Source organism: Actinomadura nitritigenes, from assembly GCF_017573545.1.
Taxonomy (GTDB): Bacteria; Actinomycetota; Actinomycetes; order Streptosporangiales; family Streptosporangiaceae; genus Spirillospora; species Spirillospora nitritigenes.
Map to the genome: position 1 here is coordinate 114,822 of NZ_JAGEOK010000017.1, position 55,870 is coordinate 170,691.

54 protein-coding genes (2 of these 54 only partly in view) are annotated in these 55,870 nt (G+C 73.5%); 34 read left to right on the forward strand and 20 right to left on the reverse strand.

The window, feature by feature from the left end; genetic code table 11:
- Together J4557_RS26400 and J4557_RS26405 are read right to left on the reverse strand one after the other, a co-directional pair.
- Window positions 1-1,795, reverse strand: the 5' portion of a protein-coding gene (locus J4557_RS26400; RefSeq protein WP_307800221.1) for a DUF8508 domain-containing protein. Its footprint begins 95 nt before the window's first position; 1,795 of the gene's 1,890 nt are visible here — the first part of the coding sequence; it begins with the start codon at window positions 1,793-1,795; its stop codon lies beyond the left edge, outside the window.
- 137 nt (window positions 1,796-1,932) lie between these two features.
- Window positions 1,933-2,124 carry a ferredoxin gene (locus tag J4557_RS26405; protein WP_151598811.1) on the reverse strand — a complete coding sequence of 64 codons (192 nt, stop codon included), beginning with the start codon at window positions 2,122-2,124 and terminating at the stop codon, window positions 1,933-1,935.
- 303 nt (window positions 2,125-2,427) lie between these two features.
- Here J4557_RS26405 and J4557_RS26410 point away from each other — a divergent pair, with 303 nt between their 5' ends.
- A complete protein-coding gene (locus J4557_RS26410; RefSeq protein WP_208269512.1) occupies window positions 2,428-3,117 on the forward strand; it encodes a class I SAM-dependent methyltransferase in 690 nt (229 codons plus the stop codon).
- Between the two features lie 86 nt (window positions 3,118-3,203).
- Here J4557_RS26410 and J4557_RS26415 read toward each other — a convergent pair whose 3' ends face one another.
- The 5 genes from J4557_RS26415 to J4557_RS26435 form a co-directional block, all read right to left on the reverse strand.
- Complete coding sequence (locus J4557_RS26415) at window positions 3,204-4,331, reverse strand: prenyltransferase (protein ID WP_208269420.1); 1,128 nt, start codon at window positions 4,329-4,331, stop codon at window positions 3,204-3,206.
- Window positions 4,321-5,082, reverse strand: coding sequence for a class I SAM-dependent methyltransferase (locus J4557_RS26420; RefSeq protein ID WP_208269513.1), 762 nt, complete (start codon window positions 5,080-5,082; stop codon window positions 4,321-4,323). Before J4557_RS26420 ends, J4557_RS26415 begins: the two co-directional genes overlap by 11 nt.
- A 131-nt stretch (window positions 5,083-5,213) precedes the next feature.
- Window positions 5,214-6,506 carry a glycosyltransferase family 4 protein gene (locus J4557_RS26425; RefSeq protein WP_208269421.1) on the reverse strand — a complete coding sequence of 431 codons (1,293 nt, stop codon included), beginning with the start codon at window positions 6,504-6,506 and terminating at the stop codon, window positions 5,214-5,216.
- Between the two features lie 28 nt (window positions 6,507-6,534).
- Window positions 6,535-7,770, reverse strand: a complete 1,236-nt coding sequence (locus J4557_RS26430; RefSeq protein WP_208269422.1) for a cytochrome P450 — start codon at window positions 7,768-7,770, stop codon at window positions 6,535-6,537.
- Between the two features lie 37 nt (window positions 7,771-7,807).
- Window positions 7,808-9,073, reverse strand: coding sequence for a cytochrome P450 (locus tag J4557_RS26435; RefSeq protein ID WP_208269423.1), 1,266 nt, complete (start codon window positions 9,071-9,073; stop codon window positions 7,808-7,810).
- Window positions 9,074-9,407: 334 nt separating this feature from the next.
- Between J4557_RS26435 and J4557_RS26440 the strand changes: the two genes are divergently transcribed.
- The gene (locus tag J4557_RS26440) at window positions 9,408-9,650 is read left to right on the forward strand and encodes a hypothetical protein (RefSeq protein WP_208269424.1); all 243 of its coding nucleotides are present in this window, start codon (window positions 9,408-9,410) and stop codon (window positions 9,648-9,650) included.
- 18 nt (window positions 9,651-9,668) lie between these two features.
- Here J4557_RS26440 and J4557_RS26445 read toward each other — a convergent pair whose 3' ends face one another.
- The 3 genes from J4557_RS26445 to J4557_RS26455 all read right to left on the reverse strand — a co-directional run bounded on the left by J4557_RS26445 (window position 9,669) and on the right by J4557_RS26455 (window position 13,354).
- On the reverse strand, window positions 9,669-10,661 hold the full coding sequence (locus tag J4557_RS26445; protein WP_208269425.1) for an MBL fold metallo-hydrolase: 993 nt from the start codon (window positions 10,659-10,661) through the stop codon (window positions 9,669-9,671).
- Window positions 10,662-10,839: 178 nt separating this feature from the next.
- Entirely contained in the window at window positions 10,840-12,000 is a 1,161-nt protein-coding gene (locus J4557_RS26450; RefSeq protein ID WP_208269426.1) for a steroid 3-ketoacyl-CoA thiolase, read from the reverse strand.
- 82 nt (window positions 12,001-12,082) lie between these two features.
- Window positions 12,083-13,354, reverse strand: a complete 1,272-nt coding sequence (locus tag J4557_RS26455) for a cytochrome P450 (RefSeq protein WP_208269427.1) — start codon at window positions 13,352-13,354, stop codon at window positions 12,083-12,085.
- Between the two features lie 349 nt (window positions 13,355-13,703).
- On the opposite strand from J4557_RS26455, the gene J4557_RS26460 reads away from it, so the two are divergent.
- The 8 genes from J4557_RS26460 (at window position 13,704) to J4557_RS26495 (ending at window position 21,900) form a co-directional block, all read left to right on the forward strand.
- A complete protein-coding gene (locus tag J4557_RS26460) occupies window positions 13,704-14,150 on the forward strand; it encodes an SCO2583/SCO2584 N-terminal domain-containing protein (RefSeq protein ID WP_208269428.1) in 447 nt (148 codons plus the stop codon).
- Window positions 14,151-14,408: 258 nt separating this feature from the next.
- Complete coding sequence (locus tag J4557_RS26465; RefSeq protein ID WP_208269429.1) at window positions 14,409-15,410, forward strand: 3-oxoacyl-ACP synthase III family protein; 1,002 nt, start codon at window positions 14,409-14,411, stop codon at window positions 15,408-15,410.
- Between the two features lie 2 nt (window positions 15,411-15,412).
- On the forward strand, window positions 15,413-16,249 hold the full coding sequence (locus J4557_RS26470) for a glycosyltransferase family 2 protein (RefSeq protein ID WP_243776375.1): 837 nt from the start codon (window positions 15,413-15,415) through the stop codon (window positions 16,247-16,249).
- The gene (locus tag J4557_RS26475; RefSeq protein WP_208269430.1) at window positions 16,246-17,409 is read left to right on the forward strand and encodes a cytochrome P450; all 1,164 of its coding nucleotides are present in this window, start codon (window positions 16,246-16,248) and stop codon (window positions 17,407-17,409) included. The genes J4557_RS26470 and J4557_RS26475 overlap by 4 nt, the downstream gene beginning before the upstream one ends.
- On the forward strand, window positions 17,406-18,932 hold the full coding sequence (locus tag J4557_RS26480; RefSeq protein ID WP_208269431.1) for a class I adenylate-forming enzyme family protein: 1,527 nt from the start codon (window positions 17,406-17,408) through the stop codon (window positions 18,930-18,932). Before J4557_RS26475 ends, J4557_RS26480 begins: the two co-directional genes overlap by 4 nt.
- A complete protein-coding gene (locus J4557_RS26485; RefSeq protein ID WP_208269432.1) occupies window positions 18,929-19,855 on the forward strand; it encodes an NAD-dependent epimerase/dehydratase family protein in 927 nt (308 codons plus the stop codon). Before J4557_RS26480 ends, J4557_RS26485 begins: the two co-directional genes overlap by 4 nt.
- 49 nt (window positions 19,856-19,904) lie before the next feature.
- Window positions 19,905-20,636 (forward strand): Clp protease N-terminal domain-containing protein, encoded by a 732-nt coding sequence (locus J4557_RS26490; protein ID WP_208269433.1) that lies wholly within the window; start codon window positions 19,905-19,907, stop codon window positions 20,634-20,636.
- 808 nt (window positions 20,637-21,444) lie between these two features.
- Window positions 21,445-21,900, forward strand: a complete 456-nt coding sequence (locus J4557_RS26495) for a VOC family protein (RefSeq protein ID WP_243776376.1) — start codon at window positions 21,445-21,447, stop codon at window positions 21,898-21,900.
- A 126-nt stretch (window positions 21,901-22,026) separates the two neighbouring features.
- Here the strand turns inward: J4557_RS26495 and J4557_RS26500 are convergent, their stop codons facing one another.
- Window positions 22,027-23,301, reverse strand: coding sequence for an HNH endonuclease signature motif containing protein (locus J4557_RS26500; RefSeq protein ID WP_208269434.1), 1,275 nt, complete (start codon window positions 23,299-23,301; stop codon window positions 22,027-22,029).
- Between the two features lie 618 nt (window positions 23,302-23,919).
- Between J4557_RS26500 and J4557_RS26505 the strand changes: the two genes are divergently transcribed.
- The 3 genes from J4557_RS26505 (at window position 23,920) to J4557_RS26515 (ending at window position 26,740) form a co-directional block, all read left to right on the forward strand.
- Window positions 23,920-24,930: an alpha/beta fold hydrolase gene (locus J4557_RS26505; RefSeq protein ID WP_208269435.1), complete on the forward strand. Its 1,011-nt coding sequence runs from the start codon at window positions 23,920-23,922 to the stop codon at window positions 24,928-24,930.
- Between the two features lie 85 nt (window positions 24,931-25,015).
- A complete protein-coding gene (locus J4557_RS26510) occupies window positions 25,016-25,633 on the forward strand; it encodes an NIPSNAP family protein (RefSeq protein WP_208269436.1) in 618 nt (205 codons plus the stop codon).
- 42 nt (window positions 25,634-25,675) lie between these two features.
- On the forward strand, window positions 25,676-26,740 hold the full coding sequence (locus tag J4557_RS26515; protein WP_208269437.1) for a DUF4037 domain-containing protein: 1,065 nt from the start codon (window positions 25,676-25,678) through the stop codon (window positions 26,738-26,740).
- Here J4557_RS26515 and J4557_RS26520 read toward each other — a convergent pair.
- Window positions 26,737-28,257, reverse strand: a complete 1,521-nt coding sequence (locus J4557_RS26520) for a PucR family transcriptional regulator (RefSeq protein WP_208269438.1) — start codon at window positions 28,255-28,257, stop codon at window positions 26,737-26,739. The two genes, J4557_RS26515 and J4557_RS26520, sit on opposite strands and share 4 nt — an antisense overlap.
- Before the next feature lie 189 nt (window positions 28,258-28,446).
- Here J4557_RS26520 and uraD point away from each other — a divergent pair, with 189 nt between their 5' ends.
- From uraD to alc, 10 genes are read left to right on the forward strand one after another with little or no spacing between them, the layout of a single operon-like run.
- Entirely contained in the window at window positions 28,447-28,941 is a 495-nt protein-coding gene (uraD, locus tag J4557_RS26525) for a 2-oxo-4-hydroxy-4-carboxy-5-ureidoimidazoline decarboxylase (protein WP_307800222.1), read from the forward strand.
- Window positions 28,938-29,252, forward strand: a complete 315-nt coding sequence (gene uraH, locus J4557_RS26530; RefSeq protein WP_208269440.1) for a hydroxyisourate hydrolase — start codon at window positions 28,938-28,940, stop codon at window positions 29,250-29,252. Before uraD ends, uraH begins: the two co-directional genes overlap by 4 nt.
- Before the next feature lie 4 nt (window positions 29,253-29,256).
- Window positions 29,257-30,132 carry a factor-independent urate hydroxylase gene (gene pucL / locus J4557_RS26535; RefSeq protein ID WP_208269441.1) on the forward strand — a complete coding sequence of 292 codons (876 nt, stop codon included), beginning with the start codon at window positions 29,257-29,259 and terminating at the stop codon, window positions 30,130-30,132.
- Between the two features lie 13 nt (window positions 30,133-30,145).
- Window positions 30,146-31,018 carry an FAD binding domain-containing protein gene (locus J4557_RS26540; protein WP_208269442.1) on the forward strand — a complete coding sequence of 291 codons (873 nt, stop codon included), beginning with the start codon at window positions 30,146-30,148 and terminating at the stop codon, window positions 31,016-31,018.
- Window positions 31,018-31,503 (forward strand): (2Fe-2S)-binding protein, encoded by a 486-nt coding sequence (locus J4557_RS26545; protein ID WP_208269443.1) that lies wholly within the window; start codon window positions 31,018-31,020, stop codon window positions 31,501-31,503. Before J4557_RS26540 ends, J4557_RS26545 begins: the two co-directional genes overlap by 1 nt.
- Window positions 31,500-32,852 (forward strand): 8-oxoguanine deaminase, encoded by a 1,353-nt coding sequence (locus J4557_RS26550; RefSeq protein WP_208269444.1) that lies wholly within the window; start codon window positions 31,500-31,502, stop codon window positions 32,850-32,852. The genes J4557_RS26545 and J4557_RS26550 overlap by 4 nt, the downstream gene beginning before the upstream one ends.
- Complete coding sequence (pucD, locus tag J4557_RS26555; RefSeq protein WP_208269445.1) at window positions 32,853-35,225, forward strand: xanthine dehydrogenase subunit D; 2,373 nt, start codon at window positions 32,853-32,855, stop codon at window positions 35,223-35,225.
- Window positions 35,226-35,269: 44 nt separating this feature from the next.
- Window positions 35,270-36,091: a hydroxypyruvate isomerase family protein gene (locus tag J4557_RS26560; protein WP_208269446.1), complete on the forward strand. Its 822-nt coding sequence runs from the start codon at window positions 35,270-35,272 to the stop codon at window positions 36,089-36,091.
- Window positions 36,092-36,143: 52 nt separating this feature from the next.
- Window positions 36,144-37,451: an allantoinase AllB gene (gene allB / locus J4557_RS26565; protein ID WP_208269447.1), complete on the forward strand. Its 1,308-nt coding sequence runs from the start codon at window positions 36,144-36,146 to the stop codon at window positions 37,449-37,451.
- Window positions 37,448-38,422 carry an allantoicase gene (alc, locus tag J4557_RS26570; protein ID WP_208269448.1) on the forward strand — a complete coding sequence of 325 codons (975 nt, stop codon included), beginning with the start codon at window positions 37,448-37,450 and terminating at the stop codon, window positions 38,420-38,422. Before allB ends, alc begins: the two co-directional genes overlap by 4 nt.
- Window positions 38,423-38,446: 24 nt before the next feature.
- Here the strand turns inward: alc and J4557_RS26575 are convergent, their stop codons facing one another.
- Window positions 38,447-39,010, reverse strand: a complete 564-nt coding sequence (locus J4557_RS26575) for a TetR/AcrR family transcriptional regulator (RefSeq protein WP_307800223.1) — start codon at window positions 39,008-39,010, stop codon at window positions 38,447-38,449.
- A gap of 124 nt (window positions 39,011-39,134) precedes the next feature.
- On the opposite strand from J4557_RS26575, the gene J4557_RS26580 reads away from it, so the two are divergent.
- The gene (locus J4557_RS26580; protein WP_208269449.1) at window positions 39,135-40,142 is read left to right on the forward strand and encodes an oxidoreductase; all 1,008 of its coding nucleotides are present in this window, start codon (window positions 39,135-39,137) and stop codon (window positions 40,140-40,142) included.
- A 51-nt stretch (window positions 40,143-40,193) separates the two neighbouring features.
- Here the strand turns inward: J4557_RS26580 and J4557_RS26585 are convergent, their stop codons facing one another.
- On the reverse strand, window positions 40,194-40,427 hold the full coding sequence (locus tag J4557_RS26585; protein WP_208269450.1) for a DUF397 domain-containing protein: 234 nt from the start codon (window positions 40,425-40,427) through the stop codon (window positions 40,194-40,196).
- A gap of 140 nt (window positions 40,428-40,567) precedes the next feature.
- The gene (locus J4557_RS26590; RefSeq protein WP_372442530.1) at window positions 40,568-41,215 is read right to left on the reverse strand and encodes a TetR family transcriptional regulator; all 648 of its coding nucleotides are present in this window, start codon (window positions 41,213-41,215) and stop codon (window positions 40,568-40,570) included.
- Between the two features lie 256 nt (window positions 41,216-41,471).
- Here J4557_RS26590 and J4557_RS26595 point away from each other — a divergent pair, with 256 nt between their 5' ends.
- The 5 genes from J4557_RS26595 to J4557_RS26615 are packed head-to-tail and all read left to right on the forward strand — an operon-like array spanning window position 41,472 to window position 46,932.
- On the forward strand, window positions 41,472-42,578 hold the full coding sequence (locus J4557_RS26595; protein ID WP_208269452.1) for an acyl-CoA dehydrogenase family protein: 1,107 nt from the start codon (window positions 41,472-41,474) through the stop codon (window positions 42,576-42,578).
- The gene (locus J4557_RS26600) at window positions 42,579-43,751 is read left to right on the forward strand and encodes an acyl-CoA dehydrogenase family protein (protein WP_208269453.1); all 1,173 of its coding nucleotides are present in this window, start codon (window positions 42,579-42,581) and stop codon (window positions 43,749-43,751) included.
- A gap of 28 nt (window positions 43,752-43,779) precedes the next feature.
- Entirely contained in the window at window positions 43,780-45,147 is a 1,368-nt protein-coding gene (locus J4557_RS26605; protein WP_307800224.1) for an OB-fold domain-containing protein, read from the forward strand.
- On the forward strand, window positions 45,144-46,310 hold the full coding sequence (locus J4557_RS26610; RefSeq protein WP_208269454.1) for a lipid-transfer protein: 1,167 nt from the start codon (window positions 45,144-45,146) through the stop codon (window positions 46,308-46,310). Before J4557_RS26605 ends, J4557_RS26610 begins: the two co-directional genes overlap by 4 nt.
- Before the next feature lies 1 nt (window position 46,311).
- On the forward strand, window positions 46,312-46,932 hold the full coding sequence (locus J4557_RS26615; protein WP_307800225.1) for a TetR/AcrR family transcriptional regulator: 621 nt from the start codon (window positions 46,312-46,314) through the stop codon (window positions 46,930-46,932).
- Window positions 46,933-46,939: 7 nt separating this feature from the next.
- Here the strand turns inward: J4557_RS26615 and J4557_RS26620 are convergent, their stop codons facing one another.
- Window positions 46,940-47,785 (reverse strand): LysR family transcriptional regulator, encoded by an 846-nt coding sequence (locus J4557_RS26620; protein ID WP_208269455.1) that lies wholly within the window; start codon window positions 47,783-47,785, stop codon window positions 46,940-46,942.
- A gap of 123 nt (window positions 47,786-47,908) precedes the next feature.
- Between J4557_RS26620 and J4557_RS26625 the strand changes: the two genes are divergently transcribed.
- From J4557_RS26625 to J4557_RS26635, 3 genes are all read left to right on the forward strand, one after another.
- Entirely contained in the window at window positions 47,909-48,634 is a 726-nt protein-coding gene (locus tag J4557_RS26625; RefSeq protein WP_208269456.1) for an SDR family oxidoreductase, read from the forward strand.
- Between the two features lie 95 nt (window positions 48,635-48,729).
- Window positions 48,730-49,359, forward strand: a complete 630-nt coding sequence (locus tag J4557_RS26630) for a ClpP family protease (protein WP_208269457.1) — start codon at window positions 48,730-48,732, stop codon at window positions 49,357-49,359.
- On the forward strand, window positions 49,356-49,958 hold the full coding sequence (locus tag J4557_RS26635; protein ID WP_208269458.1) for a ClpP family protease: 603 nt from the start codon (window positions 49,356-49,358) through the stop codon (window positions 49,956-49,958). Before J4557_RS26630 ends, J4557_RS26635 begins: the two co-directional genes overlap by 4 nt.
- Window positions 49,959-50,006: 48 nt before the next feature.
- Here the strand turns inward: J4557_RS26635 and J4557_RS26640 are convergent, their stop codons facing one another.
- From J4557_RS26640 to J4557_RS26650, 3 genes are all read right to left on the reverse strand, one after another.
- The gene (locus J4557_RS26640; protein ID WP_243776377.1) at window positions 50,007-50,369 is read right to left on the reverse strand and encodes a helix-turn-helix domain-containing protein; all 363 of its coding nucleotides are present in this window, start codon (window positions 50,367-50,369) and stop codon (window positions 50,007-50,009) included.
- 241 nt (window positions 50,370-50,610) lie between these two features.
- On the reverse strand, window positions 50,611-52,023 hold the full coding sequence (gad, locus tag J4557_RS26645; RefSeq protein WP_208269459.1) for a glutamate decarboxylase: 1,413 nt from the start codon (window positions 52,021-52,023) through the stop codon (window positions 50,611-50,613).
- A 124-nt stretch (window positions 52,024-52,147) separates the two neighbouring features.
- Window positions 52,148-52,813, reverse strand: a complete 666-nt coding sequence (locus J4557_RS26650; protein WP_208269460.1) for a TetR family transcriptional regulator — start codon at window positions 52,811-52,813, stop codon at window positions 52,148-52,150.
- A gap of 156 nt (window positions 52,814-52,969) precedes the next feature.
- Between J4557_RS26650 and J4557_RS26655 the strand changes: the two genes are divergently transcribed.
- Together J4557_RS26655 and J4557_RS26660 are read left to right on the forward strand one after the other, a co-directional pair.
- Entirely contained in the window at window positions 52,970-54,592 is a 1,623-nt protein-coding gene (locus J4557_RS26655; protein ID WP_208269461.1) for an MFS transporter, read from the forward strand.
- A 229-nt stretch (window positions 54,593-54,821) separates the two neighbouring features.
- On the forward strand, window positions 54,822-55,541 hold the full coding sequence (locus J4557_RS26660; RefSeq protein ID WP_208269462.1) for a rhomboid-like protein: 720 nt from the start codon (window positions 54,822-54,824) through the stop codon (window positions 55,539-55,541).
- A 107-nt stretch (window positions 55,542-55,648) separates the two neighbouring features.
- Here J4557_RS26660 and J4557_RS26665 read toward each other — a convergent pair whose 3' ends face one another.
- Window positions 55,649-55,870 carry the final stretch of a hypothetical protein gene (locus tag J4557_RS26665; RefSeq protein WP_208269463.1) on the reverse strand. Its footprint extends 1,029 nt past the window's final position, so the window shows 222 of its 1,251 coding nt (coding positions 1,030-1,251); the start codon falls outside the window, past its right edge — the gene reads right to left on this strand; the stop codon is at window positions 55,649-55,651.

Consider the following 55,870-nt stretch of genomic DNA (forward strand, 5'->3'; position numbering starts at 1 on the left):
GCTTGCTCTTGGCCAGCGCCGGGCTGAGCAGGATGTGGTCGAGGTCCTCGGAGTTCCCGCCGGTCACGGCGGTGTACCGGTCGCCGGCCGGCAGCGCGGCGGGCAGGTCGGCGAGCCCCGCGCCCTTGGTCAGGGCCTGGACGGGCAGCGACGTCCCGCGGTCGTTCAGCCCGCCCGTCACGATCACGTCGGCCTTCCGGCCCGCCGCCCGCACGGACTTCACGAACCCCGCGACCACCCGGGCCTGCGCGTCGCGGCGCCACTCGGTGGGGCTGGACGGCGGCTGGAACCGGCCGAAGAGGGGCTGGTCGTCGCCGGTGCGCGGGTACCAGTCGTCCGCGACGACGATGATGCGCCGCCCCCGCCACACGACCTCCCCGGCCAGCGGCTTGCGCGCGCCGCTCCAGGCGGTGTCGCGGGGCGCGATCCGGCCGGGGGACAGCGACAGGCCCGCCGTGCCGCCCGCGCGCCGCACCGCCCTCGCCGAGGTGACGGACGGGTCGGGCTGCGCGGCGGGCGGCGCGTCGGCCAGCGGGTCGGCGGCCGCGGGCCGGTCGACGAACGCCAGCCCGCGGTCGGTGCGGAACAGGAACCCGATCCGGCTGTTGCCGCCCTTCCCGCCGCCGTCGGCGCCGTCGCGCGGGTTCACCGAGCGCCAGTCGTAGGCGGGGCCGCCCGCCTCGCTGATCGCGGTGATCAGCTGCGCGACGGTCTGGTCGGCGGCGACGGTGCCGTCGTCGTGCGGGCCGCTGTTGTCCTGCAGCCCGCTGACCGCGACGAGGTCGGGGGAGTCCAGGCCCCGGACGATGTCGCCGGCGAGGTCGCGGAAGCGCTGCGGGGGGCTGTCGGGCCCGAGGTCGGCCAGCCCGGCGGTGCCGACGGCGAGCTCGCCGGGCCGCTGCGGGGACGCGGCCTCCTGCGGCAGGCCGCCGTCGGCGCGCCGCGGGACGGCGGTGAGCAGCAGCGTGAAGTCGCCGTAGGAGTAGTCGAGCACGCCGTCGTCGGCGCCGGGCAGCCGGTCGCCGACGTTCATCGCGGGCAGCGGGGCGAGCGCGTCGTCGAGGACGATCCGCTCGGGGTTGGCGTCGCCGTCGCGCAGCAGGATGCCGCCGCGCTTGGTGCGGGTCCCGGCGCCGGCGCCGTTGGCGGGCAGCACCGGCACCTGGCCGTCGCGGGACGGCCCGACCGCGACGGCGTCGCTGATCCGGACGCGCATTCCCTCCAGCGACTCGTAGAAGTCGAGGCCGCTGCGCTTCGGGTCGAGCGCGCCGCCCTTCTCGACGTCGCCGCGCCGGGCCGAGACCACGGCGGTCGGGGGACGGCGCCCGCCCGGCCCGATCACGACGGGCGCGGGCAGCGCGGTGCCGTGCGCGGCCACGCTGGTCGCGGTCGCGTCGATCTCGGTGCGGGTCAGCCCGGCGGACCCGCCGCCCGGCCGGTACTCGCGGACCCTCCCGTTCACCCGGACCGCGTCGCCGGGGACGGCGGACGGCCGGGTGCGGGTGAAGACGAAGACGCCCTCGGACGTGGCGGGGTTCCGGTCGGGGCGCGGGTCCTGCATCCAGAAGCCGTTGCCGGTCACGGCGGTGACGACGCCGGGGACGCCCGCGACGGCGGCGCCGTTCAGCGGCGAGACGTGCGCGGCGCCCTGGACGTCGTGGATGCGGCGGCCGGCGAGCGGCGCCGCGGCGTGCGCGGCCGGCGGCACCGCGAGGGGGACGGCCAGCGCCGCCGCCAGCACGGACGCGAGCGTCCGGGCCGTCCGGAGAGGGCCCGCTGCAGCTGCGTACGCCACCCGCACTCCACGATCGTCTAGTCGTCCGAAGGGCACGAAGCAGGATGGCACGGGAACGGGACCGCTGACGAACCGCCCGGTGCGGTCCCGACCCCCCGGCGAGTGCGGCGGCGGGCGCGGGCGGCCCGCCGGCGCGGCTACTCCTCGAGCGTCAGCGCGGCCTTCGGGCAGGAGCGCACCGCGTGCCGGACGCGGTCGGCCTCCTCGGCCGGCACGTCCGGCTTGAGGATCTCCAGCTCGTCGTCGTCGTTGAGGTCGAAGACCTCGGGGGCGAGCCCGACGCAGACGCCGTTGGCCTCGCACACCAGCGGGTCGACTCGTACTCTCATCGGCTTCTCCGTTCGCGTTCCCGGATGGGGCGGGTGCGGTCCCGGGGAGGTCCGCGCGGCGGCGCGGCCCCGCCGGCCCGGTGCTCCGGCGCCCAACCTACCGAACCGGGTTCTGGCACCGGCCGCCCGCCCGGCAAAAGTAGAACACGTTCCAGTCTGGTGCGGCAACGCCGGGGCGAGACTCGAGTCTCATTCGGTGTCGGATATGGTGCGCGGATGACCGAAACCCCGTCTGATTTGCGCGAGGCGTCCACCGTCCCGGGGACGACCTCGGACGCGGACCGCCCGGACGGCCCTCCCGCGATGCCGGCGGACCTGCTGCGCGCCGCCCGCTGCGCCAAGGGCTTCATGCCGGACGACGAGGGCCGCGTCCTCTACGAGACGGCCCTGGAGTACGGGGCCCGGCTCGCCGCCACCGGGCCGCTGCTGGAGGTCGGCAGCTACTGCGGCAAGTCGGCGATCTACCTCGGCACCGCCGCCCTGCACGCCGGCACCGTCGTCGTCACCGTCGACCACCACCACGGCTCCGAGGAGAACCAGGCGGGCTGGGAGCACCACGACCCGTCCCTGGTCGACCCCAGCACCGGGCGGATGGACACGCTGCCGACGTTCCGCAGGACGGTCGGCGCGGCGGGCCTCGAGGACCAGGTCGTCGCCGTCGTCGGGCAGTCCCGGACGGTCTCGGCGTTCTGGCGCACCCCCCTCGCGCTGCTGTTCATCGACGGGGGCCACGCCGAGGTGCACGCGCAGGGCGACTACGAGGGCTGGGCGCCGCACGTCGCGGTCGGCGGCGCGCTGGTGATCCACGACGTGTTCCCCGACCCGGAGGACGGCGGGCAGGCCCCCTACCACGTCTACCTGCGGGCCCTGGCGAGCGGCGCGTTCGAGGAGCGCCGCGTGCAGGGCTCCCTGCGCGTCCTGGAGCGCGTCTCCGGCGCGGACCCGGCGGCCGCGCCCCGGCCCGGCGCCACCGAGGCCGCAGGCGCCTCATAAGCCGCAGAACGGACGTGGGGCCGCACCGGACGCACCGGTGCGGCCCCACGACTGTGAGAACCCGTTCTAGGCCCGTGGACGCGCCGTCACAGCCGCGTCCGCACCGGGTTGGCGACCGCCACCGGCGCGCAGCCGCACGCCAGCGGGTCGGACGCGGCGCACGGCCCGAGCGGCCGCCCGGCGATCTCCTTGAACAGCCGCGCCCCCGGCGAGGCGTCCGCCAGCGCGTCCGCCGCCAGGACCACCGCGGCCGCCGTGTAGGTGGAACGGTCCCCGGGGAAATGCCGCTCGTTCTCGAACTGCCAGCCCGTCCAGTACGAGCCGTCCTCGTGCCGCAGGTGCTGGATGGTGGTGAACAGCTCCAACGCCCGGTCCCGGTCGCCCGCCGCGTCCAGCGCCATCACCAGCTCGCAGCTCTCCGCCGCCGTGACCCACGGCTGGTCCGACACGCACCGGCAGCCGAGGCCCGGCACCACGAAGTCGTCCCAGCACTCGGCCAGCCGCCGCGCGGCGGCCTCGCCGCGCACCGGCCCGCCGAGCACGGGGTAGTACCAGTCCATCGACCAGCGGCTCTTGTCGGCGAACGCCTCCGGGTGCGCCGCCACCACGTGGCCGAGCTGGTCGGCGGCCAGCTCCCACTCCGGCTGCGGCTCGCCGAGGTGCTCGGCGAGCGCGACCGCGCAGCGCAGCGACTGGTAGATCGACGAGCAGCCGGTCAGCAGCGCGTGGTCGGACGCGGCGCCGTTCTCGTGCCGGATCCAGATGATCTCGCCGCGCCGGGTCTGCAGGCCGAGCGTGTAGTCGATGGCCCGCCGGACCACCGGCCACATCCGCCGCGCGAAGTCGTCGTCGCCGGTGCAGACCAGCTCGTGCCAGACGCCGACCGCGACGTAGGCGGCGTGGTTGGACTCGCCGCCCGGCTCGGTGACCTCGCCCAGCACCCACTTCGCGGGCCACGACCCGTCCGGCCGCTGCACGCTCGCCAGCCACGCGTAGGCGCGGCGCGCCTCCTCGCCGAGCCCGGCGACGGTCAGCGCCATCGCCGCCTCGACGTGGTTCCACGCGTCCACGTGGCCGGGCACGCCGCCGACCGGCGAGAACCACGGGATCGCGCCGGACTCCTCCTGCTGGCGGGCGATGCTGCAGGCCGTCGCGACGATGCCGTCCGCCGTCACGACCCCCGGGACTGAGGGGGGCGCGGTCTCAGACGGCATCCGCCGTCTCCCTGGCCGGGGACGCCGGCGTGCTCGGCGCCGACGGCTTGGCGAAGTACACCACGACGCTCTTGCCGATCACCGGGTTCAGCGCGCGCTCGGCCAGCCGGGTCGCGAGCGGCCGCTTCATGATGTCCCAGACCAGGATCTGGTGGTAGGCCTTGGCGAGCGGGTTGCCGTCGTCGTTCACGCCGACCGCGCACTTGATCCACCAGTACGGGGCGTGCAGCCCGTGCGCGTGGTGGTGGCCGCCGACCTTGAAGCCGATCGACTTGAACTTCGCCTCCAGCTCAGCGCGCGTGTAGATCCGCACGTGGCCGCCGGGGGCGGTGTGGTAGTCCTCCGACAGCGCCCAGCAGACCCGCTCCGGCAGCCAGCTCGGCACCGTCACCGCGAGCCGCCCGCCCGGCTTCAGCACCCGCAGCAACTCGCGCATCGCCCGCATGTCGTCGGGGATGTGCTCCAGCACCTCGGACGCGATGATCTTGTCGAAGTGGTCGTCGGGGAACGGCAGCTCGAGCGCGTCGCCCTGCACGGTCTCGGCCGCCGCGCCCTCGGGGACCTCGCCCTCCATGCGCATGGCGCCGAACATCTTCTCGACGCCGGCCAGCTCGTCCGCGTCGAGGTCGAAGGCCACGACGTGGGCACCCCGGCGGTACAGCTCGAAGGCGTGCCGTCCGGCCCCGCATCCCATGTCGAGGATGCGGTCCCCGGGGGTGACGCGGAACCGCTGGAAATCCACGGTCAGCAGGGTCGTGCTCCTTCCGTACGGGGAGGCCCGGATGGGGTTCCCACGGCACTTCTCAACTACGGCACTTCTCGACTACAGCACTTCTCGACTACAGACTTGCCTGATGCGGCCCCTTCCGGGTGCCGCCCGTCTCAGCCCCGGCGCGCCCGCTTGGACGCGGCGAGCCGCAGGTAGTTCCGCTCGCGGATCGCGGCGCGGTAGTGCTCGACGGTCGCCTTCGCCACGGCCGGCCAGGCGAACCGCTCCTGCACGCGGGCCAGCCCCGCGGCGCCCACCCGCGCCCGCTCCTCGGGGGAGTCGTGCAGCAGGCGCAGCGTCGCGGCCAGCTCCTCGACGTCGCCGGGCGCGACCAGCACGCCGGCGTCGCCGACGACCTCCGGCAGCGCCCCGGCGCGGCTCGCGACCAGCGGCGTGCCGGACGCCATGTGCTCGACGGCGGGCAGCGAGAAGCCCTCGTAGCGGGACGGGACGACGGCGATCTCGGCGGACGCCAGCAGCTCGCCCAGCTCGTCGTCGCTGATGCCGCTGACGAACCGGACCCGGTCGCCGAGCGCCAGCTCCCGCACCAGCTTCTCGGTCGGCCCGTCCTTCTGCGGGCGGCTGACCACGATGACGTGCACGTCCCGCTCGGTGGCGACCTTGGCGACCGCGCGCAGCAGCACGTCCACGCCCTTGATCGGGGCGTCGGCGCTGGCCATCGCGACGATCCGGCCGGGGACGCGCTCGCCGCGCGGGTGGAAGATGCGGGTGTCGACGCCGAGCGGCAGGATCTCGATGTCGCGCGGGTCGACGCGGAAGTCCTTGACGATGTCGACCTTGGACGACTCCGACACCGTCAGCACGGGGCCGATGCGCCGCGACACCTGCGACTGCATGGTGACGAACCCGTACCAGCGGCGCTTGCCGAGCTTCTGCTTGACGCCCTGCGCCGCCTCCAGCTCGATCCGCCGGTCGACGCTGATCGGGTGGTGGATGCTCGTCACCAGCGGCAGGCCCAGCCGGGAGATGCCGAGGTTGCCGAGGCCGAGGACCTGGTTGTCGTGCACGACGTCGAAGTCGCGGCGGCGCCGCTTCAGCTCGCGCAGCACGCGCAGGCTGAACGTCAGCGGCTCGGGGAACCCGCCGGTCTTCATGTGCGCGAACTCCAGCACGTCGATCCAGTCGCGGAACTCCTCGCGCGCCGGCGTGCGGAACGGGTCCTCGTCCCGGTACAGGTCCAGGCTCGGGATCTTGGTGAGGGCGATCTCGTCGCGGTCCAGCTCCGGATACGGCTGGCCGGACAGCACCTCCACCGTGTGCCCGAGGTCGACCAGTTCCCGGCTCAGATGCCGGAGGTAGACCCCCTGGCCGCCGCAGTGCGGCTTGCTCCGGTAGGAGAGCAGGGCCACCCGCAACGGTTCGCCCGGCTCGTCTGCCTCACCCACGCCAGCCCCTGCCCACGCACCACTCCCGTCAGTCGCGGGACGCCGGTCGCACACGCACCGGCATCTCCTTTATGCCGTTGATGAAACTAGACCTTAGCCTCCGTACGTTACCGCCGAGTTCAATATTGGGCACAGTGTCCAAAAGTGTTTCGAAAAGCACACTCAGCTCGAGCCGGGCGAGGTGGGAGCCCAGGCAGAAGTGGGGACCGCCGCCGCCGAACCCGAGGTGCGGGTTGGGGTCGCGGCCCACGTCGAAGGCGTACGGGTCGGCGAACACCGCCTCGTCCCGGTTGGCCGAGGAGTAGAACACCACGACCTTGTCGCCGGCGGAGATCCTGCGCCCGCCCAGCTCGGTGTCCCGCACCGCCGTCCGGCGGAACAGGTTCACCGGCGTGACCCAGCGGACGATCTCGTCGGCCGCCGTCCGGACCAGCGACCGGTCGGCGCGCAGCCGCGCCCACTGCCCGGGGTGCTCCAGCAGCGCCAGCATCCCGCCGGTCGCGGCGTTGCGGGTCGTCTCGTTCCCGGCCACCGACAGCAGCATCACGAACAGCTCGAACTCGTCGCCGTCCAGCACCTGGCCGTCGGCGTCCGGCTGCAGCAGCCTCGTGACGATGTCGTCGCGCGGGTTCTCCCGCCGGTCGGCGGCCAGCACGTTGGCGTACGCGTACAGCTGCGTCGCCGCCTCCTGGCCCTCCTCCGGCGTCCGCTGGAACTCCGGGTCGTCCCCGCCGATCAGCGTGTTCGACCAGGTGAAGATCTTCTCCCGGTCCTCCGGCGGGGCGCCGAGCAGCTCGCAGATGACGTACAGCGGCAGCGGCGCGGCGAGGTCGCGGACGAAGTCCGCCTCCTCGCCGCGCGCCACCGTCTCCTCGACCAGCCCCCGGCAGATCTCCCTGATGTGGTCGGCCAGCGCGCCGATCGCGCGCGGCGTGAACCCCCTGTTGACGATGCCGCGCTTGCGCGTGTGCTCCGGCGGGTCCTGGTTCAGCATCATCAGCCGCTGCAGGGCCAGGTGCTCCTCCGCCGGCTCGTCGAACAGCGCGAGCCGCTCGTAGGAGGAGAAGATCTCCGGATGCCGGGACACGTGCACCACGTCGGCGTGCCGGGTGACCGCCCAGAAGGGCGGGTAGTCCCGGTCCGGATCGCCGTGGTGCCAGTGCACCGGATCGTGCTCGCGCAGCCAGGCCAGCTGCTCGTGGGGGGCGCCGCCGCGCTCGTACGCGTCGAGGGCGACCAGGTCGATCTCGGGGGTGGTGGTCATCGCGCCAGGACCTCTCTGTCCGGTGGGACCTCGGTCGTCAACCTCGGCGGGGGGACGGGGTGAAGCGCACGGGCAGTTCCTTGAGCCCGTTGACGAAGTTGGAGCGCAGCCGGCGGGCCTCGCCGGCCTGCTCGATGTCGGGCATCCGGTCGAGGATCGTCTCGAAGATGATCTTCAGGTTCATCCGGGCCAGGTGCGTGCCCAGGCAGAAGTGCGGGCCGCCGCCGCCGAACCCGATGTGCGGGTTCGGGTCGCGGCCCACGTCGAAGGAGAAGGGGTTCTCGAACACCCGCTCGTCCCGGTTCGCCGATCCGTAGAACAGCACGACCTTGTCGCCCTTGCGGATCAGCTTGCCGCCCATCTCGACGTCCTCCATCGCCGTCCGGCGGAACTGGTTGATCGGGCTGACCCAGCGGACGATCTCCTCGACTGCCGTCGGCAGCAGGCTCCGGTCCGCCTTCAGCCGCTCCCACTGCTCGGGCCGCTCGAAGAACGCCTGCATGCCGCCCGCCGTCGCGGTCCGGGTCGTCTCGTTCCCGGCGATCGACAGCATGATCACGAAGAGCTGGAACTCCTCGTCGGTGATCCGGCTGCCGTCCGCGTCCGGGGTGAGCAGCTTGGTCACGATGTCGTCGCGCGGCGTCGTGGCGCGCGCGGCGGCCAGCTCGCCCGCCCAGCCGGCGAACTCGGCGGCGCACAGCTGCGACTCGGTGCGGTCCCCGATGTACTCGGGGTCGTTGAAGGCCACCAGCTTGTTGGACCAGGCGAAGATCCTCTCCCGGTCCTCCAGCGGCGCGCCGAGCAGCTCGCAGATCGTGTAGAGCGGCAGCGGCGCGGCGAAGTGCTCGACGAAGTCGCACTCGCCCAGCTCCGCCGCCTCGTCGATCAGCTGGTTGCAGATCTCCCGGATGTGGTCCTGCAGCCTGCCGATCATCCGCGGCGTGAAGCCCTTGTTGACCATGCCGCGCAGCCGGGTGTGGTCCGGCGGGTCCTGGAACAGCATCATCTGCCCGTACAGCGCGATGTCCTCGTCGCTGAACTCCTCGAACATCGCCGACCGCTCGTGCGAGGAGTACAGGTCGGGGCGGCGCGAGGCGCGCACCACGTCCTCGTGGCGGGTCACCGCCCAGAAGCCGTCGACCCCGTCGTTGGGGTCGGCGTGCCAGTGCACGGGGTCGTTGTCGCGCAGCCACGCGAACTGGCGGTGCGGGATGCCGCCCCGCTCGTACACGCCGGGATCGATGATGTCGATCTCGGGGGCGACGAAGGCGGGGGCGGGAGCTGTACGGGTCTCAGTGGCCATGGGTTTCCTTCGAGCCGGTGCGGGCTGGTCACTTCGAGGACGGGACGGTGGCTCCGTGTCGCGCCGCGCGGGGCCGGTCACCGGCGTCGGACGCCGGTCGGATGATCTTGTGATCGAACGCTTGCTTGGCATCCGGATATAGAACACGTTCTAACATGAGACTCCAGTCTCATCAAGGGTCCAGATGGTGGAGTGACCCGAATCGCATCGACCTGTCACGTTGCGGCGAGGCTTGCGCGCCGGACGTTTACCTATATGGGGCGGTGTAGGGCCGCCTGGTCGGGAATGTCACTTCTTGTACGCACGCCCGTTTCCGGGGATGGGAGGTCCCGCGATGTTTCTCGCACTGGTGGTCGGCGGGATCCTGGTGTACGCCGCCGTCGACCTCGTGAGGACGGCGCTCCGCAGACGCAGGGCACGGCGCGCGGCGCTGCCGCGGCCCCAGCTCTGGACGGAGCCGGAGTCGCTCACCGCGGCGGAGCTCGAACGCCTCGCGGGCGCCGAGCCCGAGGCGCTCATGTGGACCGAGGACGATCAGCGCTGGCTGGAGAGCCGCCGCATCAGCCTCCGCTCCTGACGCCTCGCCGGCGCGCGGTCAGCGCAGGACGTAGCGGAGGGGGTCGTCGGCGCCCTCGCGGCGGACGACGCCGCGGTTCTCCAGGGTGCGCAGGTGGGCGGCCGCCTCGCCGGCGGCCATGCGGCGGGCGCCGAGGGGCATCCGCTCCCACGGGTGCCGCCAGGTCAGCCCGGCGGTCACGTCCCACAGCGTGACGGGGCGCGACGACAGCAGCGCCGTCACCTCCGCCAGGCGCTCCTCGTGGTGGCCGATGATCTCCTGGGCGCGCCCGGACAGGCCCGTGAACCGGTACTGGTGCGCGGGCAGCACCTCGTCCGCGGACATCGCCGAGATCTTGTCCAGCGAGCCGAGGAAGTCCGACAGCGGGTCCACGTCCGGGGTGTCGTACGGGTAGAGCCCGATGTGCGGGGTGATGCGCGGCAGGACGTGGTCGCCGGTGAACATCCGGTCGCCGTCCTCCAGGTGCAGGCAGATGTGGCCGGGGGAGTGCCCGGGCGTCCAGATGACGCGCAGCCTGCGGCCGGGCAGGTCGACCAGCTCGCCGTCGTCCAGCTCGCGGTCCGGGATCGCCGGCGGGTCCACCCGCGGCTGGTCCATCCCGGCGGCCAGTTCGGAGTCGGCGGCTCCGGCCCGGCGCATCGAGGTCAGCTCGAACGAGCGGCGCTCCTCGTGCCCGAGGCTGGTGTGGAACAGCCGGACGATCTCGGTGTCGGCGCGGTGCATCGCGATCCACCCGCCGGACGCCTCGCGGACCCGCCCGGCGAGCCCCGCGTGGTCGGGGTGGAAGTGCGTGACGACGACCCCGCGCACGTCGGCGACGTCGATCCCGAAGGTGCCGAGCCCGTCGCGCAGGGCGGTCCAGGCGTCCTCGTGCTGCCAGCCCGCGTCGATGAGGACGGGGCCCTGCGGGCTCTCCACCGCGTACACGAGCGTGTAGGCCAGCGGGTTGCCCGGAATGGGGACGGGAACGCTCCAAAGCCCCCCGCCGAGATCCTCGGGTACCGGCTCCACGGGACCGCCTTTCGCGCCCAATCCGGTCGGGCGAGTCGGTTGTGGGGACCCTAGCGGAGCGCGGAGCGGCGCTCCGCCTCCGGGGTCCCCACACGTCGGGGGTACTGCGCGTCGGGGGGTACTGCACGTTGGGGGTACTGCGCGTCGGAGTGGTGCCGCGCGTCGGAGGTGCCGCCGGTCAGACGCGCTCGATGATGCTGGCCGTCGACAGCGCGCCGCCGCAGCACATGGTGATCAGCGCCGTCTGGGCGTCGCGGCGCTCCAGCTCGTGCAGCGCCGTGGTGATCAGCCGGGCGCCCGTCGCGCCGACCGGGTGGCCGATCGCGATCGCGCCGCCGTTGACGTTCACGGTGTCCATGTCCGGCTTGTGCACCGACGCCCAGGACAGCGCCACGGACGCGAACGCCTCGTTGACCTCGGTGATGTCGATGTCGCCCATCGTCATCCCGGCACGCGCGAGGACGCGCTCGGTCGACTGGACCGGCCCGTCCAGGTGGTAGTACGGCTCGCCGCCGACCAGCGCCTGCGCCCGGATCCGGGCGCGCGGCCGCAGCCCCAGCTCGAACGCCTTCTCCTCGGACATGACGACCACCGCGGCGGCACCGTCGGAGATCTGCGACGAGGTGCCGGCGGTGTGCAGCGACCCCTCGCCGAGGACGGGCTTGAGCTTGCCGAGCCCCTCCTTCGTCGTCTCGCGCAGGCCCTGGTCCCGGGTGACGGTCCGGGTCTCCCCGGTCGGGTTCCCCTCGGCGTCCAGCACGGGCGCCTCGATCGGGACGATCTCCCGCTCGAACCGGCCGTCCGCCCACGCCTTCGCGGCCAGTTGCTGGGACCGCGCGCCGAACGCGTCCAGGTCGTCGCGGGTGAGGCCGCGCCGCTGCGCGATCCGCTCGGCCGCCTCGAACTGGTTCGGCATGTCCAGCGACCAGTCGTCCGGCCGCGGGTTGTGCGGCAGCACGTTGGTGCCGAGCGGCGCGCGGCTCATCACCTCGACGCCGCAGCCGATCGCGACGTCGACGACGCCGGCGGCGACCTGCGAGGCGGCCAGGTGGACGGCCTGCTGCGCCGACCCGCACTGCGCGTCGATCGTGGTGACCCCGGTCTGCCAGGGCAGGCCCGCGTACAGCCAGGCGTAGCGGCCGATGTGCGAGCCCTGCTCGCCGGCCTGCGTCACGCAGCCCGCGAAGACCTGCTCCACCTCGGCGGCGTCGATGCCGGCGCGCTCGACGGCGGCGATCAGCGTGTGGGACAGGACGGCCATCGGCTTCAGTCCCGCCAGCCAGCCGTTGCGCTTCCCGAGCGGCGTGCGCACCGCCTCGACGATCACCGGGGTACCCATGCGGTCTCCTTCTAGAACGGGATTCGCCTTCGACTGTAACGAGTTCTACTTTCCGCCGGAAGCCCCGTCCCGCCCATCGGGATCACCGGGCCCCGGGGGACCGCCCACCGGGCCGGTACCGCACCGGCAGTTCCTTGACGCCGTTCAGCCAGGCGGAGCGCAGGCGGCGGGGCTCGCCGGTCCGGGCGATGTCCGGCATGCGGTCGGCGATCGCGTCGAACATCAGGCCGATCTCCAGGCGGGCCAGGTTCGCGCCGATGCAGTAGTGGGCGCCGGTGCCGCCGAAGCCGAGGTGCGGGTTGGGGGAGCGGGTGATGTCGAACGTCCCCGGGTCGTCGAAGACCTCCTCGTCGAAGTTCGCGGACGAGTAGTACATCGCCACCCGGTCACCCGCCCTGATCCCGACGCCGCCGAGTTCGGTGTCGCGGACGGCGGTGCGCTGGAACGCGGTCACCGGCGTCGCCCACCGGACGATCTCGTCCGCGGCGGTCTCCGGGCGCTCGGCCTTGAACAGCTCCCACTGGTCGGGGTGGTCGAGGAAGGCGATCATGCCGTGGGTGATCGCGTTGCGGGTGGTCTCGTTGCCGGCCACCGAGAGAAGGATCATGAAGTAGCCGAACTCGTCGTCGGTGAGGCCGCGGCCGTCCACGTCGGCCTGCACGAGCCTGGTGACGATGTCGTGCGCGGGGCAGCCGCGCCGCTGCTCGGCGAGGTTCATCGAGTAGCCGATGATCTCCGCGGCGGCGCAGGCCGGGTCGGCGTCGTACTCGGGGTCGTCGTAGGCGAGCATCTGGTTGGACCAGTCGAACAGCCTGCGGCGGTCCTCCTGCGGGACGCCCATCAGCTCGGCGATCGCCTGCAGCGGCAGCTCCGCGGCGACCTCGGTGACGAAGTCGCCCTCGCCGCCCCGGCTTAGGGCATCGGCGACGATCCGCTCCGCGCGCTCCTGCAGCGCGTCGTGCAGGCCCTTGACGACGCGGGGCGTGAAGCCGCGCGAGACGATCTGGCGCAGCTTGGCGTGCTGCGGCGCGTCCATGTGCAGCAGCAGGTTCTCGCGCTGGAGGTCCAGCTCGTCGCGCCCGAAGGTCTCGTTGAACCGGATGACCGCGCCGTTGGCGGCGGCTGAGAACAGCTCGGCGTCGCGCGAGACCTCCTTGACGTGAGCGTGCTTGCTGATCACCCAGAAGCCGTCGTCGTCGAAGCCCGTGCGGCCGCGCGGCTGGGCGTTCCACCACGGGCGGGCCGTGCGGCGCAGCGCGGCGAACTCGGCGAGCGGCACTCGCTCGGCCATCAGGTCCGGGCAGCAGAAGTCGAACCCGGCGGGGACGGCGGTCTCCGGTGCGGTGGCGGTCATGCGAGGTTCCTCCCGATACGCGGCGCGAGAACGTCCGGTCCGCTCACCGTAGAACCCGTTTCAGCGGCCAGGCAAGAGTGAATGAGACTCAAGTCTCGACAGCAGTCTCGCTCTGGCGCCCGCCTGCCGAGGCGGCGAAGATATCCCTTTCCATCAGGCGAAATCCGTCCGCGCCCGCGCTGCCATGAACCCGTACCGGAACTCAAGATCTCGCCGTGGTGACCTTCCTCACCGCGGCTCCGTCCGTGAATAAGAACGCGTTCTAGTTCGAGGATTCGCACCAGGGCGTTCGGGTGCCGCGGCCGTCCATTAGCCTGGGGCGTGCACTCCCCCCGCGCCGGAGACGTCCATGCCCGCTGATTTCGACGAGCCCGTGTTCGACGAGGAGTTCGTCAGGAACGCCGCGTTCACCGAACCCTCCGCGCGCGAGCGCGCTCAGCCGCCCCGCCGCACGCGGCGCTTGCGCCCCGCCGGGCGCCCTGCCGGCCGTCCCGCCGGGCGCCTGCGCGGCCGCCTCGGCGTCCGCGCCTGGCGGGCCCGGCGCCGGTACCGCGGCGAGCCGAGCCACCGCCGGGCGGTCATCCAGGTGATCGGCGGCGTGCTCGTGCTGGTGGCCATCTCGATCGCGCTGTGGTGGTGGCAGTCGGGCTCGCGCAGGAGCGACGACGGGAACCCGGTCGGCCCCGCGGCGACCATCATCGTCTCCCCGCTGCCCTCGGCCCCGCCCGCCGTGACGGAGATACCGCGCGCCGCCGCGCCCGCCGTGCCGAGCCTGCCGGACGTGCCCGCCGGCTGACGCGTGGCCCGTCGATCGGCGCGGTGCCCGTCGATCGGCGCGGTGCCCGTCGATCGGCGCGGTGCCCGCCGGACGACGCCATGACCCGTGGCCGGAAGCGGCTGGTCCGGCAAAGTACTCATTCGGGATGAGTGTGACTACTCACCGCGAATCAGGCTAGAACGCCTGGTCGGTCTTCCGTAGGGTCTCCCTGTCCGGACGCGGCAGGGCCCGCGAACCTGGCTTTCCCACACAGGACGAGGACCGGGGGACCAGCCCATGAGAGCCCGCATCACCGCCGTCGCCGCGCACCTGCCGCCGCGCGTGCTCACCAGCGCCGAGGTCGAGGCCCGCGTCGCCGCCGAAAGCCCCGGCTACCGGCCGCACCCCACGATCGTGGAGCGGATGACCGGGATCCGGGCCCGGCACGTCATGGACGACGGCGAGCAGGCGTCCGACCTGGCCGTCGCCGCCGCCCGCCGGGCGCTCGACCGGCGCGGCATCGGCGCGGGCGCCGTCGACCTGCTCATCTTCGGCTCCGCGTCGCAGGACCTGATCGAACCCGCCACCGCGCACATCGCCGCCGCCAAGCTCGGCGCGTCCTGCCCGGTGTTCGACATCAAGAACGCCTGCAACAGCTTCCTCAACGCCCTCCAGACGGCGGACGCGCTGATCCGCACCGGCCAGCACGAGCGGGTGCTGGTCTGCACCGGCGAGAGCCCGTCCCGCGCGATCCGCTGGACGGTGCGCGACCGCGCCCAGTTCGCCGACGCGTTCGCCGGCTACACCCTCTCCGACGGCGGCGCCGCGATGCTCGTCGAGGCCGCGCCCGACGGCGGCATCTTCTACCGCGACTTCGCCGCCGTCTCCAGCGCCTGGCGGATCGGCACCCTCCCCGCCGGCGGGTCGATGCACCCGCGCGACCCCGAGTACGCCTACTTCAGCGGCGACGGGCGGCGGCTCAAGGACGCGTTCCTCGCGGCCGGCCCGGAGATCTTCGCCAACGCCCTCACCAAGACCGGCCTGACCTGGGACGACTTCGCGGTCGTGGCCGTCCACCAGGTGACCCTGCCGTATCTGGAGGTGCTGCGGGAGACGCTCGGCGTCCCGCCCGACCGGCTCGTCGTCACGCTGCCCGAGCACGGCAACGTCGCGTCCGCGAGCCTGCCGCTCCAGCTCGACACCGCGATCGCGGAGGGGCGCTGCGGCCCCGGCGACCGCGTCGCGCTCATCGGCCTGGCCGGCGGCGTCAGCCTCGGCGTCATGTTCGCGGAGCTGTGACGATGTCCCCGACCATGCCCCCGACCCCGCCCCCGACCACGCCCCCGGCCGCCCTCCCGGTCGAGCCGCCCGCCGAACCGGGCGCCATGAACCTGTGGGTCGTCGTCCCCGCGTTCGACGAGGAGCGCTCGATCGGCGCGACCCTGCACCGGCTCGCCGCGCAGACCGACCCCGGCTTCACGCTCGCCGTCGTCGACAACGGCAGCCGCGACGGGACCGCCGCCGCCGTCCGGGCGTTCGCCGAGGAGCACCCGGAGATGGACGTCCGGATCGTCCCGGAACCGGAGAAGGGGACGGGCGCCGCCGCCGACACCGGCTTCCGGCACGCCATCACCGCCGGGGCCACCCACATCGCCCGCACCGACGCCGACTGCCTGCCCGCCCCCGGCTGGATCACCGCCGTGAAGCGGGCCTTCGCGGACGGCCTCGAGATGGTGTCCGGCCCGCTGCGCCCCCGCACCGACGAGTTCCCGCTGAGGCTCTGGGAACGCCGCCTGCTGCCCGCCGTGATCGGGATCGCCGCGACGTTCGGCCGGTTCCGGCCCGGCAACCAGGACCCGCTGTACCTCGGCCCGTACGTGATGATGCCGGGCTGCAACGTCGCCATCACCGCCGACCTGTACAAGCGGGCAGGCGGGTTCCCGCGCACCCGCATCGAGGACGTCCACGAGGACCGCGCCCTCGTCAACCGCGTCCGCTACCTGACCGACGCCTACGGCCTCCGCAAGGACGTCGCCGTGTACGGATCCGTCCGGCGGCTGCGCGCGTTCGGCCTGGTCAAGACCCTCGGCTGGTACGCCGACCACCGCTACATGCCCGAGGTCGTGGACATCCGATGACATCCCCCGACTGGGAGCGGCGGCTCTACCTGACCGCGCATCCCTTCGCGTATCCGCTGCTGAGAGCGCTCGCCCGGCGCGGGCCGATCGTCCGCGTGCCGGGGCTCGGCGTCGTCGTGAACGCGGCGCCGCTCGCCCGCGAGGTGCTGATGGACGGCGAGACGTTCCGCAAGGACGGCCCCGGCTCGCCCGGCGACCTGTGGACGCCCGTGCTCGGCCCGTCCGTCCTGCTGAACATGGAAGGCGACGCGCACCGCGCGCTCCGCCGCCGCCTGACCGACCTGTTCACCCCGTCCTACACCGACGCGCTGTGCGCGCGCGTGCTCGCGGAACCGCTGGCGGGGCTCGCCGACCGCCTCGCGCGCGGCGCGACCGTCGACCTCGTGGACGCCGCGCGCGTCATGGCGGGCGCCGTCATCAGCGAGGTCATCGGCCTGGACGCGGGCACGGAGGCGGACTGGCGGCACCTGTTCGAGCAGGGCGAGCGGATCGTGTCGATGGTGTCGCTGCGGACGCGGCGCCTCAGCCCGGCCCAGGTCGAACGGGCCCGCGCCGTCCTCGACCCGCTCGGCGCCATCGCCGCCAAGTCCTACGCCGGCGGCGACGAGTCCACGGTCATGGGGCGGATGCGGACCCTCGGCCTCTCCGAGGACGAGGCGCGCGGCGCCGCCGGCGCCTTCTTCCTCACCGGCACCGAGACCGTCGCCACCCTGCTGCCCCGCCTGATCGCGCTGCTCGCCGACTCGGGGCAGCTGCCGAGGGTCGCCGCCGCGCGCGGGCTGCTCGACCGGGCGATCGACGAGGCGATGCGCGTGACCACGCCGACCCCGGTGATGCTGCGGAGCGTGCACCGCCCCGCGATCGTCGGCGGCGTCGCGATCCGCCCGGGGGACCGGGTGCTCATCGCCACGCACAACTGCTGCCGCGACCACGGCCCTTTCGACCTCGAACGCCCGCACCCGCCGGAACTCCGGCGCCTCTGGTTCGGCGCCGGCCCGCATTTCTGCATCGGCTACCCCCTCGCCATGGCGCAGATCCGGCGGGTCGCCCGGACGGTCCTCGATGCCGCCCCTCTGCGCATCACCGGCCGCGCCGCCGCCCGCGGCGTCCTGATCCCGACGTACCGCCATCTCGCCGTCCGTTCGGAGGCCGTCGCATGACGCTCGTCCGGCGATTGCTCGACCAGGCGGCGCGGACACCGGACGGCGTCGCCCTGGTGTCCGGGAACGGCGCGCAGCTCACGTACGGCGAATTGCGGCGGCAGGTTCTCGCCGTCCGGCACGGGCTCCTTTCCGCGGGCCTCGCGGAAGGCGACGGGGTGCTCTTCTCCGTCCGCCCGTCACCGGAATCCCTCGTTCTCGCGCTGGGCGTCGTCGCCGCCGGCGGAGTCGTCGTGTTCGCCGACCCCGGGGCCGGGCCGGAAATGTTCACGGCGCGCCTCCGGCTGGCGCGACCGCGCTGGTCCGCCGCGGAATCGGTGCTCTATGCGGGCAGCCGGCTGGGAATGGTCCGCGCCTACGCGCGGCGGCGCGGGCTGCTGCTCCCGAACCTCGGCGAACTGCGGATCCCCGGCGAGGACCCGATACGGCACGTCCACGTCGGCCGCCGCCTCCCGGGAGTGCCGAGAGGCTCCCTCCCGCTCGCCGACCTGCTGCGCGGCGACGCCCCGGAGCCGGAAAGCGACACCGACCCCGGCGCGCCCGCGGCCGTCATCTTCACCTCGGGGACGACCGCGGCACCGCGCGCCGTCGTCCATTCCCAGGCGTCCCTCGCCGCGGCCCTCGGCCTTTTCCGCGACCGCATGCCCCTCGGGCCCGGCGACGTCGTCCACACCGACCAGCTGATGCTCGGACTGCCGACGCTGATATCCGGCGCCCGGTGGTCGATGCCGCCGCTGTTCTGCCCGCCCGCCGATTTCGTGCGCCTCATGCGCGAACGCGGCGCCACGCACACGTTCTGCGTCCCCGTCCATCTCGCCGAGATCCTGGACGCGGCGCCGGAACTGCCGCCGTCGCTCCGGTACGTCCTGCTCGGCGCCGCACCCGCGCCCGCCGGAATCCTGGAACGCGCGACGAGAGCGACGTCCGCCGAAGTGCTCTCCGTCTACGCGATGACCGAGATCCTGCCGGTCGCGATCGCGTCGGCCGAAGAGAAACTCGCGCACACCGCGTCCGGCGCCGAAGGCGACCTTCTTGGCGCTCCCCTCCCCGGGGTCGGAGCACGGCTCGCCGATGACGGAGAACTGGTCCTCTCCGGCCCGAACCTCTGCCGCGGCTATCTCGGCGCGGAACCGTTCGAAGAACTCGCCACAGGCGACCTGGCCCGCCTCGACAACGGGCGGATCATCCTGACCGGCCGGAAGAAGGACATGCTCATCCGCGGCAAATTCAACCTCTACCCCGGCCTCTACGAGCCCGCGATCGCCGCGCTGCCCGGCGTCGACGAGGCCGCGATCGTCGGCGTTCCCGACCCCGCCACCGGAGACGAGGAGGTCGTCCTCGCCGTGACCGGCACCGCCGACCCCGCGCGCCTCCGCCGCGAGCTCCCCGCCGTCATCGACCACGACGCGCTGCCCGACCGCGTCATCGTCCTCGACGCGCTGCCCCGCTCCGGCCGCACCCGCAAGCTCGACCGCGACCGCCTTCGCGACCTCGCGACGCGGCACCGGGGGAGGCCCGGATGAGGATCGCGGTCACCGGCGCGTCCGGCTTCGTCGGCGGCGCGGTCTGCCGCGCCCTGACCTGCCGCGACATCGCCGCCCTCGGGTTCGGCCGGCGGCCGTCCGTTCCGCCCGGCCACCTCGCCGGCGCCGCCTACCGCTCCTGGGACCTCACCCGCGGGCCGATCCCGCACGCGCCCGCCGTCGACGCCGTCGTCCACTGCGCGGGCAGCGTCACCGACTGGGGACAGCCCGCCGACCTGTTCGCCGCCAACCTCACCGGCACCCGCAACGCCCTCGCGTCCTTCCCCGGCGCGCGCTTCGTGCACGTCAGCACCGCCAGCGTGTACGACCCGTACCGGCCCAGCGTCATGGTCACCGAGGACCAGGCGCCCGTCGGCCGCTACCTCAACGCCTACGGCGCCTCCAAGGCCGCCGCCGAACGGCTCGTGCTCGGGCGCGAGGCGATCGTCCTGCGCCCGCACGCCGTCTACGGTCCGGGCGACACCACGCTGCTGCCGCGCGTCCTGTCCGCCGTCCGGGGCCCGTTCCTGCCCGCCGTCGGGACGGGCCGCCAGCGGATCAGCCTGACCTCGATCGCCAACCTCGTCCAGGCGTGCCTGCTCGCCGCGACCGGCCCCGTCGCGTCCGGCGTCTTCAACGTCGCCGACGCCGCCCCGGTCGTCATCGACGACGCGTTCCGCGACATCCTCGCCGAACGCGGCGTCGCCGCCCGCCCCGTCTACATACCGGCGGGCCTCGCCCGGCCCCTCGCCGCCGTCGCCGAGGGCGCGTTCCTGCTGGCCCGCCGCCCTGGACCGCCGCGCCTCACCCGCTACGCCATCAGCCACCTCGCCGTCGAGCGGACGCTCGACATCACCGCCGCCCGCGACGTCCTCGGCTACGCCCCGCACGCCGCCGCCTTCGCCGGAGCCGCCGCCTGGTGATCGTCAACTGCCGGTTGACGATTCTGGATCGTCAACCTATGGTTGACGCATGAGCGAACCCGCGCAGACCGGCGTCCAGATCCGGCTGGACGACCTCATCGCCGCCATCAAGAAGGTCCACCCCGACGCCCTCGAACAGCTCACCAGCGCCGTCGTCGCCGCCGAGCACCTCGGCGAGGTCGCCGACCACCTCATCGGCCACTTCGTCGACCAGGCCCGCCGTTCCGGCGCGTCCTGGACCGACATCGGCAGGAGCATGGGCGTCAGCAAGCAGGCCGCGCAGAAGCGGTTCGTCCCCAAGGGGCTGACGGGCGACCTCGACCCGTCCCAGGGGTTCTCCCGCTACACGGTCCGCGCCCGCAACGTCGTCGTCGCCTCGCAGAACGAGGCCCGCGCCGCCGGCAGCCCGGAGATCGGCCTCGCCCACCTGGTCCTCGGGCTGCTCGCCGACCCCGAGTCGCTCGCGGCCAAGGCCATCACCGCGCAGGACGTGCTGCTCGACACCGTCCGGCAGACCGCCACCGCCGCGCTGCCCCCGGAGTCTGACCAGCTGCCCGCCCTCATCCCCTTCGACCAGGACGCCACGAAGGTCCTCGAACTGACTTTCCGCGAGGCCCTCCGGCTCGGCCACAACTACATCGGCACCGAGCACATCCTGCTCGCGCTCCTGGAACACGAGAACGGCACCGGCGTCCTCTCAGAGGCCGGCGTCTCCAAGCCCGCCGCCGAAGCCCACATCACCGCCGCCCTCTCCGCTCTCCTCGCGGACCGCACGCAGTAGCCGTCCCACCCACCCGAAGCCCCCGAGCGCCCTCGCCACTCGGGGGCTGCAACCTGTGCGCGGCGCGGGTGGGAGCGAGTGGTCGCCGGTTTGGTTACGCGATCGTCCTGGGTGTTCGCGGAGCGGATGGGGATCGGGGATTTCTCGGTGCTGGTGTTCGTGGGGCCTGGTCCGGGATTCGCGAGCGGACTGCGTGTTCATAGGGCGGACCAGAAGCAGGGGCGGAGTCAAAGGGCGAGACGAGGAGCAGCGGCGGATGAGTGTCCGTCCGCGGTTGTGTGTCCGGGAGTGTTCCCGCGGTGGGTTGGGAGTGGTGGTCCCGCGGCGGGTCGGATAAGGCGATGGCAGCGGGCTGGTTGGGCGGCGGGCTGATGGGGCGGCGGGCTGATGGGGACAGGGTGAGCGGAGGAGCGGGGCGGGTGGAGGCGCGGGGTGAGTGGAGGAGCGGGGTGAGCGGTGGGGCGGAAGCTGCGTGGGGCGGGAAGGGCGTGGGAGCTGCAAGAAGTGCGTCGGGGGTGTTCTGTGGGGGGTGTTGTTGTGATTGGGGTGGATGGGTGTTCGGGTGGTGGGGTGGCGCTGGCGTACGGGGCCGCCCCTCCAAAGTCAAGGGCGCCTTCGGCGTCGCTTCGCGATGGACTTCGTCCACCCTTGACTTTGGAGCCTCTGCGGCCCCTGAGGCAGCGTTAGGGGCAGGCTCCGCCTGCCCCGCCCCGGGTCGCGCCACCCCACCACCCCCTTCCGCAAGGGAGATCGAGCGGCTCTTATCGATGGTCTCGCTCTGTCCGACCTCTCTGGGAGGTTGTGAGGCATGGACGTCACCATGCAACTGGTCATCGACTGCGCCGAGCCGAAGAGGATGGTGGCCTTCTGGTGCGAGGCTCTTGGATACCTGCCCGAGCCGCCCCCCGATGGTCACACCAGTTGGCGAAACTATTGGACGGCATTAGGAGTGCCCGAGGAAGAGTTGCCCGCCGGGGCCGGTGAGGTGCCGGAGTCGATCGTGGATCCAGCGGGACAAGGGCCCCGGGTGTGGTTCCAACGCGTCCCTGAACCAAAGGTCGTGAAGAACCGGCTGCACCTGGACCTGAAGGTGAGCGGCGGTCGAGCCGTCCCATTGCCCGTTCGTGTTCAGCGGGTCAATGCCAAGGCGGCACGTCTGACCAGCGCAGGCGCCACGGTGCTGCGGACACTGGGCGGGCCGGACCTGGATCACTATGCCATCGTCCTGCTGGATCCAGAAGGAAACGAGTTCTGCGTTGCTTGACCTGTAAGAGGTGCCCTGCTGTTGCGGACCGCGGGTGTTGTGATGTGGGCGCGAGGGCATGCCCATCCACCGATCCACCCCATCTGATTGATGCGGGTGAATCGGTGCAGGAGAGCAGCGCTGCCGTTATGCGGCCCAGTCGAGGGCGGGGTTGTCGGGTGGGCCGATGTTGCCCGGTGGTCCGGCCCCCTTCGTGCCTCGCGCGTCGGCTGGTGGGAGTAGCCGGTAGAGGTATCGCCCGTCGTGATCCTTGGTGATCTGGATCTGGTCGGGGTTGGTGTGCTTGAACCGGTTGTGCCACCCGCAGGTGAGTGCGAGCTGATCGATGTCGGTCGGCGATCGTCCGAGTGCCCACCCGTGGACATGGTCGACCTCGCACAGCGTCCCAGGCACTTCACATCCCCGCACAGCACACGAGGGGTAGAGCGTTTCCAGCACCTGTCGTTGTGCTGCGGAGGCGAACCGTTCCCGATATCCCAGGTAGAGCGGGGTGTTTCCGCGGCCGAGGAGCAGGGGTGAGACTCCGGCGGCCAGGGCGATGCGTCGGGCTTGGGCGGCGGGGATGGGGGTGCCGTCGGTGAGGCGGGCCGGGGCGTTGCCTCCGGTCAGGGTCTCCAGGTCGCAGATCACGGTGACCTTGGAAGCCTTGTGACCACCCGACAGCACGCTCGACAGTGCCGCTGCGGTGCGTTCGGGGAGGTCGCGGCGGTCATCAGGCCCGGCCGGCTTGGCCAGCGGAGCCAGAGTGCCGTCCCAGATCGCGGCGTCCTCAGGGTTCAGCCACCCTTTGACGTATCGGCCGCCGTCCAGTGAACGGGTGGTGGTGAGCCACGACTTGTCGTAGCCGCGCCGAGAATCCTCGTCGGGGGCGTCTTCGGTGTCGTCGCGTTCGGCGATGAGGTCGCGGATGCGGCGGCCGAACGCGGCGACCTTCCCGGCGGAGAAGCCCTGGTCGACGAAACCGAGGAGTGTTGTCTCGGCCTCGGCGCAGTCGTGGTCGTCCAGGCGGGAGACCGAGTCGGCGACCGTGACGGCGTAACCGTAAGACAGCTCCCCGGCTGCGAGCTGCTCGGCCACCTGCGGGAGCCGGTGCCGCTGCCGGGCGAGAGTGAGGCGCTCCTTCACCCGGTTGTCGCGCATGCCCAGCCGGGACCGCAGCCATGCTTGGGTGGAGGGATATCCCCACCGGGCATGCTCCTTGGTCGCGTCGACACGGGCGATGAAACCGGCGAGCGCGCTTTCCTGCATATCGGACGCGGCCACGAGGGCCTCAGTCAGTTCCAGGCACGCGGCTGCCGATTCCGGGGCTTCGCGTTGGGCGAGTTCAGTGGCGATGGTTGAGAGCGCGTTCACCAGTTCCATGGTGGACGCGGCCTCAAGCTCGACCGTCACTGATTGCATACGTAAATAGTACCCTGTGTGACCGACATTCATAGTCGTTCACGGCACATTCCGTCCGGTATTTTTCGGCGGGAAGGCGGCGGGCCCTTTTGGTGCGCCTTCCTGGAGGGGGCTTGGTCCCTTACGGAAGGGGGTGGTGGGGTGGCGCGACCCGGGGCGGGGCAGGCGGAGCCTGCCCCTTAACGCTGCCTCAGGGGCCGCAGAGGCTCCGAAGTCAAGGGTGGACGAAGTCCATCGCGAAGCGACGCCGAAGGCGCCCTTGACTTTGGAGGGGCGGCCCCGTACGCCAGCGCCACCCCACCACCCGAACACCCTTTCTCTGATAAACGCACCTGCCCGTCTCCATCTCATGGAAGGCTCGAATACTGCTCGCGAGAAGCCCGTCTGAGTGCCTCAATGAATAATCGCTTGAACGCCTAGATTAAGGACATATCGAACGCCCCATGGCTCGATGCTGATAGATCATCACAACTTCATCGAATACCTTTAGGTATGGCGCAGGGACGGGGTATGGCACGCGAAGTCAGATCTGGCGAAGCGTCGCTCGGTCAGCCCCGCTCTCTCGACCCGCTCGCGAGGCCGCGATGAGTTGGGGGCGTGGCGGTGGTCTGACTCTCCATGGAGTCCTTCATCAAGGTCAACGGCACGGCCCTGTGCGTGGAGACGTTCGGGGATCCGGCCGAGGTACCTCTTCTGCTCATCGGCAACACGATGCTCACCTGGCCGGATGAGCTGTGCGAACGCTTGGCGGCGGTACGGCGGTTCGTCGTCCGCTACGACCTGCGCGGCACCGGACGATCCGCAGCCGCCGACTCGTCCACAGCCGCCGACTCGTCCACTGGCGCCGACTCGTCCTCTGCCGCCGCATCCACCGTTCGGTCCTCTGCCGTCCAGCCCGGCGCTGACCCGGCTGACGGCGTTCAGGTGGACGACTCGCGGGTGGAGGGGGCCTCGGGCGGGTCCTCGGCGCTCGGCTACACGTTGCGCGATCTCGTCGCGGACGCGGCCGGGGTGCTGGACGCGCACGGGCTCGCGGCCGCGCATGTCGCCGGTTTCGGGACCGGCGGCTGGGTCGCCCAGCTCCTCGCCCTCGACCATCCCGGCCGCGTCGCCGGCCTCACGCTGATCGCGACCCGGCCGACCGCGCCGGGGCCGAACGATCCCGACCTGCCCGAGCACGCGCCCGAGCTCATGGCGCATTTCATGAACCGGCCCGCGGTCGACTGGAGCGACCGCGGGCAGGTCGTCGAGTTCATGGTCGGGAACGCGCGCCATCTCGCGGGGGCGGGGTTCGACGAGGCGGAGGCGCGGGCGGGGATCGAGCGGATCCACGACCGTGCCGACGTCGCGTTCCGCGACCCCGGGGAGGCCCTTCGAGGGGACCTGATGGGGACGGCGTTCGCCGCCATGGACTGCGGGCCGCGCTGGCGGGAGCGGCTCGGCTCCATCACCGCGCCGACCCTGGTGGTGCACGGAGAGGACGACCCGTTCTTCCCGCTCGGCAACGGCCGGGCCCTGGCCGCCAAGATCCCCGGCGCCGAGCTTCTCGTCCTGCCGGGCGTGGGCAACGAGCTTCCCCGGCGGACGTGGGACGCGCTCGTCTCGGCGCTCGTCCGCCACACGTCCTGACCCGGCGGCGGAATGGCCCGAATCCGGCGGGACATGGCCGGGAACCGGGTCGTCGGCGGCCGGGTGCGGCGGTGACGCTTGGCCTGTGAACGTGATCGAGTTGCGGCAGTACAGGTTGCGCCCGGGGCGGCGTGACGAGCTGATCGAGCTGTTCGACCGGGAGCTGGTCGAGCCGCAGGAGGCGGTCGGCATGACCGTGCTCGGCCAGTTCCGGGACCTGGACGATCCGGACAGGTTCGTCTGGCTCCGGGCGTTCGAGGACCTGGAGGGACGGGGCGGGGCGCTGCGCGCGTTCTACTTCGGCCCGGTGTGGAAGGCGCATCGGGAGCAGGCGAACGCGACGATGCTGGATTCGTCGGACGCGCGGCTCCTGCGGCCGCTGCGGCCGGTTCCCGGGCCCGGTCCGCGGCCGCCGGTCGGCGCCCCGGACCCGGGCGGCCTGGTCTTCGCGTTCCTGTGGTCGTTCGGTGATCGGCTGGCGGAGGTCGAGCCGTCGATGCTGGACGAGGTCGTTCCGCTGTACGGCCCGGACGCGCTCGCCTTGGCGACGCTGGAGGCGGAGAACGACTTCCCGGCGCTGCCCGTCCGCACGGGTGACGGCCACGTCGTCGTCATCGCCCGCCGAGAGGTGGAGCTTCCCGGCGGCGTGCCGGAGCCGCGGGTGCTGCGGCTGGCGCCGACCGGCAGGTCGGCGCTGCGCTGAAATGGCTGGCCCGGTCACCGCCCGGTCTGCTGAGGTGGGCCGGTGGACGGTCATCTGCATGGCGCGGACCTCGCGCGCGCCTACTTCGACGATCTCGTGCGGCCGTTGCTGGACGCGCACTTCCCGGGCGTTCCGTACGCGGCGGCGCGGCTCGGCTCCGGTTCGGACGTGCTGGCGTTCGACGACGCCACGAGCCGCGACCACGACTGGGGCTGCCGCCTGACGCTGCTGCTGGACGACGCGGCGGCGGGCGCGGTGCCGGACGTGTCGGCGATGCTGGAGCGGGAGCTGCCCGACCGGTACGGCGGCCACCCCGTGCGCTTCCCGGTCACCTGGGACCAGGCGGCGACCCACAAGGTGGACGTCTCGACCGTCGCCGCGTTCTGCCGGTTCCGGCTGGGCGTCGACCCGACCGGCGGGCTGTCGGCGCTCGACTGGCTGTGCCTGGTGGGACAGTGCGTCCTGGAGGTGACGGCGGGGCCGGTGTTCGCGGACGGGACGGCGACACTGGCCGGGATCCGCGAGACGCTGCGCCGCTACCCGCCGGACGTGGAGCGGTACGTCCTGGCGGCGTGGTGGCGGCGCGCGTCGCAGTGGATGCCGATCATCGGGCGGGCGGCCGAGCGCGGGGACGAGTCCGGGTCGCGGATCCTCGCCGCGAGGGTCGCGGAGGATCTGATCCGGCTGGCCTTCGCGCTGTCCGGCGAGTGGGCCCCGTACGGGAAGTGGCGCGGCACGGCGTTCAGGGAACTGCCCGTCGCGCGACGTCTGGCGGCCCCGCTCGATATCGCGGTGGCCGCGCCGGAGTGGCGGGAGAGGGAGGCGGCGTTGGCGGAGGCCGCCGAGGTCCTGCTGGACGTCCAGCGCGAGCGGGGGCTCTCGGCACCCGGCGACGCCGTCGTCCGGTTCTGGGACCGGCCGTACCGGACGGTCGATGACGCGGTCGCCGCCGGGCTGGCCGCGGCGATCACCGATCCCGAGGTCGCCGCGCTGCCACCGTACGTGGGGTCCGTCGAGCAGTGGGTCGACAGCGTGGACGTCCTCGCCCATGCCGATCGCCGCGCCGCCCTCCAGGTCGCGTACCGCACGTGGATCGGCGGCGTTTAGGAGAGCCGGAGCGCGAGGAAGAAGTCGACGCGGTCCTCCAGCCGGGCCAGATCGCGGCCGGTCAGGTCCTGGATGCGCTGGATCCGGTACCGGACGGAATTGACGTGCAGGTGCAGCTGTTCGGCGCAGCGCGTCCACGACCCGGAGTTCTGCAGGAACGTCTCCAGGGTGCGGATCAGGTCGGCCTTGTGCACCTCGTCGTATCTGCGCAGCGGGTCGAGCAGCCGCACCTTGAACATCTGCCGGACGTCCTCCGGCACGGTCGCCAGCAGCAGGACGTGCGTGGCGAGCTCGTCGTGCCGGACGACGCACACCGGGTCGGCGCGGCCGGAGGCGAGCCGCCGCGCGTAGCGGGCCTCGTCCACGGCTCCCCGCAGCCCGCCGGCCCCGGCGACGTCGCTGACGCCGACCGCGATCCCCGCGCCCGCGAGGCCCGGGGCGAGCGCGGCCAGCGCGGTCCGGACCGACGCGGCGACGTCCGGCACCGGACCGCCGGGCATCGGGACGAGCGCGACGGCCTCGTCGTCCAGCAGCCCCACGACGGGACGCGGGACGGGCATGACCTCGCCGAGCACGGACCGCAGCTCGCCGGGCCGCAGCGTCCCGCGCCCGGTGGCGGCGACCGCGACGTAGGAGCCGTGCGGGTCGAGCCCGGCCAGCTCCAGCCGCGGGACGATCTCGTCGGCCGCCGCGGCGGACACCACCAGCCGGACGAGCTCCTGCGCGAGCCGCCCCTCGGCGCTGAGCCGGTCGTCCAGCCGGGCCCGTTCGAGGGCGGCGATCGCGGCGAGCTCGGTGGTGAGGGCGCGGCGCTCGGCGGGCCAGTCGGCGTGGTCGCCCTCGCAGGCGACGAACCAGTCCGCGACGCGGGAGGTGGTGTCCTCCGCGACCGGGAAGACCGACACGCCGGAGGCGGCGAGGTGGTGCGGGAGCCGCGGCGCGGTGAGGAAGGCGCGGGCCAGCGCGGCGCCGTCGGGGGCGCCGGGGGGGCCGGCGACGACGCGTCCGGTGGCGGTCAGCACCCAGCAGCGCATCCCGAGGTCGCGGCCGACGAGGTCGAGGACGGCGCCGAGGCCGGCGCCCTCGCTCATCCCGGCGACGAGCCGGCGGTGCCGGTCCAGGACGGCGGTGAGGTCGGCGGCGCGCGCGCCGGACAGGTGCCGGACGACCTCCTCGGTGACCGTCGCGAACGCCACGTCCTCCGGGACCTTGAAGAGCGGGATCCGGTGCCGGCGGCAGGCGTCGACGAGGTCGTCGGGGATGGTGCCGCGGGCGAGGTCCCAGGCGGCCAGCGCGGACACCCCGGCCTCGGCGAGCGCGCGCACGAACACCTCGGAGTCCGCCGGTCCGGACCGCCAGACCAGGCCGGTCAGGACCAGCTCCCGGCCGCGGAGGTACCGCCCGGGTTCCGGCAGGTCGGTGGTGACCACCCAGGTGATCACCCGGTCGAGCAGGTCGCCGCCGGTGACGATCTCGAGCCGCAGCTCCGGCATGTCGAGCAGCGCGCGCAGCTTCATGGGACCAGTTAACCCATCGTTCACCACGCCGGGTGCCAACGGTCCGGGGCCGCGATTGGAGCAACGCACGAAAACACCGGCGTGAGCCGGGTCACGGTTCGGACGTCCTGTCCCTTCACCGCGTTCCGGGTTGCCGTATCTACTGGCGGCAATGACGCAGACGGGAACGACGGAGGCAGGGAGGTGCCGGTGAGGGAACGGCTCGATGTCACGGAGGGCGGGCTGCTGGCGTGCTGCGCGTCCCGCCGCTGGGCGGCCGAGGTCGCGGCCGGGCGGCCCTACGCGGACCTCGCGGAGCTCCGGGCCGCCTCGGCGAAGGCGCTCGCGGGCCTGGACTGGGCCGATGTCGAGGAGGCGCTCGCCGCGCATCCCCGGATCGGCGACCGGCCGCGCGGCGAGGGGCGGGAGGCGGCGTGGTCGCGGAGCGAGCAGTCCGGGATGGACGCGGCGGCGGCGGAGCTGCGGGCGGCGCTGGCGGAGGGCAACCGGGCCTACGAGGAGCGGTTCGGGCACGTCTTCCTCGTCTGCGCCACCGGCCTGAGCGCCGCCGAGATGCTCGCCGCGCTGCGCGGACGCCTGCGCAACGACGCCGGGGCCGAGCGGGCGGCCGTCCGGACGGAGCTGGCGAAGATCGTCGACCTGCGGCTGGCAGGGCTCGCCGGTGGACCGGAGGAGGACCGATGAGCCTGTCGACGCACGTGCTGGACGCGGCGAAGGGCCTGCCGGCGGCGGGCGTCGCGGTCAGGCTCGACCGGCGGGAGCCGGACGGGACCTGGACGGCGGTCGCCGAGGCCCGCACCGACGCCGACGGCCGGATCGGGGAGTGGGGCGCCGAGCCGGGCGTGGGCGTGCACCGGCTGACGTTCGACACGGCCGCGCTGTCCGACTTCTACCCGGAGGTCACCGTCGCGTTCACGATCGACGACGCCGGCCGGCACTACCACGTCCCGTTGCTGCTGAGCCCGTTCGCCTACTCGACCTACCGAGGGAGCTAGCCCGATGGCCATCGTTCTCGGCCCGAACCGCTACGGGAAGGCGGAGGTCCGCGTCGTCCGCGTCACCCGGGACGGCGGGACGCACCGCATCCGGGACCTGAACGTCGGGGTGTTCCTGTCCGGCGACATGGACGACGTGCACCTGACCGGCGACAACTCCGCCGTCCTGCCGACGGACACGCAGAAGAACACGGTGTTCGCGTTCGCGAAGAAGTACGGGATCGGGGAGCCGGAGGAGTTCGGGCTGCTGCTGGCGCGGCATTTCGTGGACTCGCAGCCGGCCGTCCACCACGCCCGAGTGCGGCTCGAGGAGTACGCGTGGGACCGCATCACCGGCCCGCACTCGTTCGTCCGAGGCGGCACGGAGGTCCGGACGGCGCTGGTCCACAGCGACGGGTCCGGCGGCTCCGGCGGCTCCGAGTCGGTGGTGTCCGGGCTGAGGGACCTGACCGTCCTGAACTCGACCGGCAGCGAGTTCCACGGGTTCGCCCAGGACGGGTTCACGACCCTCGAACCGACCGACGACCGCGTTCTCGCGACGGCGGTGACGGCGCGGTGGCGGCATCGCGGCACCGGCTCGGACTGGGACGCGTCGTACGCGGCCGCCCGCGCCGCGCTGCTGGACGCGTTCGCGACGACGCACAGCCTGTCGCTGCAGCAGACGCTCTACGCGATGGGCCGCCGGGTGCTGGAGGAGCGGCCGGAGCTGTGCGAGGTGCGGATGTCGATGCCGAACAAGCACCACTTCCTGGTCGACCTGGCGCCCTTCGGGATGGACAACGACAACGAGGTCTACTTCGCGGCGGACCGTCCGTACGGGCTGATCGAGGGCACCGTGCTCACCGACGACGCCCCGGACGCCCCGTCCGCGTGGCAGTGAGGAGGCGGCCGACATGGACTTCCTGCGCCCGGCGACCTGGGCGGACGCCCTGGCCGCGAAGCGCGAGACGCCCGCGGCGCTGCCGATCCAGGGCGGCACCGACGTCATGGTGGAGATCAACTTCGACGTGCACCGCCCGGCGGCGCTGCTGGACCTCACCCGGATCCGGGAGCTGGCCGGGTGGGACGAGGCGGACGGCCGCCTCCGGATCGGCGCGGGCGTCCCGTACGCGCGGGTGATCCGCGAGCTGGGGGAACGGCTGCCGGGCCTCGCCCAGGCGTCCCGGACGGTCGGCTCCCCGCAGATCCGGAACCGGGGCTCGGTCGGCGGCAACCTCGGCGCCGCGTCGCCCGCGGGCGACAGCCATCCGCCGCTGCTGGCGGGGGACGCGGTGATCGAGGTGGAGTCGGCGGAGCGCGGCGTCCGGATGATCCCGGCGACCGCGTTCTACGTGGGCGTGAAGCGGAACGCGCTGGAGCCGGACGAGCTGATCCGCGCGATCTGGACCGCTCCCGCGCCCGGCCCGCAGTACTTCTCCAAGATCGGCACGCGGAACGCGATGGTGATCGCGGTGTGCTCGTTCGCGGTCGCGCTGCATCCGGGGGAGCGCCGCGTCGGGACGGGCGTCGGCTCCGCCGCCCCCACGCCGCGCCGCGCCACCGCCGCCGAGGAGTTCATCTCCGGCGAACTCGACTGGGACGGCCGCGGACCGCTCTCCGACGCGGTGGCGCGGCGGTTCGGCGAGCTGGTCCGCGAGGCCGCCGCGCCGATCGACGACGTGCGCGGCACCGCGGAGTACCGCAGGCACGCCCTGGCGGTGATGGCGCGCCGCACGCTGACCTGGGCCTGGAACGAGCACCGCGCGGTGCGGAAGGAGGCGTCCTGATGCGCGTCAACGTCACCGTCAACGGCTCGCAGGAGACCGTCGACGACGTGTGGGAGGGCGAGAGCCTGCTCTACATGCTGCGGGAGCGGATGGGCCTCCCCGGTTCGAAGAACGCCTGCGAGCAGGGCGAGTGCGGGTCCTGCACGGTCTATCTGGACGGAGTCCCGGCCTGCGCGTGCCTCGTCGCGGCGGGCCAGGCCGAGGGGCGCGAGATCCGCACCGTCGAGGGCCTGGCGGAGGGGCGGCCGGGCGACGAGCGCCTCGATCCCGTGCAGCAGGCGTTCCTGGAGGCGGGCGCCGTCCAGTGCGGGTTCTGCACGCCCGGCCTGATCGTCCAGTCCCACGACCTGATCGAACGCAACCCCGCGCCGTCCGACGCCGAGATCCGCGAGGCGCTGGCCGGCAACCTGTGCCGCTGCACCGGCTACGAGAAGATCCTCGACGCGGTGCGGCTGGCGGCCCGGCGAAAGGCTGCACTCACGTGACGACCATCATCGAGAACGCGCACGTCGTGACCGTGTCCGGGGACGAGCACCCCGGCGGGCACCTCGTGATCGAGGGCGACCGGATCACCGCCGTCGGCGCCGGCCCCGCGCCGGACGTCCCGGGCGCCGACCGGATCGACGGGACCGGCTGCCTCGCCACCCCCGGCCTGGTCAACGCGCACCACCACCTGTACCAGTGGGCGAGCCAGGGCCTCGCCACCGACGGCACGCTGTTCGAGTGGCTCACGACCCTCTACAAGCCGTGGTCGAGGATGGACGCCGAGGTCGTCGCGGGCGCCGCGAGCGCGGGGCTCGGCTGGCTCGCGAGGTCCGGCTGCACGACCTCGTCCGACCACCACTACCTGTTCCCGCGCGGGCGCGGCGACCTGTTCGCCGCCGGGATCGAGGCGGCCGCGGAGCTGGGCGTCCGGTTCCAGCCGTGCCGCGGCTCGATGGACCGGGGCGAGTCGCAGGGCGGCCTCCCGCCGGACGAGGTCGTCGAGGACCTCGACACGATCCTCACCGAGACCGCGGCGGCGATCGACCGCTACCACGACGCCTCGTCCGGCTCGATGCTGCGCGTCTCGGTCGCGCCGTGCTCGCCGTTCTCCGTCACCCGCGACCTGCTCGTCCGCTCCGCCGAGCTGGCGCGCGAGAAGGGCGTCCGGCTGCACACGCACCTCGCCGAGACCCTCGACGAGGAGGAGCACACCACCGAGCAGTTCGGCATGACCCCGACCGAGTACCTGGACTCGATCGGCTGGCTCGGCCCGGACGTGTGGCTCGCGCACTGCGTCCACCTGCACGACACCGACATCAAGCGGCTCGCCGAGACCGGCACCGGCACCGCGCACTGCCCGAGCTCCAACGCCCGGCTCGGCGCCGGGATCGCCCGCGTCTCCCACCTGCTGGAGGCGGGCGCGGCGGTCGGGATGGGCGTGGACGGGCCGGCGTCGGCGGAGCTCGTCCCGCTCGCCGGGGAGATCCGGCAGGCGATCTACCTGCAGCGCGCCCGGTACGGGCCGGCCGCGCTGACCGCCCGGCAGGCCCTGGAGATGGCGACCCTCGGCGGCGCCCGCTGCCTCGGCCGCGAGGACGAGATCGGCACGCTGGAGCCGGGCAAGCTCGCCGATGTCGCGCTGTGGCGGGTCGACGGGTTCCACGCCGCCGTCGACGACCCGGTGGTCGCGTTCGCGTTCGGCGGCACCCCGCCGCTGGAGCGGCTGCTCGTCGGCGGCCGGACCATCGTCGCCGGCGACACGCTCGTCTCCGTCCCGCAGGACGTGGTCGGGCGGCGCGGCGCCGACGCGCACCGGCGCCTCATGCGGCTCGCGGAGGAGGTCCTCTAGATGGCGTCTCCGGTCAGGACACCCGGCCATGCCGCCGCCCCGGGCGACGGCGGCGTCGGCGACAGCCCGCTGCGCCCCGACGGCGCCCTCAAGGTCGCCGGCGAGTTCGCGTACGCCTCCGACCTGTGGATGGACGGGATGCTGTGGGGCGCGACGCTGCGCAGCCCGCACCCGCGCGCCCGCATCCGCTCGATCGACATCGGGCCCGCGCTGGCGGTGCCGGGCGTGCACGCCGTCCTCACCCACGAGGACGTCCCCGGCAGGAAGGTGTACGGGGAGGACCACACCGAGGACCAGCCCGTCCTCGCGATCGGGGAGGTCCGGCACCAGGGCGAGCCGGTCGCGGTCGTCGCCGCCGACCATCCGGAGACCGCGCGCCGCGCCATGGAGCGCATCGCCGTCGACTACGAGGTGCTGGAGCCGATCACCGACCCGCGCGCCGTGATCGCCGACCCGGAGGGGCTGAAGGTGCAGCCGCTCGGCGGCATCACCCGCTACCAGCCGGTCCGGGTCGGGGACGTCGACGCCGCGCGCGCTCAGGCCGAGGTCGTGGTGGCGGAGGAGTTCGAGGTCGGCATCCAGGACCAGGCGTTCCTCGGGCCGGAGGCGGGCCTGGCGGTCCCGTCCGAGGACGGCGGCGTCGACCTGTACGTGTCCACGCAGTGGCTGCACAACGACCTGTCGCAGATCGCGCCGTGCCTGGGCCTGGACGAGTCGCAGGTGCACATGACCCTCGCGGGGGTCGGCGGCGCGTTCGGCGGCCGCGAGGACCTCTCGGTCCAGATCCACGCGGCGATGCTCGCGCTGCACACCGGCAGGCCGGTGAAGATGTCGTACAACCGGTACGAGTCGTTCTTCGGGCACGTCCACCGGCATCCCGCGTTCATGCGGTACGAGTACGGCGCCACGGCGGACGGGAGGCTCGTCTACGCCGACGTCGAGATCATCCTGGACGGCGGCGCGTACACCTCGTCCACGCGGAACGTCACCGGGAACGCCGCGTCGCTCGGCGTCGGCCCGTACGAGATCCCGAACATCAGGATCGACGCGTACGGGGTCTACACCAACAACCCGCCGTGCGGCGCGATGCGCGGGTTCGGCGCGGTGCAGGCGTGCTTCGCCTACGAGTCGATGATGGACAGGCTCGGCGCGGCCTGCGGGCTGGGCCCGCTGGAGATCCGCCGCCGCAACGCCGTCTCGCAGGGGTCGAGGCTCGCGACGGGGCAGGTCATCGAGTCGCCGGCGCCGCTCGCGGAGATGCTGGCGCGGCTGGAGGCCATGCCGATGCCGCCCGCCCGCGACGCCCTGCCGGAAGGCGGGGCCGACATCCGGAACCTGCCGGGCGGCGCGTCCCAGACCACGCACGGCGAGGGGGTGGTGCGCGGCGTCGGCTACGGCGTCGGGATCAAGAACATCTGCTTCTCCGAGGGCTTCGACGACCTGTCCACCGCCCGCGTCCGGCTGGAGGTCATCGGCGGCGAGCCGACCGCGCTCGTGCACACCGCCGCCGCCGAGGTCGGCCAGGGGCTCGTCACCGTCCAGGCGCAGATCGCGCGGACGGAGCTCGGCGTCCGGAAGGTCACCATCGCCCCGGCGGACGACCGGGTCGGCGACGCCGGCTCGTCCAGCGCGTCCCGCCAGTCGTACATGTCCGGCGGCGCCGTCAAGGCCGCCTGCGAGGCCGTCCGCGCCGAGCTGCTCGCGCGCGCCGCCCGCCGCTACGGCCACGACGACCTCGCCGCGGTCGGCGGGAAGATCGTCTCGCGGGCGGCCGGTGTGCTCGGCGGCATCGAGGACGTCCTCGGCGACGGCGCCATCGAGGAGACCCGCGAGTACCACCACCGGCCCACCACCGCCATGGACCCGGCCACCGGGCAGGGCACCACCCACACCCAGCTCGCGCTGTGCGTGCACCGCGCCGTCGTCGACGTGGACGTGGACCTCGGCCTGGTCAAGGTCGTCGAGATGGCCGCCGTCCAGGACGTCGGCAGGATCCTCAACCGGCTGTCGCTGGAGGGCCAGATCCACGGCGGCTCCGCGCAGGGCCTCGGCCTCGCCCTGATGGAGGAGATCGTCGTGTCCGGCGGCGTCGTCCGCAACCCGTCCTTCACCGACTACCTCATCCCGACCATCCTCGACATGCCGCCGATGCGGCTCGACATCCTCGAGAACCCCGATCCGGACGCCCCCTACGGGCTCCGCGGCGCCGGAGAGCCGCCTACGCTCTCCTCCACGCCCGCGATCGTCGCGGCCGTCCGCGACGCCACGGGCCGGAGGCTCACCCGCGTGCCGGTCCGCCCGGAGCACGTGTCCCTGCCGACCCCCTACCGGGGGCCCGCCCCCTCAGGCGTCCAGGAGACCTCCGGCCGGTGATCGGCCGGCAGGGGACCGGAGCACGATCAGAAAGGGAGGGCGGCATGACCGGACGGATCGGCACCCACCGCGCATGGGCCGTCAACTGCTCGATCCTGTTCACCGACCTGCCGCTCCAGGAGCGGCCCGCCGCGGCGAAGGACGCCGGGTTCGACGCCGTCGAGTTCTGGTGGCCGTGGCCGGGCGTGCCCGTGCCGACCGCGTCGGAGGAGGACGCGTTCTGCCAGGCCGTCGAGGACGCCGGGGTCCGGCTCATCGGCCTGAACCTGTACGCGGGCGACATGCCGGCGGGGGAGCGGGGCGTGCTGTCGGACCCGGCGCGCGCCGCCGAGTTCCGCGCGAGCCTGGACGTCACCGCCCGCATCGCCGAGCGGACGGGCGTCCGGATGTTCAACGCGCTCTACGGGCAGCGCCTCGACGGCGTCGCCGCGTCCGAGCAGGACCGGGTGGCCACGCGGAACCTCGCCCACGCCGCCCGCGAGGTCGGCGCGTTCGGCGGGACGCTGCTGATCGAGCCGCTCGCGCGCGGCCTGAACGGCGCCTACCCGCTGGAGACCGCCGCCGACGCGATCGAGGTCGTGCAGCGCGCCCGCGCGGCCGGAGCCGCGAACGTGAGGTTCCTGCTCGACACGTTCCACCTGGTCAGCAACGGCGACGACGTGGAGGGGGCCGCCCGGCGGTACGCCGCCGACCTCGGCCACGTGCAGATCGCCGACGCCCCCGGCCGCGGCCGCCCCGGCACCGGCGGGATCGACTTCGGCGCGCTGTTCGCCCTCCTCGACGAGATCGGCTACACGGGCCGGATCGCCCTGGAGTACGTGGACCCGCGGCCGGACTTCGCCTGGATGGAGGACCACCGCGCATGACCTGCGACCCGTTCCAGGGCCCGGTGCGGTACGCGCTCAGGAGAGGAGCCGCGTGCTCTACGACCTGGTGATCCGCACGGGGCGGGCCGTCCTGCCGGACGGCGAGCGCCCCGCCGCCGTCGCCGTCGCGGGCGGCCGCGTCGCCGAGATCGCCGCCCGCGACGCGCCGCTGCCCGCCGCGTCCGAGACCGACCTCGGCGCTGCGGCGCTGCTGCCCGGCCTCGTCGACACCCACGTCCACGTCAACGAACCGGGCCGCACCGAATGGGAGGGGTTCGCGACCGCGACCCGCGCCGCCGCCGCGGGCGGCGTCACCACGCTCGTCGACATGCCGCTGAACTCGCTGCCCCCGACCGTCTCGGTCGCCGCGCTCGCGGCCAAGCGCGCCGCCGCGGCCGGGAAGCTGCACGTCGACGTGGGGTTCTGGGGCGGCGCGGTCCCGGGGAACGTCCCGGCGCTGCGCCCGCTGCACGACGGCGGGGTCTTCGGGTTCAAGTGCTTCGCGTCCGACTCCGGCGTCCCCGAGTTCCCGCCGCTGTCCCCCGCCGGGATGCGCGACGCGTTCCGCGAGATCGCCTCGTTCGGCGGGCTCGTCATCGTGCACGCCGAGGACCCGTCCGCGCTCACCGCCCCGGCGGACGGCGGGTACCCGGCGTTCCTCGCGTCCCGCCCGCCCGCCGCCGAGCGCCGCGCCGTCGAGCGGGTGATCCGGCTCGCCCGGGAGACCGGCGTGCGCGCCCACATCCTGCACCTGTCGGCGGCCGACTGCCTCGAACCCCTCGCCGAGGCCCAGGCGGACGGCCTGCCCGTCACCGCCGAGACCTGCCCGCACTACCTCGTCCTGTCCGACGGCGAGGCGGACGAGCCCTCCTACAAGTGCTGCCCGCCGATCCGCGGCGAGGCCAACCGCGACGCGCTGTGGCGGGGCCTCGCGTCCGGCGTCATCGCCTGCGTGGTCAGCGACCATTCGCCGTCCACGCCCGACCTGAAACAGGGCGACTTCGCCACCGCGTGGGGCGGGATCTCCTCGCTCCAGCTCGGCCTTCCCGCCGTCTGGACGGCCGCCCGCGCGCGCGGGCACGACCTCGCGACCGTCGTCCGCTGGATGGCCGAGGCGCCGGCCGCCCTCGCCGCCGTCCCCGGCAAGGGCCGCATCGCCGTCGGCGGCGACGCCGACCTCGTCGCGTTCGACCCCGACGCCGCCTTCACCGTCGACCCCGCCCGGCTGCACCACCGCCATCCCGTCACCCCGTACGAGGGCCGCACCCTCACCGGGACCGTCCGCACGACCTGGCTGCGCGGCGCCGTCGTCGGCGACGCGCCGTCCGGCCGCGTGCTCGACCGCGAGGAGGCGCCTTGAGCGACTTCACGTCCCTTCCCGACCTCGCCGTCCGCACCCTGGGCGGCTCGGTCACCGCCGCCAGCGACGAGTCCTTCGAGGAGAAGGAGAACCTGATCAACCCGTGGCCGCCGGCGTTCCGGCCCGGGACGTTCGGCCCGAAGGGCCAGGAGTACGACGGGTGGGAGACCCGCCGCCGCCGCGAGCCCGGCCACGACTGGGCGCTGGTCCGGCTCGGCCTGCCCGGCGTGATCCGCGGCGTCGTCATCGACACCGCCTGGTTCAAGGGCAACTACCCGCCGCACGCGTCCGTCGAGGCATGCGCGGCGGACGGGTACCCCGCCGACCCCTCCGGCGCCGGCTGGGTGGAGATCGTCCCGAAGAGCCCGCTGGAGGGCGACACCGCGCACGCCTTCCCCGTCGAGGCCGAGCGCCTCTTCACCCACGTCCGGCTGAACGTCTTCCCGGACGGCGGGATCGCGCGGATCCGCGTGCACGGCGACGTCGTCCCCGACCCCGCGTTCCTGACCGGGATGACCGTCGACCTGGCCGCGCTGGAGAACGGCGCCCGCGTCCTCGACTGCTCCGACAGGTTCTATTCGTCGCCGGACAACATGCTCTTCCCCGGCCTGCCGCGCAACCAGGCCGAGGGCTGGGAGACCGCGCGGCGCCGCGCGCCCGGCAACGAGTGGGCGCTCGTCCGGCTCGCCGCCCCCGGCACGATCCGGGTGGCCGAGATCGACACGACGCACCTGAAGTTCAACGCGCCCGCCGAGGTCTCCCTCACCGCGCCCGACGGCACGGTGCTGCTCCCGCGGACCCGCCTCCAGCCCGACGCCCGGCACCGCTTCCGCCTGGAGACGCCCGAGGTCTCGCACGTCCGCGTGGACATCCACCCCGACGGCGGCCTGGCCCGCCTCCGCCTCTGGGGCCACCTCAGCGCCGAGGGCGAGCGGCGGCTGACCGAGAGGCACCGCGGCCTCCTGCGGTAGCCGCCGCACGGCTCGGCGCGCCCGTCATGCCGGGGGACGCATCCCGTCGCGCACGACAGCGACGACGCGGTCGAGGCCGTCCGGGTCGGTGCCGCGCGCGAGGCAGCCCGCCATCAGGGCCTTGACGTCAGGGTAGGTGAGGCCGGCGCGGACGGCGCCGGCCTCCTGCGCGCGCCGCAGCAGGTCGCGCAGCCGGCCCTGGACGTCGTACCCGGCGTCGGCGGCGGCCTTGTCGAGGTCGTATCCGGCGCCGGTCAGCGCCTCCGACAGGCCGCAGTGCGCCGCGCCCTCGCGCACGAGCGCGTCGAAGAGCGCGAAGAACACCGCGCCCGGGTCCCGCGCCGCGGGCAGCGCGTCGATCCGGTCGAGGATCTCGCGCATCCGGTCGAGGAGGACGGCCGCGAACAGGTCCTCCTTCGTGGGGAAGTGCCGGCTGACGGTCCCGGTGCCGACGCCCGCGCGGTGGGCGATCTCGTGCAGCGGCACCGACAGCCCCTCGGCGGCGAAGACCTCCGCCGCGACCCGCAGCACCCGGGCCCGGTTGCGCCGGGCGTCGGCGCGCAGCGGCCGGCCGAGCGGCTCTGCCACGGTCTCCCACCTCGCTTCCCCTCTGGACAACCGGGACGGCCGTCCCGTATCTTCCCGGAACTAAGCGGGATGGCCATCCCGCTTATGTGGTTCCGGCAGGCCGAACGTATCGGAGGCGAGCCCGATGAGGGACGATCGCACGGCGGCGAGACGGCGCGACGGCGGGCGCGGCACGGGCCGCCCGCCCTGGACCGCGGACGAGATCCCCCGCCTGGACGGGCGGACCGCCGTCGTCACCGGCGCCAGCACCGGCATCGGCTTCGAGACGGCCGCCGAGCTCGCCCGCCGCGGCGCCACCGTGGTACTGGCCTGCCGGAACCCGGACCGGGCGGCTTGGGCGGCGGCCAGGATCCGCGCCGCCGCCCCGGACGCGTCGCTCGGCGTCCTGGACGTGGACCTGGAGTCCCAGGCGTCGGTGCGGAAGGCGGCCGCCCGGTTCCGCGACCGCCACGGCCGGCTCGACCTGCTCGTCAACAACGCCGGCGGCGTCCGGCCCCGGTACGCCCTGACCGAGGACGGCTTCGAGGCCACGCTCGCCACGAACCACCTCGGGCCGTTCGCGCTGACCGGCCTGCTCCTGGACCTGATGCTGGACGTCCCCGGCTCGCGCGTGGTGACGGTCAGCAGCATCGGGCACCGCCGCGGCGCGATCGCCTTCGACGACCTCCACGCCGAGCGCCGCTACCGCTTCCAGGCCGCCTACTTCCAGTCCAAGCTGGCGAACCTGCTCTTCACCTACGAACTGCAGCGCCGGCTCGCGGCCGCCGGGGCGGCGACGATCGCCGTGGCCGCGCATCCCGGCAACGCCCGCACGGAGTTCGGGCGCGACATGAACGCCGTGGTGCGGGCCGCGATGAGCCCGTGGGCGCGCCCGCTCACCTCATGGTTGCTGCAGAGCGCGTACAGGGGGGCGCTGTCACCGCTGCGAGCCGCGACCGATCCCGGCGCGGTCGGCGGCGACTACTACGGCCCGCCCGGACGCGCCCAGTTCACCGGCAACCCGGTCCGGGTCGAGTCCAGCCCGCGGTCGCACGACCGGGACGCGCAGGCGCGGCTGTGGCGGGAGTCGGAGCGCCTGACCGGGGTCGCGTACCCGCTGCCGCCGGGACCGCCGAGCCGGGCGGGGGAGTGACGCCGGCCGCCCGCGCCCGCCGGGCCTCCGGCGGGTGCGGGCGGTGGGGCGTCAGCCGTCGGCGGACTCCTCTTCGAGGAGGTCGTCGAACTCGCCGTCCTTGACACCGGCGATGAAGGCGTCCCACTCGGCCTCGGTGAAGTACAGGATGGGGCCGTCGGCGTTCTTCGCGTCGCGCATCACGACGGCGCGGTCACCGAAGTCCTTGTGCTTGACGGGAACGTCCTTGCCATCGATGAACTCGATGATGACCCCATCGCTGAGGATCGGTTCCTGCTCGGTCACTGGCACACCTTCTTCGTCCGCTCCGGTCGCGTCCAGCGTAGTGGGCGGTGCCCGGCCGCACACGGGGAAAGGGGCGGGCGTCCGGGCGGGGAGCGGGCGGGGAGCGGGCGAGGACGCGGTCCGGCGGGCCGGGCGCGGCCTCAGTCGGTGAGGAGGCGGTCGGCGGAGATCTCCAGGCGGGCCTGGATCTCCTCGGCGGTCGCCTGGCCGCGCAGCATCTCGATCATCTCCATCGTCCAGACGGACGACAGCGCCCGGGCGACGATGCGGCGCCGGTCGTCGGCGGGGATGTCGCCGGTCGGGCCGACGGCGGCGCGCAGCATCAGGTTGGTCATCCGGTCGCTGAAGTCGGTCTTGACGTCCGAGAGCAGCAGCGAGCGGATCAGCGCCTCGGCCAGCTCCGGCTCGCGCATGAGCCCCCGCGTGGCGCGCATCAGCACCTCCACGGTGCGCTCGGCGGCGGTGCCGCCGCGCGGCGGGCGGCGCTCGATGCTGCCCTCCAGGAGGTCGATCTCCTCGCTGACGACCGCGACGACCAGGTCCATCTTGGACGGGAAGTAGCGGTAGAGGGTGCCGAGCGCGACGCCGGCGCGCTCGGCGACGGTGCGCATCTGCATCGCCTCGATGCCACCGCGCGAGGCCAGCGCGGCGGCGGCCTGGACGATACGCTTGCGCCGCTGGTGCTGGCTGCGCGAGCGCACGCCCTGCCCCGCGGCCGGGCCCGCCCGCCGGTCCGCCGCGGCGCCGCCCGAAGGCTCGTCCCCGGTCACTGTCGGCTCTGCGGTCACGGTCATCCTCCTCGCGCGGGCGCCCGTTGCGCCGCCGCTCGGCCTCCAGCGTACAGCCCGCGCGAGAACCTGTTATCTGATCGGCCGCGGCGGGTCGGTGATCGAGCGCCCCTCGGATGGTCACCGAACCCTTACTTGCTAGGTGAATCCCCGTTTCCGCGACGGTGATCACGCCGCTGGACACATACTAGAATCTGTTCTACTTTTTCGCCGTGGGCGTCCGTCCGGCCGGCCGCGCCAGGAAGGGAGCGGATGAGTGGACTTCAACCTCGACGAGACCCAGCAGGAGCTGAAGGGGCTCGCGGCGGACCTGCTCGCGCGCGAGGCCGCGCAGGAGCGGCTGGAGGCGTTCGAGAAGAGCGGCGCCCCCTATGACGCCGCCACCTGGAAGGCGTTCGCGCAGGCCGGGCTGCTCGGCGCCGTGCTGCCCGAGGACGCCGGCGGCGCGGGGCTCGGGCCGGTGGAGCTCGCGGTGATCCTGCGCGAGGCGGGCGCGCGGACGGCGCCGATCCCGGCGTACGCGTCGCTGGCGCTGGCGGCCGTCCCGATCGCGAAGCACGGCACCGCGGAGCAGCGCGCGCTGCTCGCGCCGCTGACCGCGGGCGAGACCGTGCTGACCGGCGCCTACCGCGAGGTCGGACCGGCGGGCGAGGTCGCGGCGACGGCCCGCGCGGACGGCGACGGCCACGTCCTGGACGGCGTGAAGACGTTCGTCCCCTACGCCCGGGAGGCGGCGCGGATCCTCGTCCCGGCGCGGGTCGAGGGCGCCGGCATCGGCGTCTTCCTCGTCGAGCCGTCCGCCGCGACGATCACGCCGCAGCACTCCGCGACGACCGAGCCGCTGTCGCGGGTCGCGCTCGACGGCGTCCGCGTCGGCGCCGGCGCGCTCCTCGGCGGGATCGCCGACGGCGCCGCCTGGGACACCCTCCGGCTCTCCGCCGTCGCGGGCGCGGTCGCGCTGTCGTCCGGCGTCATCGAGGGCGCGCTGGAGCTCACCAAGGAGTACACGAGGACCCGCGAGCAGTTCGAGCGGGCGCTCGCGCAGTTCCAGGCCGTCACCATGCAGATCAGCGACGTCTACATCGCCAAGCGGGCGCTGGACGTCGCCGTCTGGGCCGGGGTGTGGCGGCTCGCCGAGGGCGCCGCCGACGCCGAGGAGCTGCTCACCATCGCGGCCTACAACGCGTGCGATCCCGTCGTGAAGGCGCTCTACACGTGCCAGCACCTGCACGGCGGCATCGGCCTCGACATCACCTATCCGCTGCACCGCTACTTCGCCTGGGGCAAGCAGGTCGGGCATCTGCTCGGCGGCGCGGAAGACCGTCTCGACTCGCTCGGCGCGCTCATCGCTCAGGAGGCCTGAATGTTCATCGACCTGACCGGCGAACAGAAGAAGCTCCGCGCCGAGCTGCGCGAGTACTTCGAGAACTGCCTGACCGCGGAGCAGCGCGCCGCGATCAACGCCGACCCGTTCGGCCCCGCCTACCTGGAGCACTGCAAGCGCCTCGGGCGCGACGGGATGCTCGGGGTCGCGCTGCCGAAGGAGTACGGCGGCCGCGGCTTCGGACCCGTCGAGCAGACCATCTTCGCCAACGAGATCGCCCGCGCCGAGGTCACCTACCCGCTCATCACGCTGAACTCCGTCGCGCCGACGATCCTCCAGTACGGCACCGACGCGCACAAGGAGTTCTTCATCCCGCGCATCCTCGCCGGCGAGTGCCACTTCGCGATCGGCTACAGCGAGCCGGGCGCCGGCACCGACCTCGCCGCGCTACGCACCACCGCCGTGAGGGACGGCGACCACTACCTGGTGAACGGCCAGAAGATCTTCACGTCGGGCGCGCAGACCGCCGACTACGTCTGGCTCGCGGCCCGCACGGACCCGTCCGCGAAGAAGCACAAGGGCATCTCGATGCTCATCGTGGACTGCGAGGACCCCGGCTTCTCCTGGACGCCGATCATCACGATGGACGGCGCCCACCACACCAACTCCACCTACTTCCAGGACATCCGCGTCCCGGCGGACATGCTGATCGGCGGGGAGAACAACGGCTGGGACCTGATCGTCAACCAGCTCAACCACGAGCGGGTCACGCTCGGCCCGGCGGGCAACATCGGGCACACCCGCAACCGGTTCGAGCGCTGGGCGCGCGCCACGCCCGGACGCGACGGGCGGCCGCTCATCGAGCAGCCCGCCGTCCGCCGCGCGCTCGCCCACGTGCACGCCTACCTGCGCGTGAACGAGATCCTCAACTGGCAGGTCGCGGCGAACCAGGACCTCGGCTGGCTCGGCGCGGCCGACGCGTCCGCGACGAAGATCTACGCCTCGGAGCGGGTGCAGGAGGTCGGCCGGATCGTCGGGGACGTCCTCGCCCGGTACGGCGACCCGGGCGACCCGGCGACCGCCGAGTTCATGAGGGTGACCGACCGGATGGCCAAGGGGGCGCTCGTCCTCACCTTCGGCGGCGGCGTCAACGAGATCCAGCGCGAGCTGATCGCGATGATCGGTCTCGGGCTGCCCCGCGCGCCGCGCTGACCCGGGCGTCCACGAAGCGAGGAGACCCGTGCACGACGAACTCATGGCGCTCGCCGGCCGGCTGGCCGCCGCCGGCGAGCGCCCTCCGCTGCCCTGCCCCGACCCGGTGAACGCCGCGATGATCCGCAACTGGACCCAGGCCCTCGGCGACGCCGGGACCTGGGACGACGTCGCGCCGCCCGCGATGATCCAGGTGTGGTCGATGCCCGGCCTGGTCCGCCGGCCGGACCAGAGGGGGGCCGCGGACGAGGTGCTGGCGACGCTGGACGCCGCGGGCTACACCGGCATCGTCGCGACCAACTGCGACCAGACCTACGACCGCTACGTGAAGGTCGGCGAGCAGCTGCGGACGCGGATGCGGTTCGGCGGCGTCACCGGCCCGAAGCGGACCGCGATGGGCGAGGGCTACTTCGTCACCTGGTACCAGTCCTGGTACGACGGGAACGACGAGCGCGTCGCCGAGATGCTGTTCCGGGTGCTGAAGTTCAGGCCGGGCCCGCGCCCGCCCGCCGCCAGCGCGAGCGGCACCGGCGGGAAGTACCCGCTGCGGCCCTCGATCGGCAAGGACACCGCGTTCTTCTGGGACGGCGTGAACGCCGGTGAGCTGCGCATCCAGCGCTGCGCGGACTGCGGCGCGCTCCGCCACCCGCCCGGCCCGATGTGCCCGGAGTGCCATTCGCCGAACCGCGACCACGTCGTGGCGAGCGGGCGCGGCGAGGTGCACAGCTACGTCGTCCACCACCACCCGCCCGTCCCCGGCCGGACGCCCCCGTACGCCGTGGCGGTCGTGCAGCTGGAGGAGGGCGTCCGGATCGTCGGGAACGTCAACGGCTGCCCGCCGGACGAGGTGCGGATCGGCATGCCCGTCCGGCTGGTGTTCGAGCGGATGGACGACGAGCTCGTCCTCCCGCAGTGGACCCCGGTGGACGCCCCGCCGCCCCCGCCGCCCGCGGCGACGGCCGCGGAGCCGGTGGAGGCGGAGCCCGCGTCCGGCGGCCTGGAGATCGAGCTGACCCCGACGTTCATCATCTCCACGGCGATCGCGACGCGCGACTTCATGCCCGTCCACCACGACCCTGCGCAGGCGCGCGCCCAGGGCTCGCAGGACATCTTCGTCAACATCCTGACCAGCATCGGGCTCGTCCAGCGGTACGCGCTGGAGACCGTCCGGGACGCGACGCTGGAGAGCATCGAGGTGCGCCTCGGCGCCCCCGCCTACGCCGGCGACACGCTCACGCTGACCGCCGACCGCGTCGACGACCGCACCCTCCGCGTCCGCGGCGCGGTGAGCATCGGCGACCACCTCACCGCCACGGTCCGCTTCCGTGCCGTCGGAGGGGAGACGACCCCCCACACCGCCCGTGCCGGCTCCGCCGGAATCGAGGAGGCCGGATGACCCTGTCAGGGAAGGCGGCGATCGCCGGGATCGGCGCGACCGAGTTCTCCAAGGAGTCGGGCCGCTCGGAGCTGCGGCTCGCCGCCGAGGCGTGCCTCGCCGCGATCGAGGACGCCGGGCTGACCCCCGCCGACGTCGACGGCCTGGTCACCTACACCGCCGACGCCAACTCCGAGATCGCCGTCCAGCGCGAGCTGGGCATCCCCGCGCTGCGGTTCTTCTCCCGCGTCGACTACGGCGGCGGCGCGGCCTGCGGCACCGTCGCGCACGCCGCGATGGCCGTCGCGACCGGCCAGGCGGAGGCGGTGCTGTGCTACCGCGCGTTCAACGAGCGCTCCGGCCACCGCTTCGGCCAGGCCGCCCCGTCCGGCCGCGTCGACGCGACCGGCCTGGAGTTCTCCTGGCACCTGCCGTTCGGCTTCGCGACCCCGGCCGCCTGGGTCGCGATGCAGGCCCGCCGCTACATGCACGACTACGGCGCGACCAGCGAGGACTTCGGCCGCGTCGCGGTGGCGATGCGCCGCCACGCGGCCACGAACCCGGCCGCCTGGTTCCACGGCCGCCCGATCACGCTGGAGGAGCACCAGGCGTCCCGCTGGATCGTCGACCCCCTGCACCTGCTGGACTGCTGCCAGGAGTCCGACGGCGGCGTCGCGGTGCTCGTCACGTCCCTGGACCGGGCCCGCGACCTGCGGCACCCGCCCGCCGTCATCGCCGCGGCGGCCCAGGGGACGGGCCCGGACCAGATGATGATGTTCGGCTACTACACCGGCGACCTGTCGGCGCTGCCCGCGATGGGCACCGTCGGCGAAACCCTCTGGGCGCAGTCGGGGCTGACCCCCGATGACGTCCAGACCGCAATCCTCTATGATCATTTCACCCCGTTCGTCCTGGTTCAGCTGGAGGAGCTCGGCTTCTGCGGCCGCGGCCAGGCGAAGGACTACATCAAGGACGGTGGCATTGAGCTCGGCGGCAGGCTTCCGGTCAACCCCAACGGGGGTCAGCTGGGTGAGGCGTACATCCACGGCATGAACGGCATCGCCGAGGCCGTCCGCCAGGTGCGGGGGGCCGCGGTGAACCAGGTCCCGGACGTCCGCAACGTCCTGGTCACCGCCGGGACCGGCGTGCCCACCAGCGGCCTGGTCCTCAGCGCCGCGAACTAGCGTGCGGCTGACGAGGGAGGAGACCAAGGAGCGCAACCGGCGGGCCCTGCTCGACGCCGCGCTCCGGACCGTCTCCCGGGACGGCTACCAGGCCAGGCTCGAGGACATCGCCGAGCGGGCCGGCCTCACCACCGGCGCGATCTACTCGCTGTTCGGCAGCAAGGACGGCCTGCTCACCGAGCTGGTCACCGGCTACCTGCGCCCGCACCGCGCGGAGATCGAGCGCGCCGTGCCCGCCGGCCTGCCCCTGCTGGAGGCGGTCGACGCCTTCGCCCGGCACTACCGGCGCACCTGCGACGGGCCGGGCGCGCGGTCGGGCCTGTCCCTCCAGCTCGGCCTGGTGGACATGGCCCTGCGCGCCCCCGACCCGGGCCGCCGGCTCGCGCCGCTCTTCCGGACCCACGAGGAGCAGCTCGTCGCGCTGTTCACGGGGCGGGCGCACGACGGCGGGACCGTCACGGCGGAGCAGGCGAAGCGGCTCGCCGTCGCGCTCGGCGCCCTGCTGCTCGGCCTCGGCCAGGGCGTCGTCCTCGGTCTCGCCCCGGACGCCGGCGAGCAGTACTTCGCCGACGCCGCCGTCGCGCTGGTGTCCGGCGGGTCCCTCCTCGGGGCGGCGCGGTGAGCGGGCGCTAGAGGCGGGTCGCGACGTCCACCAGGCCGGCGACGGCCAGGGACCGGCTGTGGGGCGGCCATGCGATCAGCGTCGTCACCCGGGGCGCGTCCACCACCGGGACGGCGGCGAGGCGGTCGCCCAGCTGGGGCCGGCACGACTCCGGCAGCACCGCCGAGGCCCGGCCGAGCGCGATCAGCTGGAGCAGCTGCGCGTGGTCGCGGACCCGCAGGCCCGGGCCGTCGGGGTACGTGCCGTCCGACCGCGGCCAGCGCGGCAGCGGCAGGCCGGGCAGCTCGGCGACGTCGGCGGTCCGCAGCTGCGACCTGGTGGTGAGGGGGTGCCCGGCCGGCAGGACCGCGACCTGCCCCTCGGCGTACAGCTCCTCGGTGTCGAGCCCGGTCGTCGAATCGAACGGCGTGTGCAGCAGCGCCACGTCGGCGCGTCCGTCGCGCAGCAGCCGCTCCTGCTCGCCGGGCCCGCACAGGACGACGTCGACGGCCGCCGCGCCGGGTTCGGCGGCGTACGCGTCGAGCAGCTTCGCCAGCAGCTCGCCGGACGCCCCCGCCTTGGTGACGAGGACCAGCGCGGGCCGCCCGGCCGCGGCGGCGGCGCGGCGGGTGCGGCGGTCGGCGGCCTCGATCGCGTCGAGGGCCGCCCGGCCCTCGCGCAGCAGCACCGCCCCGGCCCCGGTCAGCGCGATGGTGCGGTTGGTGCGGTCCAGCAGCGTGGCCCCGAGGCGCCGCTCGAGCCGCTGGATCGCCCGCGACAGCGGCGGCTGGGCGATCCCGAGCCGCTCGGCGGCCCGCCCGAAGTGAAGTTCCTCGGCGACGGCGACGAAGTACCGCAGCTCCCGCGTCTCCATGCCGCCACGGTACCCGCCAGGACGGCCCCGGCCGCCTCCTGACCTCGGTGCGATACCGCTGGGGTATCGCACCCCACCCAGACGGTGTTGGAGGCCCGCCCGCCCGGCGGTCAGGATCGTGGCATGACCGAAACGAAGACCGCGCTGGTCACCGGCGCGAACAAGGGGATCGGGTACGAGATCGCGGCCGGCCTGGGCGCGCTCGGCTGGAGCGTCGGCGTGGGCGCCCGGGACGCGGAGCGCGGTGAGGCCGCCGTCGCGAAGCTGCGCGCCGCGGGCGTCGACGCGTTCGGCGTGCCGATCGACGTGACCGACGACGCGAGCGTCACCGCGGCCGCCGAGCTGCTGGGGGAGCGCGACGGCGGCCTTGACGTCCTCGTCAACAACGCCGCCATCACGGGCGGGATGCCGCAGGAGCCCACCCGGGTCGACCCCGCGACCGTGCGGACGGTCGTGGAGACCAACGTGCTCGGCGTCATCCGCGTCACCAACGCGATGCTGCCGCTGCTGCGCCGCTCGCCGTCCCCCCGGATCGTGAACATGTCCAGCACCGTCGGGTCCCTCACCCGGCAGACGACCCCCGGCGCCCAGACGGGCCCGATCTCCGCCGCCTACGCGACGTCGAAGACGTTCCTCAACGCCGTCACCGTCCAGTACGCCAAGGAGCTGGCCGACACGGACATCCTCATCAACGCCGGCTGCCCGGGCTTCTGCGCGACCGACCTCAACGGGTTCCGCGGCGTCCGCACCCCCGAGCAGGGCGCGGCGATCGCGATCCACCTCGCGACCCTCCCCGACGGCGGCCCCACCGGCACCTTCCACGACGACGACGGCCCGGTGCCCTGGTAAACCACGGCGCCGGGGCGGCGGCGCGCTGCTGTGAGCGGATCCGCCGTGGGCAGCGCGGGCTGTGACCAGGGCGCACGCTGGCGCAGGGTGAAGGCATGAGCGAGGAACAGAAGACCCCTTTGTTCAACGAACGCGTGCGGCGCGAGCTGTACGCGCAGCGCGTCCTCGTGCTGGACGGCGTGCTCGACGACGACAACGGCACGCTGCTGGCGACGCAGCTGATCACCCTGGCGGGGGAGGATCCGTCGGCCGACATCGCGCTGTGGATCCATTCCCCCGGCGGCTCGGTGCCGTCGATGCTCGCGATCCGCGACGTCATGCGGCTCATCCCGTGCGACGTCGCCACGGTGGTGCTCGGCATCGCCTACAGCGCCGGGCAGTTCCTGCTGTCGTCCGGAACGCCCGGCAAGCGCCGCGCGATGCCGCACGCCCGGGTGCTGATGCACCAGGGGTCCGCCGGCATCGGCGGCGCCGCCGTCGACATCGAGCTGCAGGCCAACGACCTGCGCCACACCCGCGACACCGTGCTCGGGCTCATCGCCGAGGACACGGGCCAGCCCCTCGAGCGGGTCTTCGAGGACTCGCTGCACGATCGCTGGTACACGGCGCGGGAGGCGCTCGAGTACGGCTTCATCGACGCGATCGTCGACGCCTACGACGAGCTGGTGCCGCCCCGCCGCCGCCCCGTCGGGCTCGGCGCCCCGTCCGGAGGAGCCGACCGATGAGCACCTACACGATCCCGAACGTCATCGCGCGGGACTCGCGCGGTGAACGGATCATGGACGTCTACTCGCACCTGCTGACGGAGCGGATCATCTATCTCGGCACCGCCATCGACGCCGGGGTTGCGAACGCGCTCGTCGCGCAGCTGCTCCACCTGGAGGCGGACAGCCCGGAAGCCGACATCCAGCTGTACATCAACTGCGAGGGCGGAGACCCGAGCGCGATGCTGGCGGTGTACGACACGCTCCGCTACATCCGCCCGCAGGTCGCGACGACGTGCGTGGGGCAGGCCGTCGCGGTCGGCGCGGTGCTCCTCGCCGCGGGCGCCCCCGGCAAGCGCGCGGCGCTGCCGCACACCCGCGTCGTCCTGCACCAGCCGATGGGGCAGGGGCGCGGAGCGATCCCGGACCTCATCCTCCAGGCGGACGAGGTCGTCCGGGTCCGCGCGGACATCGAGCAGATCCTCTCCCGGCACACCGGGCAGGAGACCGCGACGCTGCGCGCCGACACCGACCGGGACCGCGTGTTCACCGCGAAGGCGGCGCGGGAGTACGGCCTCATCGACCACGTGATCGAGGAACGGCAGCCGGAGCCCCTGTAGGGCCGTGCGGCCCCGGAGCCGTGCGTTCCGGGGCCGTGCCCGTCCGGGTCAGGCGGCCAGGGCGTAGGCGACCTGGCAGGTCGGGCCGGCCGGCGCGGCGGCCGGTGCGGCCAGGAGGCTCGACGCGACCGCGAGCGTGAGGTCGGCGAGCGTCACGTCCAGGGCGCCGGCGACCGCGGCGATCATCTCGCTCGACGGCTCCTTGACGCCGCGCTCCATCTCGGAGAGGTACTGCGGGGACACCCCGGCGCGGCGCGCGGTCTCCGTCAGGATCTCGCCGCGCTCGACGCGCAGGCGCCGCAGGCACCGGCCGAGCGCGTCGCGCCACAGCGGCTCGGCCGGCCGGCGCGTCGCGGTCGGCCCGTGCGGCGTCTCGTCGGCGGGCATGAGCGGGCGGGTGATCTCGGCCATGCCCACAAAATAACCCGGCGGCGCGACCGGGCACCACGCGTTCCGCCCACCGCAGAACGCGCCGCCCGCCCCGCCTTCAGGACGGCACGCTTCTCGGCCGTTCCGTGCAGGCGGGGCGGCATTCGCCGAGCCTCCTGCGGGTCGGTCGTGTCGAGCATGAGGAGGAGCACGGGACTCCACCGCCGGACAGGGGCTGCGCGTCGCGTCTGAAGACGCCGAGCCGCTCGTCGTCTGGTGCGGGTCAGCGGCGGCCCGGGGTGGTGGGGTGCTTGGTCTCGGCGCCGTGGGCGAAGCCGCCGGCGTCGTCCGCGGTGCGGACCGGGGACGGCTGGGCGGACAGCCTGGGCAGGACGCGGCGCAGGTCGGCGAGCAGCAGGTCGGCGAGGTCGTGGCTGAAGCCGTTGCGGACGACGACGCGCAGCACGGCGAGGTCCTCGCGGTTCTTCGGGAAGGTGTAGGCGGGGACGAGCCAGCCGTGCTCGCGCAGCGCCGCGGAGACGTCGAAGACGTTGAAGCCCGCGCCCTCGTGCATGCGGAACGCGAACACCGGGATGTCGGAGCCGTAGGTGAGCAGCTCGAACGGGCCGAGCCCGGCGATCTCGGCGGCGAGCCGGGTCGCGACGTCGCGGCAGGTCTGCTGGACGCGGCGGTAGCCCTCGAACCCGAGCCGCAGGAAGTTGTAGTACTGCGCGACGACCTGGGCGCCGGGGCGGGAGAAGTTCAGCGCGAAGGTCGGCATGTCGCCGCCCAGGTAGTTGACGTGGAAGACGAGGTCGCCCGGCAGGGCGCCGCCGTCGCGCCACAGCGCCCAGCCGACGCCCGGCATGACCAGGCCGTACTTGTGCCCGGACGTGTTGATCGACGCGACGCGGGGCAGCCGGAAGTCCCACGGCAGGTCCGGGTCGAGGAACGGGGCGATCATGGCCCCGGACGCCCCGTCCACGTGGACGGGGACGTCGAGGCCGGTGCGCTCCTGGAGGTCGTCGAGCGCGGCGCAGATGTCGGCGACGGGCTCGTAGCTGCCGTCGAAGGTGGAGCCGAGGACGGCGACGACGCCGATGGTGTTCTCGTCGCACAGCTCGACGGCCTCCCGGGCGCCGAGGTGGTAGCGGTCGCCCTCCATCGGCACGTAGCGGGGCTCGACCTCGAAGTAGTCGGCGAACTTCTCCCAGCAGATCTGGACGTTGACGCCCATCACGATGTTGGGCCGGCCCTTCAGGCCCTTCCGCTGCCAGCGGCGCTTCAGGGCGAGGCCGCCGAGCATCGCCGCCTCGCTGGACCCGGTCGTGGAGCAGCCGACGGCGTGCCCGGGGTCGGGAGCGTTCCAGAGCCGGGCGAGCATGTGGACACAGCGCGTCTCGAGCTCCGCGGTCTGCGGGTACTCGTCCTTGTCGATCATGTTCTTCTCGGCGCACTCGGCCATCAGCAGCCGCGCCTCGGGCTCGGCCCAGGTCGAGACGAACGTGGCGAGGTTCAGCCGGGCGTTGCCGTCCAGCATCAGCTCGTCGTGGACGAGCTGGTAGGCGGTGGCGGGCTCCATCTCGCCGCGCGGCAGCGCGTACCGGGGCACCTCGACGGGCTCCCGGCTGAAGATCGGGTTGACCTCCAGGTCCCGGTCGCCGCGGCCGTCGTGCCGGGGATGCTTCAGCGCCATGGTCGCGTCCTCTCGAGGCCGTCGCCGGGCCCGTCCTCAGGCCGTCGCCGGCCGTCCTCGGGGAGGCGGTACCCGCCCGTCCCGGGACCACACCGGGACGGGACGCGGGCGGCGCGGGCCCGGCCTAGGAGTTGAGGCCCTGTTCGAGGATGGCGAACGCCTGGTCGATGGTCTCCGACAGCGAGCCGAAGGCGTCCCCGTGCCGGCGGGCGACGTCGGAGGCGGCCTGGAAACCGCAGGTGGCGGAGGCCGCGATCACGTGCGGGCGCAGGTCGGTGGCGGGGTCGGTGCCCATCCGCTCGGCGATGATCCGGGTGAGCAGCTGCTGCTTCTTCTGCGCGTGCTCCAGGCTGCCCGCCAGCAGGGTCGGGCTGTCGCTCATCATGCCGAGCAGGCACTGGAAGCGGTCGGGGTCGAAGCCCAGCTCGCCGCGCTCGCAGGCGCGGGCGATCTCCACCACGGTGCGGCGCAGCGCGGTCATGATCGGCTCGTCCGGGGGGCGCTCGGCCAGCGCCGCCATGACGGCGCGGGTCTGCTCCTCCTGGAAGGTGAGCGCGACGTCCTCTTTCGAGGCGAAGTAGCGGAAGAACGTGCGGGACGAGACGTCCACGGCGTCGGCGATCTCCTCGACGGTGGTCGCGTCGAACCCCTTCTCGGCGAAGAGGGTGAACGCGGCGTCGACGAGCGCCTCACGGGTGCGCTGCTTCTTGCGTTCGCGCCGGCCCGGGGGCTGGGATCCGGGACCCGTGGGGGCGGTGCCCTGGCGGGTCTCGGGGGCGGTCGCGGTCATGTGCGAAGTGTAACGACGCGCGGACCCGACGCCAAGTGACGGTGGACGAATCTTGTCGTGATCTGAATCATGTCCTTTGATGACGCGAGGCATTTGACGACAACTGTCAGCTCATGACAGTTTAGGACCCTCAACATCGCTACGGAGGCTCCGCCCATGTCCCAGACCCGAGGCGCCGAGGTGCTCGACCCCGGCGCGTCCCGCCCGTCCGCGCCGCGCAGCCAGGCGCGCGGACGACCCGCCCGCCGCGGCCACGGGCATCCCTGGCTCACCCTCGTCGCCGTCGCCCTCGGCGTGATGATGGTCGGCCTGGACGCCACCGTCGTCTCCATCGCCAACCCGGCGATCGCCAAGGACCTCGGCGCGTCCCTGTCCGGCCTCCAGTGGGTGACCAACGCCTACCTGCTGGCCCTCGCCGTCACGCTGATCCCGGCCGGCAAGATCGCCGACCGGTTCGGCCGCAAGCGGACGTTCCTCGCCGGCGTCGTCGGGTTCGCCGTCGCCTCGCTCGCCATCGGGCTGTCCGGCGGGCTCGGCATGGTGATCTTCTGGCGGGTCGTGCAGGGCTTCGCGGGGGCGCTCCTGCAGCCCGCGAGCCTCGCCATCCTGCGCAACACCTTCCCCGCCGAGAGGCTCAACGCCGCCATCGGCATCTGGGGCTCCACCGTCGGCATCTCCATCGCGGGCGGCCCGATCGTCGCCGGCCTGCTGGTCGAGAACGTGAACTGGGAGTCGGTGTTCTTCCTCAACGCGCCGCTCGGCCTGGTCGCGCTGCTGGTCGGCCTCTGGGTGATCCGCGAGTCCAAGGACGAGGAGGCCGCCGGCTCGTTCGACGTGCCCGGCGTCGCGCTGCTCACCGGCGCGCTGTTCGCGCTGGTCTGGGGCCTCATCAAGGCCGGCGAGCACGGGTTCGGGCACGCCACGCCGCTGGTGTCGTTCGCCGCGTCCGTCGTGCTGTTCGCCGCGTTCGTGTGGAACGAGCTGCGCGTCGAGCGCCCGCTGCTGCCGCTGTCGCTGTTCCGCTCGGTGTCGCTGTCGGCGGCGACCGGGCTGATCGTCCTCGGCTTCTTCGGGATGTTCGGGACGATCTTCTTCATCACCCTCTACCTGCAGCAGGTGCACGGGATGAGCCCGGTGGAGGCGGGCGTGCGGATGCTGCCGATGACCGGGATCTTCATCGTCGCCTCCCCGATCGCGGGCGCGCTCACCAACCGGTTCGGGCCGCGGCTGCCGCTCGCCCTCGGCATGGCGTTCACCGCGACCGCGCTGTTCGGCCTGTCCCGCGTCGGCGTGGACGCCCCGTACGTGCAGCTGTGGCCGTGGTTCGTGCTGGTCGGCCTGGCGTTCGGGATGGTCATCGTCGCCGGCACCGAGGCCATCGTCGGCAACGCCCCGGCGCACCTCGCCGGCGTCGCCGGCGGCCTCCAGCAGACCGCGTCGCAGCTCGGCGGCGTCCTCGGCACCTCCGTGCTCGGCGTGCTGCTGTCCACGAAGGTCGGGGACGTGCTGGTCGGCCGGCTCACCGAGTCCGGCGTCCCCGGCGCCGCCGCGCAGCGGCTGTCGGGCACCGGCGGGCTGGTCGCCCAGGGCGTCGCGCCCGTCCCGCCCGGGACGCCCGAGCCCGCCGCGAAGGCCATCACCAACGGCAGCCATCTGGCGTTCATGGACGGCTTCCAGACCTCGCTGACGGTCGCCGGTGCGGTCGCCGTCGTCGCGGTGCTCGCGGCGCTGCTCGTCCGCCGCGGCACCAGCCCCGTGGACGGCGCCGCCGCCGTCTGACCCCCGCCCATGACCCGCGGTGCGCCGTCCCACCCGCCGCCAGGGACGGCGCACCGCGTCGCCGCACCGGACCCGACCGCCGAACCCCGCCGCCGGACCCGGCATCGAACCCGGAGTCCGGCGCGGCCGTACCCGTGGGCAGGGAGGCACCGTGGAGAAGCCGTCGTTTTCCTGTGAGTGTCGGGGGTATCGGGCCCCCGACACCTCTGGAGCACCTAGGCTTGCCGGGATGATGGGCGGTTTCATCAAGCGGTACCCGATGCCGCTGACGTTCCTGGGCCTGTTCGCGACGGTGTGGCTGGTGCAGGTCTTCCTGCTGCCGCCCGCGGCCCAGCGGACCGTCGTGGCGTGGACCAGCACCAACCTGGCCAACCTCTCGGTCGACCCGGTCGGCACGATGGTCGCCTCGGCGTTCGTCGCCGAGGGGTCGCAGGGCGCGCTGCTGGTCGTCGCGGTGCTCGGGCTGTTCCCCATCGTGCGGCGGTTCGGCAACGGCAGCGCGATCGTGCTGGTCGCGGTCTCGCACGTCACCGGCACGCTGATCAGCCAGGGCATCGCGTTCGTGCGGCTGGAGGCCGGCCTGCTCTCGGACTCCGTCCGGACGATCTCCGACGTCGGCCCGTCCTACGTGCTGTGCGCGGCGCTCGTCGCCGCGATCCTCTACGGGCACGGCCGGATCCGCCGGCTGCTCGCCTTCGCCGCCTGGGTCGCGCTCCTGCCCTTCCTGTTCGAGGGCCTGCCCTCGCTGGAGGTCGCCGCCGTCGGGCACCTCGTGGCCATGATCAGCGGCGCGCTGATCGGCGGCGTGCTGCTGCTCCGCGAACGGGGCCGGGCGACCGGCGCGACGCCCGTCGCCGACGCCATCGGGGCGGCCGAGGCCAGGGCCGCGCAGGCCGTGCACGGCGTGCAGGACTCCCTCAAGCCCGGCCCCGCTCCCTCCGAAGCCTGACGCGCCCGCTCCGAAGCCTGACGCGCCCGCTCCGGAACCCGGCGCGCCGCCTCCGAAGCCCGACGCAGGCCGGGGGCGCGCGCCGCGTCACCGGCCGCGCGGTCGGGTCAGCTCTGGCCGGGGTCGGGCGTGGGGTTGGACGTGGGGCTGGGGCTCGGCGTGCCGCTCGCGGGCGGGTCGGACGGGGTGTCCGGCGGCGTCGTGGGACCGGTCGAGCCGCCGTCCGGCGGGGTCGTGGGGCCGGAGTCCGGCGGAGTGGTCGGCGTGCCCGAGCCGGGTGGCGTCGTCGGGGACGTGTCGCCGGGCTTGCTCGGGGTGCCGCTCCCGGG

What these genes read in the sequence shown, in the direction of transcription:
- J4557_RS26405 (WP_151598811.1), bottom strand. Translation starts at nt 2,124, where the DNA reads ATGAGAGTACGAGTCGACCCGCTGGTGTGCGAGGCCAACGGCGTCTGC.
- J4557_RS26410 (WP_208269512.1), top strand. Translation starts at nt 2,428, where the DNA reads ATGCCGGCGGACCTGCTGCGCGCCGCCCGCTGCGCCAAGGGCTTCATG.
- J4557_RS26415 (WP_208269420.1), bottom strand. Translation starts at nt 4,331, where the DNA reads ATGCCGTCTGAGACCGCGCCCCCCTCAGTCCCGGGGGTCGTGACGGCG.
- J4557_RS26430 (WP_208269422.1), bottom strand. Translation starts at nt 7,770, where the DNA reads ATGACCACCACCCCCGAGATCGACCTGGTCGCCCTCGACGCGTACGAG.
- J4557_RS26435 (WP_208269423.1), bottom strand. Translation starts at nt 9,073, where the DNA reads ATGGCCACTGAGACCCGTACAGCTCCCGCCCCCGCCTTCGTCGCCCCC.
- J4557_RS26440 (WP_208269424.1), top strand. Translation starts at nt 9,408, where the DNA reads ATGTTTCTCGCACTGGTGGTCGGCGGGATCCTGGTGTACGCCGCCGTC.
- J4557_RS26450 (WP_208269426.1), bottom strand. Translation starts at nt 12,000, where the DNA reads ATGGGTACCCCGGTGATCGTCGAGGCGGTGCGCACGCCGCTCGGGAAG.
- J4557_RS26455 (WP_208269427.1), bottom strand. Translation starts at nt 13,354, where the DNA reads ATGACCGCCACCGCACCGGAGACCGCCGTCCCCGCCGGGTTCGACTTC.
- J4557_RS26460 (WP_208269428.1), top strand. Translation starts at nt 13,704, where the DNA reads ATGCCCGCTGATTTCGACGAGCCCGTGTTCGACGAGGAGTTCGTCAGG.
- J4557_RS26465 (WP_208269429.1), top strand. Translation starts at nt 14,409, where the DNA reads ATGAGAGCCCGCATCACCGCCGTCGCCGCGCACCTGCCGCCGCGCGTG.
- J4557_RS26470 (WP_243776375.1), top strand. Translation starts at nt 15,413, where the DNA reads ATGTCCCCGACCATGCCCCCGACCCCGCCCCCGACCACGCCCCCGGCC.
- J4557_RS26475 (WP_208269430.1), top strand. Translation starts at nt 16,246, where the DNA reads ATGACATCCCCCGACTGGGAGCGGCGGCTCTACCTGACCGCGCATCCC.
- J4557_RS26480 (WP_208269431.1), top strand. Translation starts at nt 17,406, where the DNA reads ATGACGCTCGTCCGGCGATTGCTCGACCAGGCGGCGCGGACACCGGAC.
- J4557_RS26485 (WP_208269432.1), top strand. Translation starts at nt 18,929, where the DNA reads ATGAGGATCGCGGTCACCGGCGCGTCCGGCTTCGTCGGCGGCGCGGTC.
- J4557_RS26490 (WP_208269433.1), top strand. Translation starts at nt 19,905, where the DNA reads ATGAGCGAACCCGCGCAGACCGGCGTCCAGATCCGGCTGGACGACCTC.
- J4557_RS26495 (WP_243776376.1), top strand. Translation starts at nt 21,445, where the DNA reads ATGGACGTCACCATGCAACTGGTCATCGACTGCGCCGAGCCGAAGAGG.
- J4557_RS26500 (WP_208269434.1), bottom strand. Translation starts at nt 23,301, where the DNA reads ATGCAATCAGTGACGGTCGAGCTTGAGGCCGCGTCCACCATGGAACTG.
- J4557_RS26505 (WP_208269435.1), top strand. Translation starts at nt 23,920, where the DNA reads ATGGAGTCCTTCATCAAGGTCAACGGCACGGCCCTGTGCGTGGAGACG.
- J4557_RS26520 (WP_208269438.1), bottom strand. Translation starts at nt 28,257, where the DNA reads ATGAAGCTGCGCGCGCTGCTCGACATGCCGGAGCTGCGGCTCGAGATC.
- uraH (WP_208269440.1), top strand. Translation starts at nt 28,938, where the DNA reads ATGAGCCTGTCGACGCACGTGCTGGACGCGGCGAAGGGCCTGCCGGCG.
- pucL (WP_208269441.1), top strand. Translation starts at nt 29,257, where the DNA reads ATGGCCATCGTTCTCGGCCCGAACCGCTACGGGAAGGCGGAGGTCCGC.
- J4557_RS26540 (WP_208269442.1), top strand. Translation starts at nt 30,146, where the DNA reads ATGGACTTCCTGCGCCCGGCGACCTGGGCGGACGCCCTGGCCGCGAAG.
- J4557_RS26545 (WP_208269443.1), top strand. Translation starts at nt 31,018, where the DNA reads ATGCGCGTCAACGTCACCGTCAACGGCTCGCAGGAGACCGTCGACGAC.
- pucD (WP_208269445.1), top strand. Translation starts at nt 32,853, where the DNA reads ATGGCGTCTCCGGTCAGGACACCCGGCCATGCCGCCGCCCCGGGCGAC.
- J4557_RS26560 (WP_208269446.1), top strand. Translation starts at nt 35,270, where the DNA reads ATGACCGGACGGATCGGCACCCACCGCGCATGGGCCGTCAACTGCTCG.
- J4557_RS26580 (WP_208269449.1), top strand. Translation starts at nt 39,135, where the DNA reads ATGAGGGACGATCGCACGGCGGCGAGACGGCGCGACGGCGGGCGCGGC.
- J4557_RS26600 (WP_208269453.1), top strand. Translation starts at nt 42,579, where the DNA reads ATGTTCATCGACCTGACCGGCGAACAGAAGAAGCTCCGCGCCGAGCTG.
- J4557_RS26610 (WP_208269454.1), top strand. Translation starts at nt 45,144, where the DNA reads ATGACCCTGTCAGGGAAGGCGGCGATCGCCGGGATCGGCGCGACCGAG.
- J4557_RS26620 (WP_208269455.1), bottom strand. Translation starts at nt 47,785, where the DNA reads ATGGAGACGCGGGAGCTGCGGTACTTCGTCGCCGTCGCCGAGGAACTT.
- J4557_RS26625 (WP_208269456.1), top strand. Translation starts at nt 47,909, where the DNA reads ATGACCGAAACGAAGACCGCGCTGGTCACCGGCGCGAACAAGGGGATC.
- J4557_RS26630 (WP_208269457.1), top strand. Translation starts at nt 48,730, where the DNA reads ATGAGCGAGGAACAGAAGACCCCTTTGTTCAACGAACGCGTGCGGCGC.
- J4557_RS26635 (WP_208269458.1), top strand. Translation starts at nt 49,356, where the DNA reads ATGAGCACCTACACGATCCCGAACGTCATCGCGCGGGACTCGCGCGGT.
- J4557_RS26640 (WP_243776377.1), bottom strand. Translation starts at nt 50,369, where the DNA reads ATGGCCGAGATCACCCGCCCGCTCATGCCCGCCGACGAGACGCCGCAC.
- gad (WP_208269459.1), bottom strand. Translation starts at nt 52,023, where the DNA reads ATGGCGCTGAAGCATCCCCGGCACGACGGCCGCGGCGACCGGGACCTG.
- J4557_RS26650 (WP_208269460.1), bottom strand. Translation starts at nt 52,813, where the DNA reads ATGACCGCGACCGCCCCCGAGACCCGCCAGGGCACCGCCCCCACGGGT.
- J4557_RS26655 (WP_208269461.1), top strand. Translation starts at nt 52,970, where the DNA reads ATGTCCCAGACCCGAGGCGCCGAGGTGCTCGACCCCGGCGCGTCCCGC.
- J4557_RS26660 (WP_208269462.1), top strand. Translation starts at nt 54,822, where the DNA reads ATGATGGGCGGTTTCATCAAGCGGTACCCGATGCCGCTGACGTTCCTG.